The organism is Achromobacter sp. RTa, assembly GCF_000757485.1.
GTDB lineage: Bacteria > Pseudomonadota > Gammaproteobacteria > Burkholderiales > Burkholderiaceae_B > Achromobacter.
In genome coordinates, this window is sequence record NZ_JPYO01000045.1 from 41,999 (window position 1) to 97,445 (window position 55,447).

The 55,447-nt window shown below is 65.8% G+C and carries 54 protein-coding genes and 1 tRNA gene (1 of these 55 only partly in view); 36 read left to right on the forward strand and 19 right to left on the reverse strand.

From position 1 onward, the window contains the following. Nucleotides 1–353 precede the first annotated feature (353 nt). Nucleotides 354–1,643, forward strand: a complete 1,290-nt coding sequence (locus JL37_RS24495) for an RsmB/NOP family class I SAM-dependent RNA methyltransferase (RefSeq protein ID WP_043547585.1) — start codon at nt 354–356, stop codon at nt 1,641–1,643. A gap of 22 nt (nt 1,644–1,665) precedes the next feature. On the opposite strand, the gene JL37_RS24500 is transcribed toward JL37_RS24495, so the two are convergent. After that, complete coding sequence (locus JL37_RS24500; RefSeq protein ID WP_043547586.1) at nt 1,666–2,061, reverse strand: hypothetical protein; 396 nt, start codon at nt 2,059–2,061, stop codon at nt 1,666–1,668. Between the two features lie 354 nt (nt 2,062–2,415). Between JL37_RS24500 and JL37_RS24505 the strand changes: the two genes are divergently transcribed. Genes JL37_RS24505 through JL37_RS24515 form a run of 3 tightly spaced genes read left to right on the forward strand, consistent with a single transcriptional unit; the run spans nt 2,416 to nt 6,226 of the window. After that, a complete protein-coding gene (locus JL37_RS24505) occupies nt 2,416–3,624 on the forward strand; it encodes a fatty acid desaturase (RefSeq protein WP_043547587.1) in 1,209 nt (402 codons plus the stop codon). Then, nucleotides 3,621–5,915: a UvrD-helicase domain-containing protein gene (locus tag JL37_RS24510; RefSeq protein WP_043547588.1), complete on the forward strand. Its 2,295-nt coding sequence runs from the start codon at nt 3,621–3,623 to the stop codon at nt 5,913–5,915. The genes JL37_RS24505 and JL37_RS24510 overlap by 4 nt, the downstream gene beginning before the upstream one ends. Nucleotides 5,916–5,920: 5 nt before the next feature. Next, nucleotides 5,921–6,226 carry a chorismate mutase gene (locus JL37_RS24515; RefSeq protein WP_043547590.1) on the forward strand — a complete coding sequence of 102 codons (306 nt, stop codon included), beginning with the start codon at nt 5,921–5,923 and terminating at the stop codon, nt 6,224–6,226. A gap of 55 nt (nt 6,227–6,281) precedes the next feature. On the opposite strand, the gene JL37_RS24520 is transcribed toward JL37_RS24515, so the two are convergent. The 5 genes from JL37_RS24520 to dapC all read right to left on the reverse strand — a co-directional run bounded on the left by JL37_RS24520 (nt 6,282) and on the right by dapC (nt 12,395). Continuing rightward, nucleotides 6,282–8,216, reverse strand: coding sequence for an ABC-F family ATP-binding cassette domain-containing protein (locus tag JL37_RS24520; protein ID WP_156124390.1), 1,935 nt, complete (start codon nt 8,214–8,216; stop codon nt 6,282–6,284). Then, nucleotides 8,213–9,109, reverse strand: a complete 897-nt coding sequence (gene prmB / locus JL37_RS24525; protein WP_043547592.1) for a 50S ribosomal protein L3 N(5)-glutamine methyltransferase — start codon at nt 9,107–9,109, stop codon at nt 8,213–8,215. The genes JL37_RS24520 and prmB overlap by 4 nt, the downstream gene beginning before the upstream one ends. Nucleotides 9,110–9,192: 83 nt before the next feature. Beyond that, a complete protein-coding gene (gene dapE / locus JL37_RS24530; RefSeq protein ID WP_043547593.1) occupies nt 9,193–10,353 on the reverse strand; it encodes a succinyl-diaminopimelate desuccinylase in 1,161 nt (386 codons plus the stop codon). Continuing rightward, complete coding sequence (gene dapD / locus JL37_RS24535; RefSeq protein ID WP_043547594.1) at nt 10,353–11,174, reverse strand: 2,3,4,5-tetrahydropyridine-2,6-dicarboxylate N-succinyltransferase; 822 nt, start codon at nt 11,172–11,174, stop codon at nt 10,353–10,355. Before dapD ends, dapE begins: the two co-directional genes overlap by 1 nt. Nucleotides 11,175–11,198: 24 nt before the next feature. Beyond that, nucleotides 11,199–12,395 carry a succinyldiaminopimelate transaminase gene (dapC, locus tag JL37_RS24540; protein ID WP_043547595.1) on the reverse strand — a complete coding sequence of 399 codons (1,197 nt, stop codon included), beginning with the start codon at nt 12,393–12,395 and terminating at the stop codon, nt 11,199–11,201. 45 nt (nt 12,396–12,440) lie between these two features. Here dapC and JL37_RS24545 point away from each other — a divergent pair. The 3 genes from JL37_RS24545 (at nt 12,441) to JL37_RS24555 (ending at nt 16,305) form a co-directional block, all read left to right on the forward strand. Further along, nucleotides 12,441–12,527: transfer RNA gene (locus JL37_RS24545), tRNA-Leu, on the forward strand. A gap of 424 nt (nt 12,528–12,951) precedes the next feature. Continuing rightward, nucleotides 12,952–15,663 (forward strand): autotransporter outer membrane beta-barrel domain-containing protein, encoded by a 2,712-nt coding sequence (locus tag JL37_RS24550; protein ID WP_043547597.1) that lies wholly within the window; start codon nt 12,952–12,954, stop codon nt 15,661–15,663. Between the two features lie 273 nt (nt 15,664–15,936). Further along, on the forward strand, nt 15,937–16,305 hold the full coding sequence (locus tag JL37_RS24555; protein WP_043547598.1) for a hypothetical protein: 369 nt from the start codon (nt 15,937–15,939) through the stop codon (nt 16,303–16,305). Here the strand turns inward: JL37_RS24555 and JL37_RS24560 are convergent. Next, the gene (locus tag JL37_RS24560) at nt 16,302–16,598 is read right to left on the reverse strand and encodes a toluene tolerance protein (RefSeq protein ID WP_231570427.1); all 297 of its coding nucleotides are present in this window, start codon (nt 16,596–16,598) and stop codon (nt 16,302–16,304) included. The two genes, JL37_RS24555 and JL37_RS24560, sit on opposite strands and share 4 nt — an antisense overlap. Before the next feature lie 571 nt (nt 16,599–17,169). On the opposite strand from JL37_RS24560, the gene JL37_RS24565 reads away from it, so the two are divergent. The 10 genes from JL37_RS24565 (at nt 17,170) to JL37_RS24610 (ending at nt 27,681) form a co-directional block, all read left to right on the forward strand. Further along, entirely contained in the window at nt 17,170–18,627 is a 1,458-nt protein-coding gene (locus JL37_RS24565; protein ID WP_043547601.1) for an MFS transporter, read from the forward strand. Then, entirely contained in the window at nt 18,624–20,165 is a 1,542-nt protein-coding gene (locus tag JL37_RS24570; protein WP_043547602.1) for an FGGY-family carbohydrate kinase, read from the forward strand. The genes JL37_RS24565 and JL37_RS24570 overlap by 4 nt, the downstream gene beginning before the upstream one ends. Next, nucleotides 20,162–21,838: a glycerol-3-phosphate dehydrogenase/oxidase gene (locus JL37_RS24575; RefSeq protein WP_043547603.1), complete on the forward strand. Its 1,677-nt coding sequence runs from the start codon at nt 20,162–20,164 to the stop codon at nt 21,836–21,838. Before JL37_RS24570 ends, JL37_RS24575 begins: the two co-directional genes overlap by 4 nt. Then, the gene (locus tag JL37_RS24580) at nt 21,839–23,395 is read left to right on the forward strand and encodes an FAD-binding oxidoreductase (RefSeq protein ID WP_043547604.1); all 1,557 of its coding nucleotides are present in this window, start codon (nt 21,839–21,841) and stop codon (nt 23,393–23,395) included. A gap of 2 nt (nt 23,396–23,397) precedes the next feature. Next, the gene (locus tag JL37_RS24585; RefSeq protein WP_043547605.1) at nt 23,398–23,982 is read left to right on the forward strand and encodes a glycerol-3-phosphate responsive antiterminator; all 585 of its coding nucleotides are present in this window, start codon (nt 23,398–23,400) and stop codon (nt 23,980–23,982) included. Between the two features lie 187 nt (nt 23,983–24,169). Then, nucleotides 24,170–24,877 (forward strand): aquaporin Z, encoded by a 708-nt coding sequence (gene aqpZ / locus JL37_RS24590; protein ID WP_043547607.1) that lies wholly within the window; start codon nt 24,170–24,172, stop codon nt 24,875–24,877. A gap of 107 nt (nt 24,878–24,984) precedes the next feature. After that, the gene (locus JL37_RS24595; protein WP_043547609.1) at nt 24,985–25,674 is read left to right on the forward strand and encodes an MgtC/SapB family protein; all 690 of its coding nucleotides are present in this window, start codon (nt 24,985–24,987) and stop codon (nt 25,672–25,674) included. Between the two features lie 80 nt (nt 25,675–25,754). Next, a complete protein-coding gene (locus JL37_RS24600) occupies nt 25,755–26,318 on the forward strand; it encodes a cytochrome b (protein WP_043547610.1) in 564 nt (187 codons plus the stop codon). Between the two features lie 94 nt (nt 26,319–26,412). After that, the gene (kdsA, locus tag JL37_RS24605) at nt 26,413–27,270 is read left to right on the forward strand and encodes a 3-deoxy-8-phosphooctulonate synthase (RefSeq protein ID WP_043547611.1); all 858 of its coding nucleotides are present in this window, start codon (nt 26,413–26,415) and stop codon (nt 27,268–27,270) included. A gap of 102 nt (nt 27,271–27,372) precedes the next feature. Further along, a complete protein-coding gene (locus tag JL37_RS24610; protein ID WP_043547612.1) occupies nt 27,373–27,681 on the forward strand; it encodes a carbohydrate isomerase in 309 nt (102 codons plus the stop codon). 18 nt (nt 27,682–27,699) lie between these two features. Here JL37_RS24610 and JL37_RS24615 read toward each other — a convergent pair whose 3' ends face one another. Continuing rightward, complete coding sequence (locus JL37_RS24615; RefSeq protein ID WP_043548172.1) at nt 27,700–28,185, reverse strand: GNAT family N-acetyltransferase; 486 nt, start codon at nt 28,183–28,185, stop codon at nt 27,700–27,702. Nucleotides 28,186–28,357: 172 nt separating this feature from the next. Between JL37_RS24615 and JL37_RS24620 the strand changes: the two genes are divergently transcribed. After that, complete coding sequence (locus JL37_RS24620) at nt 28,358–30,004, forward strand: intermembrane transport protein PqiB (protein WP_043547614.1); 1,647 nt, start codon at nt 28,358–28,360, stop codon at nt 30,002–30,004. On the opposite strand, the gene JL37_RS24625 is transcribed toward JL37_RS24620, so the two are convergent. Next, complete coding sequence (locus JL37_RS24625; RefSeq protein ID WP_231570428.1) at nt 30,001–30,564, reverse strand: shikimate kinase; 564 nt, start codon at nt 30,562–30,564, stop codon at nt 30,001–30,003. The genes JL37_RS24620 and JL37_RS24625 overlap by 4 nt on opposite strands. Nucleotides 30,565–30,596: 32 nt before the next feature. Here JL37_RS24625 and JL37_RS24630 point away from each other — a divergent pair, with 32 nt between their 5' ends. Next, complete coding sequence (locus tag JL37_RS24630; protein WP_043547615.1) at nt 30,597–30,854, forward strand: hypothetical protein; 258 nt, start codon at nt 30,597–30,599, stop codon at nt 30,852–30,854. A 21-nt stretch (nt 30,855–30,875) separates the two neighbouring features. Here the strand turns inward: JL37_RS24630 and JL37_RS24635 are convergent, their stop codons facing one another. Next, on the reverse strand, nt 30,876–31,184 hold the full coding sequence (locus JL37_RS24635; RefSeq protein ID WP_043547616.1) for a hypothetical protein: 309 nt from the start codon (nt 31,182–31,184) through the stop codon (nt 30,876–30,878). 100 nt (nt 31,185–31,284) lie between these two features. Next, nucleotides 31,285–31,869 carry a TetR/AcrR family transcriptional regulator gene (locus JL37_RS24640; protein ID WP_043548175.1) on the reverse strand — a complete coding sequence of 195 codons (585 nt, stop codon included), beginning with the start codon at nt 31,867–31,869 and terminating at the stop codon, nt 31,285–31,287. A 93-nt stretch (nt 31,870–31,962) separates the two neighbouring features. Between JL37_RS24640 and JL37_RS24645 the strand changes: the two genes are divergently transcribed. Next, nucleotides 31,963–33,153: an MFS transporter gene (locus JL37_RS24645; RefSeq protein WP_043547618.1), complete on the forward strand. Its 1,191-nt coding sequence runs from the start codon at nt 31,963–31,965 to the stop codon at nt 33,151–33,153. A gap of 49 nt (nt 33,154–33,202) precedes the next feature. Then, nucleotides 33,203–33,604 carry a RidA family protein gene (locus JL37_RS24650; RefSeq protein ID WP_043547619.1) on the forward strand — a complete coding sequence of 134 codons (402 nt, stop codon included), beginning with the start codon at nt 33,203–33,205 and terminating at the stop codon, nt 33,602–33,604. 41 nt (nt 33,605–33,645) lie between these two features. On the opposite strand, the gene JL37_RS24655 is transcribed toward JL37_RS24650, so the two are convergent. Next, the gene (locus JL37_RS24655; protein ID WP_043547620.1) at nt 33,646–34,557 is read right to left on the reverse strand and encodes a LysR family transcriptional regulator; all 912 of its coding nucleotides are present in this window, start codon (nt 34,555–34,557) and stop codon (nt 33,646–33,648) included. Between the two features lie 126 nt (nt 34,558–34,683). On the opposite strand from JL37_RS24655, the gene JL37_RS24660 reads away from it, so the two are divergent. From JL37_RS24660 to JL37_RS24670, 3 genes are all read left to right on the forward strand, one after another. After that, the gene (locus JL37_RS24660; RefSeq protein WP_043547621.1) at nt 34,684–35,841 is read left to right on the forward strand and encodes a DSD1 family PLP-dependent enzyme; all 1,158 of its coding nucleotides are present in this window, start codon (nt 34,684–34,686) and stop codon (nt 35,839–35,841) included. Between the two features lie 23 nt (nt 35,842–35,864). Next, complete coding sequence (locus tag JL37_RS24665; RefSeq protein ID WP_043547622.1) at nt 35,865–36,251, forward strand: RidA family protein; 387 nt, start codon at nt 35,865–35,867, stop codon at nt 36,249–36,251. A 94-nt stretch (nt 36,252–36,345) separates the two neighbouring features. Beyond that, nucleotides 36,346–36,618 (forward strand): hypothetical protein, encoded by a 273-nt coding sequence (locus JL37_RS24670; RefSeq protein WP_043547623.1) that lies wholly within the window; start codon nt 36,346–36,348, stop codon nt 36,616–36,618. A gap of 14 nt (nt 36,619–36,632) precedes the next feature. Here the strand turns inward: JL37_RS24670 and JL37_RS24675 are convergent, their stop codons facing one another. Further along, nucleotides 36,633–36,929 (reverse strand): DUF2513 domain-containing protein, encoded by a 297-nt coding sequence (locus JL37_RS24675; RefSeq protein WP_043548177.1) that lies wholly within the window; start codon nt 36,927–36,929, stop codon nt 36,633–36,635. A 118-nt stretch (nt 36,930–37,047) separates the two neighbouring features. On the opposite strand from JL37_RS24675, the gene JL37_RS24680 reads away from it, so the two are divergent. From JL37_RS24680 to JL37_RS24700, 5 genes are all read left to right on the forward strand, one after another. After that, the gene (locus tag JL37_RS24680) at nt 37,048–37,446 is read left to right on the forward strand and encodes a hypothetical protein (RefSeq protein ID WP_043547624.1); all 399 of its coding nucleotides are present in this window, start codon (nt 37,048–37,050) and stop codon (nt 37,444–37,446) included. 93 nt (nt 37,447–37,539) lie between these two features. Further along, the gene (locus JL37_RS24685; protein WP_043547625.1) at nt 37,540–37,860 is read left to right on the forward strand and encodes a hypothetical protein; all 321 of its coding nucleotides are present in this window, start codon (nt 37,540–37,542) and stop codon (nt 37,858–37,860) included. Nucleotides 37,861–38,231: 371 nt separating this feature from the next. Continuing rightward, nucleotides 38,232–38,435 (forward strand): cold-shock protein, encoded by a 204-nt coding sequence (locus JL37_RS24690; protein WP_006220190.1) that lies wholly within the window; start codon nt 38,232–38,234, stop codon nt 38,433–38,435. Between the two features lie 180 nt (nt 38,436–38,615). Continuing rightward, entirely contained in the window at nt 38,616–39,179 is a 564-nt protein-coding gene (locus JL37_RS24695) for a DUF924 family protein (RefSeq protein WP_081955194.1), read from the forward strand. A 289-nt stretch (nt 39,180–39,468) separates the two neighbouring features. After that, complete coding sequence (locus tag JL37_RS24700; RefSeq protein WP_042794090.1) at nt 39,469–39,675, forward strand: cold-shock protein; 207 nt, start codon at nt 39,469–39,471, stop codon at nt 39,673–39,675. 201 nt (nt 39,676–39,876) lie between these two features. On the opposite strand, the gene JL37_RS24705 is transcribed toward JL37_RS24700, so the two are convergent. Further along, entirely contained in the window at nt 39,877–40,425 is a 549-nt protein-coding gene (locus JL37_RS24705) for a TIGR00645 family protein (RefSeq protein ID WP_043547626.1), read from the reverse strand. Nucleotides 40,426–40,682: 257 nt separating this feature from the next. Between JL37_RS24705 and JL37_RS24710 the strand changes: the two genes are divergently transcribed. From JL37_RS24710 to lon, 5 genes are all read left to right on the forward strand, one after another. Next, nucleotides 40,683–41,438: a M48 family metalloprotease gene (locus JL37_RS24710; protein WP_043547627.1), complete on the forward strand. Its 756-nt coding sequence runs from the start codon at nt 40,683–40,685 to the stop codon at nt 41,436–41,438. A gap of 178 nt (nt 41,439–41,616) precedes the next feature. Continuing rightward, on the forward strand, nt 41,617–42,927 hold the full coding sequence (tig, locus tag JL37_RS24715) for a trigger factor (protein ID WP_043547628.1): 1,311 nt from the start codon (nt 41,617–41,619) through the stop codon (nt 42,925–42,927). A 4-nt stretch (nt 42,928–42,931) separates the two neighbouring features. Continuing rightward, complete coding sequence (clpP, locus tag JL37_RS24720; RefSeq protein ID WP_043547629.1) at nt 42,932–43,585, forward strand: ATP-dependent Clp endopeptidase proteolytic subunit ClpP; 654 nt, start codon at nt 42,932–42,934, stop codon at nt 43,583–43,585. Nucleotides 43,586–43,687: 102 nt separating this feature from the next. Next, nucleotides 43,688–44,986, forward strand: a complete 1,299-nt coding sequence (clpX, locus tag JL37_RS24725) for an ATP-dependent Clp protease ATP-binding subunit ClpX (RefSeq protein WP_043547630.1) — start codon at nt 43,688–43,690, stop codon at nt 44,984–44,986. A 257-nt stretch (nt 44,987–45,243) separates the two neighbouring features. Next, nucleotides 45,244–47,694: an endopeptidase La gene (lon, locus tag JL37_RS24730; protein ID WP_043547631.1), complete on the forward strand. Its 2,451-nt coding sequence runs from the start codon at nt 45,244–45,246 to the stop codon at nt 47,692–47,694. A gap of 108 nt (nt 47,695–47,802) precedes the next feature. On the opposite strand, the gene lexA is transcribed toward lon, so the two are convergent. From lexA to JL37_RS24750, 4 genes are all read right to left on the reverse strand, one after another. Beyond that, nucleotides 47,803–48,453, reverse strand: coding sequence for a transcriptional repressor LexA (gene lexA / locus JL37_RS24735; protein ID WP_043547632.1), 651 nt, complete (start codon nt 48,451–48,453; stop codon nt 47,803–47,805). A gap of 174 nt (nt 48,454–48,627) precedes the next feature. After that, nucleotides 48,628–49,593, reverse strand: a complete 966-nt coding sequence (locus JL37_RS24740) for a tripartite tricarboxylate transporter substrate binding protein (RefSeq protein WP_043547633.1) — start codon at nt 49,591–49,593, stop codon at nt 48,628–48,630. Further along, complete coding sequence (locus JL37_RS24745; RefSeq protein WP_043547634.1) at nt 49,590–51,119, reverse strand: class I adenylate-forming enzyme family protein; 1,530 nt, start codon at nt 51,117–51,119, stop codon at nt 49,590–49,592. The genes JL37_RS24740 and JL37_RS24745 overlap by 4 nt, the downstream gene beginning before the upstream one ends. A 1-nt stretch (nt 51,120) precedes the next feature. Further along, nucleotides 51,121–52,368, reverse strand: a complete 1,248-nt coding sequence (locus JL37_RS24750; protein ID WP_043547635.1) for a thiolase family protein — start codon at nt 52,366–52,368, stop codon at nt 51,121–51,123. Between the two features lie 122 nt (nt 52,369–52,490). Between JL37_RS24750 and JL37_RS24755 the strand changes: the two genes are divergently transcribed. After that, nucleotides 52,491–53,252: an IclR family transcriptional regulator gene (locus JL37_RS24755; RefSeq protein ID WP_081955196.1), complete on the forward strand. Its 762-nt coding sequence runs from the start codon at nt 52,491–52,493 to the stop codon at nt 53,250–53,252. Nucleotides 53,253–53,409: 157 nt separating this feature from the next. Here JL37_RS24755 and JL37_RS24760 read toward each other — a convergent pair whose 3' ends face one another. Further along, complete coding sequence (locus tag JL37_RS24760; RefSeq protein ID WP_043547638.1) at nt 53,410–54,609, reverse strand: amino acid aminotransferase; 1,200 nt, start codon at nt 54,607–54,609, stop codon at nt 53,410–53,412. A 75-nt stretch (nt 54,610–54,684) separates the two neighbouring features. Here JL37_RS24760 and uvrB point away from each other — a divergent pair, with 75 nt between their 5' ends. Beyond that, on the forward strand, nt 54,685–55,447 hold the 5' portion of the coding sequence (gene uvrB, locus JL37_RS24765) for an excinuclease ABC subunit UvrB (RefSeq protein WP_369798627.1). The gene runs 1,388 nt beyond the window's last position; only the first 763 of its 2,151 coding nucleotides appear in the window; its start codon is at nt 54,685–54,687; its stop codon lies beyond the right edge, outside the window.

Below are 55,447 nucleotides of genomic sequence, written 5' to 3' on the forward strand. Positions count from 1 at the left end.
AGCGCCCGTCCTACGACGCCCCGCGTGGCGGCGACCGGGGTGGCGAGCGCGCTTCCTACGGCTCCGAGCGCCGCGAAGGCCGTCCGGGCCAGCGCCCGTCCTACGACGCCCCGCGCGGCGGTGACCGGGGCGGCGAGCGCGCTTCCTACGGCTCCGAGCGCCGCGAGGGCCGTCCGGGCCAGCGCCCGTCCTACGACGCCCCGCGCGGCGGCGACCGGGGCGGCGAACGCGCTTCCTACGGCTCCGAGCGCCGCGAGGGCCGGGCCGATCCTGGCCGGGCGCCGCAGAAGCCGCAGGCCAGCCGCCCGCGCCAGCCGTATGCGGCTATCCGTATCGAGCAGGTCCAGCGCGCCTTGGGCGAGATCCTGCAGTGGACCTATCCGGCCGACGCGGCGCTGTCGCACTGGCTGCGCAACCATCCCAACCTGGGCGCGCGCGACCGTTCCGAAGTCGCCGAAGCCGTCTATGACGTGCTGCGCCACCTGCGCCGCTATCGCCAGTTCGGCGAAAGCGGCGTCGGCCCGGCATCGCGCCGCCTCGCCATCCTGGGCCTGGCCGCCACCCTGGGCGCCGGCGAGCTCGCCGAAGGCCTGGACGCCGCCGAGGCCGAATGGCTGCGGCGCGTATCGCAGATAGACCTGGCGACGCTGCCGCGCGCGGTGCGGGGCAGCATCCCCGACTGGCTGGACGAGCGCCTGGGCGCCATGGACAGCCCCGAAACGCTGATCGAGGCGCTGAACCGCCAGGCCAGCCTGGACTTGCGCGTCAACCCGCTGAAGGCCGAACGCGACGCGATGCTGGCCGAGTTGCAGCAGGGCGCCGGGCGCTACGCGCCGGTCGCCATGCCGTACTCGCCTTGGGGCATCCGCATGGAAGGCCGTCCGGCCATCAACCGTTGGCCTCAGTTCGAGAACGGCAGCATCGAGGTGCAGGACGAAGGCAGCCAGCTGCTGGCGCTCCTGGTCGGCCCCCGCCGCGGTGAAATGATCATCGACTTCTGCGCGGGCGCCGGCGGCAAGACGCTGCTGCTGGGCGCGCTGATGCGCTCCACGGGCCGCCTGTACGCGTTCGACGTGTCGGCGGCGCGCCTGGCCCGCGCCAAGCCGCGCTTCGCGCGCAGCGGCCTGTCCAACGTGGTGCCCGTCGTCATCGACAACGAAAACGACGCCCGCGTGAAGCGCCTGGCCGGCAAGGCCCAGCGCGTGCTGGTGGACGCGCCATGCAGCGGTATCGGCACCCTGCGCCGCAATCCGGACCTGAAATGGCGCCAGCACCCCGAGGCGCTGGCCGAGCTGGGCCAGCTCCAGGAGCGCATTCTGAATAGCGCGGCGCGTTGCGTGGCGCCGGGCGGCCGCCTGGTCTACGCGACGTGCAGCCTGCTGGCGGAGGAAAACGAGGCGCAGGCCGAGCGCTTCCTGGCCAGCCACCCCGACTTCGAACGCCTGGACGCGGCCGGCATTCTGGCGGCCCGCTGTGAAAACCTGAAGCTGGAGGGCCCTTACGTTCAACTGCGTCCTGACGTGCACGGCACCGACGGTTTCTTCGCCGCCGTGTTCGAGCGCAAGAAGAAGGGCGCCGCGGCAGAGGGCAGCGAGGCGGCGGAAGCCCCGGACGTCTCCGAAGGGCAGGGCGAGCCGGCCTGATGGACGGCGGCCCCGCGCCGGGTCAGGGCGCCGGCGTGACGCCCACCGTCGCGCTGTAGCGGCGGGTGCCGAGCGCCTTGTCCTGGTACTTCACTTCCCAGGCCAGGACGTCGTCGCCCGGCCGGTCGGCCTGGTAGACCACCTGCGAAATGGGCACCGCCTTGTAGGCGCAGCGCCCGGACCCGGTGGTCTGGCCGCGCGTCTGCATGATGTTCGCCTTGCCCAGGCGGGGGGGCTGGGTGATGGTCACCCGGGGCGCGCGCAGGGGCAGGCAGTCCGACCCCCGGATCTCGTAGTACGAGGCCAGCACGGCGACCTCGCCCGACTTCAGCGTCTGGGCCGAGGCGGGCGCCGGCAGCGCCGCGCCCAGCAGGGCCAGGGCGAAAAACAAACGGGGACAGATTTTGTTGGGCAACATCAGTGGGGCAAAAGAGACAATTCGAGCAAACGGAGCCAGAGTGTGCGCCCGTGGCGCGGCCCGGGCAAGGCCAGGCCCAAGCTGACAGGAACTTTAATGGTGAAATACTGCCAAAACCACTTGCCTATGCACACGCCCCACGCCTGTCCCCGGGGCGGCCGGCCCAGGTGCCGGATACCCGCAAGGCCTGGCCTCGCGCCTGCCCGTCAAGGTCGCGAGCAGAGATGTCTATGCTTCAAAACCAGGGCTTAGTCCTTGATTTCTCTCAAAAACTATTTTGAAACTCCCTTGTCATAAGACGGCAAAGGTAAGCTAAACTTCAGGCACTTCTCAAGCGAGGCTCATAACAGCTTTATGGATTACATCCTCTCCTTCATTGCCGGCGGTCTGACGCAAGCCACTTGGTGGCAGATCGTCGTTTTCACGCTGGTGATGACGCACATCACGATCGTGTCGGTCACCGTCTTTCTCCATCGCAGCCAAGCGCACCGCGGTCTGGACTTGCATCCAGCCGTCATGCATTTCTTCCGCTTCTGGCTCTGGATGACGACCGGCATGGTCACCAAGGAATGGGTCGCCATTCACCGCAAGCACCACGCCAAGTGCGAAAAGGAAGGCGATCCCCATTCGCCCATCCTGTTCGGCATCTGGAAAGTGCTGTTCCGCGGCGCCGAGCTGTATCGCGAAGAATCGAACAACAAGGAAACCATGGCCAAGTTCGGCCACGGCACGCCGGACGACTGGCTCGAACGCAACGTTTACAGCAAGCACAGCCTGTGGGGCGTGCTGACCATGCTCGCCATCGACATCGCCCTGTTCGGCGCCATCGGCGTCACGGTGTGGGCCGTCCAGATGGCCTGGATCCCCTTCTGGGCCGCCGGCGTCGTGAACGGCATCGGCCACTACTGGGGCTACCGCAACTACAACAGCCCGGACACCAGCACCAACGTGTTCCCCTGGGGCATCGTGATCGGCGGCGAAGAGCTGCACAACAACCACCACGCCCACGGCACGTCGGCCAAGTTCTCGGCCAAGTGGTACGAATTCGACATCGGCTGGTGCTACATCAACATCCTGAAGTTCTTCGGCCTGGCCAAGATCAAGAAGGTTGCGCCCAAGCTGAAGCTGGATGATTCCAAGACCGGCATCGACCTGCGCACCCTGCAAGGCGTGATCACGCACCGCTACGAAGTCATGGCCCGCTATGCGGACGTGATCAAGAGCGCGGCCCGCGAAGAACTGGCCAAGCTGAAGGATTCGCGCAAGAAGGGCAGCGCCGAATGCGACTGGACCAAGCTGCACCAGGTGCGCCGCGCGATCCATCGCAACGAGGACATCCTGCAGCCGGAGCAACTGGCTGCCGTGGACAAGGCCATCGCCCAGAACAAGTCGCTGTCCACGCTGGTGCAGATGCGCCGCGAACTCGGCCGTATCTGGGAAAGCTCCAGCGCCAGCAGCGAACAGCTCCTCAATGACCTGCAGGCCTGGTGCCAGCGCGCCCAGCAAAGCGGCATCGCCGGGCTCGAGCAATTCGCTCAACGTCTGCGCCGCTACGCGGCATGATGCTAGAGAAGCTCAATCCTGAACAACGCGCCGCAGTAACGTTAGAACCGCAGCACGCCCTGGTCCTGGCCGGGGCGGGCAGCGGGAAGACCCGGGTACTCACCACCCGCATGGCCTGGCTGATTCAAACCGGCCAGGCTTCGCCTTTTGGGCTGCTGGCGGTCACGTTTACCAACAAGGCCGCCCGCGAGATGCTGGCGCGCATGTCGGCCATCCTGCCCATCGATACGCGCGGCCTCTGGATCGGCACCTTCCACGGCCTGTGCAACCGCATGCTGCGGGCGCATCACCGCGATGCCGGCCTGCCGCAGAGCTTCCAGATTCTCGACGTCACCGACCAGTTGGCCGCCATCAAGCGCCTCATGAAGGCCAACGGCGTAGACGACGAAAAGTACCCCCCCCGCGATGTGCAGCGCTTCATCAACGGCGCCAAGGAAGAGGGCCTGCGTCCGGCGGACGTCGAGGCCTATGACGCCCATCGCCGCCGCCTGATCGAGATCTACCAGCTCTATGAGGCCCAGTGCCAGCGCGAGGGCGTGGTGGATTTCGCCGAGCTGCTGTTGCGCGCCTACGAACTGCTGTCGCGCAACGCGCCCGTGCGCGAGCACTACCAGCGCCGGTTCCGCCACATCCTGGTCGACGAGTTCCAGGACACCAACACCTTGCAGTACAAGTGGCTGCGGCTGCTGGCCGGCGGCGGCGCGGCCATCTTCGCGGTGGGCGACGACGACCAGTCCATCTACGCGTTCCGCGGCGCCAACGTAGGCAACATGGCCGATTTCGAGCGCGACTACGCGCACGGCACGGTGATCCGCCTGGAGCAGAACTACCGCTCATACGGCCACATCCTGGATTCGGCCAACGCGCTGATCGGGCACAACACCGGCCGGCTCGGCAAGAATCTCTGGACGGAGCAGGGCGAAGGCGAGCCCGTGCGCGTCATCGAGCAGCCTTCCGACGGCATGGAAGCGCAATGGATCGTGGACGAGATCCGTTCGCTGATCCACGAAGGCAGCCTGCGCCGCGAAATCGCCGTGCTCTACCGCAGCAACGCGCAGTCGCGCGTGCTGGAGCACGCCATATTCTCGGCCGGCATTCCCTACAAGGTGTATGGCGGCCTGCGCTTCTTCGAACGCCAGGAAATCAAGCACGCGCTGGCCTACCTGCGCCTGATGGCCAACCCGCACGACGACACCTCCTGGATGCGGGTCGTCAACTTCCCCACGCGCGGCATCGGCGCGCGCACGCTGGAACAGCTGGCGGACGCAGCCCGCGCGCACGACACCAGCCTGTACGCCGCCGTGGCCCTGGTGGGCGGCAAGGGCGGGTCCAACCTGGCCCAGTTCGCGCAGCTGATCCACCGCCTCATCGAGGAAACGCGCGACCTGCCGCTGCCGGAAATGGTCGAGCACATGATCGAGGCCAGCGGCCTGAACGCGCACTACAAGGCCGAGCGCGAAGGCGCCGAGCGCCTCGAAAACCTGAACGAACTGATCACGGCCGCCGCCGTGTTCGCGTCCGAGGAAAACTACGACGGGCTGCCCGCGGGCGTCGTGCCCGAGCAGCCCACCTCGTCCACGCTCATGCCGGGGGTGGTGGACGCGCCGGCCATCGTCACGGACGGCCTCACGCCGCTGGCGGCATTCCTGTCGCACGCGGCGCTGGAGGCGGGCGACAACCAGGCCCAGCAAGGCCAGGACGCCGTCCAGCTCATGACCGTGCACGCGGCCAAGGGCCTGGAGTTCGACGCGGTCTTCATCACCGGCCTGGAAGAGGGGCTGTTCCCCCACGAGAACAGCATTCTCGAACCGTCCGGGCTGGAAGAAGAGCGCCGCCTCATGTACGTGGCGATCACCCGCGCGCGCCAGCGCCTGTACATCAGCCTGGCGCAAAGCCGGATGCTGCACGGCCAGACGCGCTACGCGATGCGTTCCCGCTTCCTGGAAGAAATTCCGGAGCAGCACCTGAAATGGCTTACGCCCAAGGCGGGCCTGGCCCAGGTCGGCGCCACGGGCGCGGGCTGGGGCGGCGGCAACCGCGGCGACGCCTTCGGACGCAAGCCCACCAACACCATTGCGCCGCGTCAACCGCGCAGCGTCGCTTCGGGTGTCACGGTCGGCGACAAGCAGTATCGTGTGGGTCAGGGCGTGCGCCACGCGCGGTTCGGCGAGGGCACGATCATCGGCTTGAGCGGCGCAGGACAGGACGCCCAGGCCCAAATCCAGTTCCGCGACGTGGGCGCCAAGACCTTGGCGCTGGGCATCGCGAAGCTCGATATTGTTCAGGGTTGAAAGACATGGCCGACAACGATTCTCCGAAAGCCGAGTTGGCGTCTCTGCGCGCCGAGGTCGATGAAATCGACCAGCAGATCATCCTGCTGCTCGGGGTGCGGTTCCGTTGCACGGACATGATCGGCGAACTCAAGCAGGCGCATGGCATGGACCTGGTCGATGCCAAGCGCGAATCCCAGCAGGTCGCGCGCATCCGCCGGCTGGCCGAAGAGGCGGGCGTGCCGCCCGCGCTGGCAGAAACCATCCTGCGTGAAGTGATCGACGTGGTGGTGGATCACCACACCCGCTTACGCGAACGCCCCTATTCGTAAGTGGGCCTGAGCGCGCCTGGCACCCCGCAAACTCGGGGCGCCAGGCGCTTTTTCCTCAAGCTTCAGACTGCTCGATCTCTTCGAGCGAGCCCTGGATCTCCAGCCACTGCTCTTCCAGCTCGTCCATGCGCTTGCCGTGCTCGCCGTGCTCGGCCATGACCTTCTGGCGTTCCGCGCGGCGCGCGTCCGAATAGAGGTCCGGGTCGGCGATGACGGCGTCCAGCGCCTGCAGCTTGGTCCGCAGTTTTTCCATCTCGGCGTCGATCTTGGCAAGCTTGGCTTCCAGGGGCTTGCGCAGGGCGGACAGGCGCTGGCGCTGTTCGGCTTCGGCCCGGCGCTGCGCCTTGCGGTCGATCACCGGCTCGCCGTTCGCCGCGCTTTCGCGCGCCGCCTCGGCGCGCTCGCCCGCGTTGCGCGCGGCCAGCCAGTCCCGGTAGTCTTCCAGGTCGCCGTCGAATTCGCGGACCGCGCCGTCGGCCACGATCCAGAAGCTGTCCACCGTGGTGCGCAGCAGGTGGCGGTCGTGAGACACGAGCAGCATGCTGCCCCCGAAGTCCGCCAGCGCGGTGGCCAGGGCCTCGCGCGTTTCCACGTCCAGGTGGTTGCTGGGTTCGTCCAGCAGCAGCAGGTTGGGTTTTTGCCAGACGATCAGGGACAGCGCCAGGCGGGCCTTTTCGCCGCCGGACATGGGGCCGACCTTGCTTGTGACGGTATCGCCCGAAAAGCCGAAGCCGCCCAGGTAGTTGCGCAGCTCCTGCTCGCGGGCCTCGGGCGCCAGGCGCGCCAGGTGGGCGATCGGCGTGCTGTCCACGTCCAGCATGTCGAGCTGGTGCTGGTGGAAATAGCCGATGGCCAGCCCGCGCGAGGCGCGGCGCGCGCCGGCCTGCACCGGCAGCTCTTCGGCCAGCGTCTTGATCAGCGTGCTCTTGCCGGCGCCGTTGGCGCCCAGCACGCCCACGCGGCTGCCGGCCCGGACCATCAGGGTCACGTCGCGCAGGATGGGCACGGCGTTGCCGGCGGCGTCCGTATAGCCGGCCGACAGGTGTTCCAGCGTCAGGAGCGGATCCGGCACCTGTTCCGGCGAGGGGATGCGGATGTCGATTCCCGCTTCGGCCTGCAAGGGCGCCAGCACCTGCATGCGCGCCAGCGCCTTGACGCGGCTCTGCGCCTGCTTGGCCTTGGAAGCCTTGGCCTTGAAGCGGTCGATGAAGCCTTGCAGCCTCGCGGCCTCGCGCGTCTGGCGCTCGTAGGCGATGTTGCTTTGCCGCAGGCGTTCGGCGCGCTGCGTCAGGAAGTCGCCGTAGCCGCCCCGATAGCGCACCAGTTTGGCGTGGTCGAAATGCAGGATGGACTTGGCCACCGCGTCCAGGAATTCGGTGTCGTGGGAGATCAGCATGACGGTGCCCGGATAGGCCCCCAGCCATTTCTCCAGCCACAGCATGGCGTCCAGGTCCAGGTGGTTGGTGGGCTCGTCCAGCAGCAGCAGTTCGGATGGCGCCATCAGCGCGCGGGCCAGCGCCAGGCGCATGCGCCAGCCGCCCGAGAAGCTTTCGACGGGCTGCATCCATTCGGCGGGCTTGAATCCCAGGCCGGCCAGCAGCTGTTCGGCGCGCGAAGCCGCGCTCCAGGCGCCGGCTTCCACCAGCGCCGCTTCGACTTCGGCGATCTGCGTGCCTTGCTCGTCCGTCAGCGCGGCGCGGCGCGCCTGCAATTCGCGCAGGTGCACGTCGCCGTCGATGACGAATTCGCGCGCCGGGCGGTCGTCCGCGTCGATTTCCTGCTTCACGCTGGCGATGCGCCAGCCCGCGGGCATCGCCAGCGTGCCGGCGTCCACATCCAGATCGCCCGTCAGCAGCGCGAACAGCGTGGACTTGCCCGCGCCGTTCTTGCCGACGATGCCCACGCGCTCGCCCGGATGCACGACGAATTCGGCGCCGTCCAACAGCACTTTCGTGCCGCGGCGCAAGGTCAATCCAGTAGCACGTATCACAGGCTCAGTTGCTCGCGGGTAAGTAGCAGAAGCTGGTCGGAGGCCTCTTCGGTGTCCAGCCACACGGGGGACAGCTGCGGGAATGCGGCCTCGAAGAAATCGCGTTCATGGCCGATCTCCAGCACCAGCACGCCCTCTGGCGCCAGGAAGCGCGGAGCGGCTTCCAGGATGCGGCGGACCAGGTCCATGCCGTCATCGCCGCCAGCCAGCGCCAGTTGCGGTTCGTGGCGGTATTCCTGGGGCAGGGCGCTCATGGAGCCGCTGTTCACATAGGGAGGATTGCAGACGATGACGTCGTACTGGCGCGCCGGCAGGCCGTCGAACAGATTGCTTTCGTGCAGGTCCAGGCGGTCGGCCAGGGCGTAGTCATCCACATTGCGGCACGCCACGGCCAAGGCATCCGGGGACAGGTCCACCGCGTCCACGTGGGCGTGGGGGAACGCCAGCGCCGACAGGATGGCCAGGCAGCCCGAGCCGGTGCACATGTCCAGCACGTTCTCGACGGCGAACGGGTCCTGCACCCAGGGCGCAAGGCCTTCGTCCAGCAGTTCGGCGATGGGCGAGCGCGGCACGATGACGCGCTCGTCCACGTAGAAGCGATGCCCGCGCAGCCAGGCCTCGTTGGTGAGGTAGGCGGCCGGCACGCGCTCGGTCACGCGGCGGTCGATCAGGTCCAGCACGCGGTCGCGCTCTTCGCCGAGCACGCGCGCGTCGATGTACGGGTCCAGCGTGTCCAGCGGCAGGTGCAGGGCATGCAGCGTCAGATAGACCGCCTCGTCCCAGGCATTGTCGCTGCCATGGCCCAGCGCCACTTGCGCGGCGTTCAGGCGCGAAACGCCGTAGCGGATCAGGTCGCGCAGGGTCTGCAGTTCTTGGCGGGAGGATGGATGCATGGCTGGCTTTCTTTATGAGGCCGCCCCTCGGGAAATGGGCTCTCCCGAGGGGCGGAGGGCCCGCGCGGCAAGCGCGGGACAGGTTACGACTTGGCGGGCAGGAGGTTTTCCAGCGTGCGCCGATAGATGTTCTTGAGCGGTTCGAGGGAGGCGATCTCGATGCGCTCGTTGACCTTGTGGATCGTGGCGTTGCACGGCCCGAACTCGATCACCTGCGGGCAGATCTTGGCGATGAAGCGGCCGTCGGAAGTGCCGCCGGTTGTCGAGAGCTCGGTCGTCACGCCGGTTTCGTCCTTGATGGCCGACGACAGCGCTACGCTGAGCGAGCCTCGCGGGGTCAGGAAGGGCTCGCCGCCCAGTTCCCAGTCCAGCGTGTACTCCAGGCCATGGCGGTCCAGTACCTCGTGCACGCGCGCCTTCAGGCTTTCGGGCGTGCTCGCCGTCGAGAAGCGGAAGTTGAACAGCGCAACCGCCTCGCCCGGCACCACGTTGGTGGCGCCGGTGCCCGAGTTCAGGTTCGATACCTGGAACGTGGTGGGCGGGAAGTACTCGTTGCCCTGGTCCCATTCGATGCCGACGATGTCGGCCAGGGCCGGCGCCAGCTGGTGCACGGGGTTGCGCGCCAGGTGAGGATAGGCGACGTGGCCCTGGATGCCCTTGACTGTGAGCTTGCCCGACAGGGAGCCGCGGCGGCCGTTCTTGCAGATGTCGCCCAGCACGTCGCCCGAGGTGGGCTCGCCGACGATGCAATAGTCCAGCTGCTCGCCGCGCGCCTTGAGCGCGTCGCAGACGATGGCGGTGCCGTCGATCGACGGACCTTCCTCGTCGGACGTGATCAGGAGCGCGATCGAGCCGCCGTGCTGCGGATTGGCCGCCACGAATTCCTCGGCCGCCACCAAGAAGGCGGCGATCGAGCTTTTCATGTCGGCCGCGCCGCGGCCGTACAGGTAGCCGTCGCGTTCGGTGGGCACGAACGGGTCGCTCTCCCACTTTTCGCGCGGGCCCGGGGGCACCACGTCCGTGTGGCCGGCGAACACGGCCAGCGGCGCAGCGCTTCCGCGCCGCGCCCACAGGTTGGTCACGCCGCCCTGGGCGATGGTTTCGCACTTGAAGCCGATGCGTTCCAGGCGCGCGGCAAGCGTGGCCTGGCAGTCTTCATCGGCGGGCGTCACCGACGGGCGGGCGATCAGGTCCTTGACCAGATCCAGCACGGCGGAAGCCGGCGCGGACGCGGATGTGCTCATCAGGCCCTCAGCAGATCGTTGATGCTGGTCTTGGCGCGCGTTTGCGCGTCGACGCGCTTGACGATGACGGCGCAGGCCAGGCTGTGCGTGCCGTCGGCCGAGGGCAGCGAGCCGGGAACCACAACCGAGCCCGAGGGCACGCGGCCATAGGTGATCTTGCCGGTGGCGCGGTCATAGATCTTGGTGCTTTGCGACAGGAACACGCCCATGGCCAGCACGGAGTTTTCTTCCACGACCACGCCTTCCACGACTTCCGAGCGGGCGCCGATGAAGCAGTTGTCTTCGATGATGGTGGGGTTGGCCTGCAGCGGCTCCAGCACGCCGCCGATGCCCACGCCGCCCGACAGGTGCACGTTCTTGCCGATCTGGGCGCAGGAGCCTACCGTGGCCCAGGTGTCGACCATCGTGCCTTCGTCGACGTAGGCGCCGATGTTCACGTAGGAGGGCATCAGCACCACGTTGCGGGCGATGTACGCGCCGCGGCGGGCGACGGCGGGCGGCACCACGCGGTAGCCGCCTTGCTTGAAGGCGTTGTCGCCGTATTCCGAGAACTTGAGCGGCACCTTGTCGTAGAACTGCAGCGGAGCCTGGCCCATGATGGCGTTGTCGCTCAGGCGGAACGACAGCAGCACGGCCTTCTTGATCCACTGGTGCACGACCCAGTCGTCGTTGATTTTCTCGGCGACGCGCAAGCGGCCCAGATCCAGGCCGTCGATGGTGTGCTCGACCGCCTCGCGCACTTCGGCGCTTGCGTCGGTAGGCGACAGGTTGGCCCGGTTTTCCCAGGCTTGTTCGATGGTGGTCTGCAGGTCGAGAGTCATAGCGGCTCAGCTTTTAAGGGTTGATCAAACAGAAGTATGCACAAAATGGGCGATGCGCTCGGCAGCCTGCACGCAGTCAGCCAAAGGCGCCACCAAGGCAATGCGGATGCGGCCCTGGCCGGGATTCACGCCGTGCGCTTCCCGCGCCAGGAAACTGCCCGGCAGCACGGTAACACCAGTCCGGCCGTAAAGGTCGCGCGCGAACGCCGTATCCGAGCCGGGCGTGGCCGCCCACAGGTAGAACGAGGCTTGCGGGCGGGACACGTCAAGCACGTTCTGCAGGATGGGCACCACGGCGTCGAACTTCTCGCGGTACAGGCGGCGGTTGTCTTTCACGTGCGCTTCGTCCGTCCAGGCGGCGATGCTCGCCGCGGACACGAGCGGGCTCATCGCACTGCCATGATACGTACGGTACAGCAGGAAGCGGCCGATCAGCGCGGCGTCTCCCGCGACGAAGCCGGAACGCAGGCCCGGCACGTTGGAACGCTTGGACAGGCTGGAGAAGGCCACCAGGTTGCGGTAGTCGTCCCGGCCCAGGCGGCGCGCCGCCTGCAGCCCGCCCAGCGGAGGATTGCCCTCGTCGAGGTAGATCTCGGAATAGCATTCGTCGGAGACGATCACGAAGCCGTGGCGGTCGGACAGCTCGAAGAGCGTCTTCCATTCCTCCAGCGACATCACGTTGCCGGCCGGATTGCCCGGCGAGCACACGAACACCATGCGCGCCTTCTTCCAGACGTCCGCCGGGACCTGGCCCCAGTCGCTGCCGAAATTGCGCACCGGATCGGCATTCACGAAGTAGGGCGTGGCGCCGGCCAGCAGGGCGGCGCCTTCGTATATCTGATAAAAAGGATTTGGGCAGATCACGACCGAGCCCGCGGACGGGTCGATGACCGTCTGCGTGAAGGCGAACAGCGCCTCGCGCGAGCCCAGCGCCGGCAGCACCTGCGTTTCGGGGTCGGGCGCGGGAATGCTGTAGCGGCGCGCCAGCCACTCCGAGATCGTCCGGCGCAGGGCCGGATCGCCCTTGGTGGACGGATAGACGGACAGCCCCGCGAGATTGTCGCGGATCGCCTGCCCGACGCGCTCCGGCGCGGCGTGCTTGGGCTCGCCGATCGACAAATTGATGGGCGTCAGGCCGTCCGGCTGCTGGGCGGCCGAAGCCAGCAAAGCCCGCAGTTTTTCGAACGGATAGGGGTGTAGGGCATCGAGGCGCGGATTCATGACGCAAGATTTTAACAAGCAAGCTACAATAGCGGGCTTGGCTTTGCGAAGGTGGCGAAATTGGTAGACGCACCAGGTTTAGGTCCTGACGCCGTAACAGGTGTAGGGGTTCGAGTCCCCTCCTTCGCACCACTTATTGAAAACCGTTGATAGGCGTATATCAAAGCCTTTCAAATCAACGGCTTGGCGGGTGTCTGGGTGCTGGTTGACTGCAAAAAAGCAAGAATTCGCGGTCTCCAGCCCCGGATCAGTCCAGCTCTAGCCCCCATGCCCCAGCCCCACATAGCAAGCACCAACCCCGGTGCAACATCGGGGCAGATCCGGCCAATCCAGGCCGCCATCAGAAGACGTAAAGCCTAATCGAGCGCGGCTTAAGCTCGCGGCGTTGGTGATGCCTGCGCGTTTCCCACCCATGCCGGCGTATACCGCAAGCGGGTTTCCCCGGCCGCGGCGCCTATCCGCCTATCCCTCTCTTGCGCGTAAATACCTATTAAAAATTCCTGCGCGATGCCGTACTGACCCTATATATTTTGCTCTACTCAGCGAGGGTTCATTTATGGCCGGCAGGTATTGTCATCGCGCAGGGTGGTTACCCCCCGCGATTTTCTTCATATATGCAGCAAACTGCACCTATCCCGCCTATGCGCAATCGGTCTCTGGTTCCGGCGAGGTTTTGCCTGAACCGATCCAGTCGCCGCACTGGACGGTGGGGGGGGACCTGACCGTCGGAGATTCGCTCGCCGGGACGTTGACCATCGAAGCCGGCGGCACGGTGGTCAACGATTGGGCCTTTATCGGCAATTTCGATGGCGGCGCAGGCACGTTAACGGTGTCGGGCCGTGACGCCGGCGGCGCGGCGTCGACCTGGACAAGCCTGGGACCGGTGATGATCGGGGCGGATTCAGGCAGCAATGGCACGCTCAGGGTGCTTGACGGGGCGGCGGCGCAAAGCGATTCGGGCACCATCGGCGCCTATGCGGGGAGCGTCGGAAGCGCAACCGTTTCCGGGGTCGGGTCAGTCTGGGACCTTTCCACGGTCTACTCGTTCCAGATCGGCTCGGGCGGCAGCGGGACGCTGCGGATCGACAATGGCGGCGCAGTGCATAGCGGCCAGGGCATTATCGGTTGGCTCGCCGGCAGCGATGGGCACGTCACGGTATCGGGCCCGCAAACCGTCTGGGACCCATTGAACAACATCTACGTTGGTTTCGAGGGCACTGGGGAACTGGACGTCCAGGACGGCGCGACCGTTCATACGCAAGGACCGACCGGGCCGAATTCTGCGGCATCGATCTACATCGGGCTGAATGCGGGCGGTGTCGGCGCGGTGAACGTGTCGAGCGGGACGGCCGACACTTCGACGCTCACGGCGTCCGACCGCATCGAAATCGGTTCGGGCGGCGACGGAACGCTGACGATCGCCAAAGGCGGGATGGTGGGCGTCGCCAGGGACGCCTGGATCGCCATCAGCGGCGCGTCCTCCGGAACGCTGAACCTGACCGGCGACGCCAGCGGCCGCGGCGTGCTCGAGACAGGCTCCGTCATCAAGGGCGCCGGCAACGTGAATCTCAACCTGGACGGCGGCATCCTGCGCGCCAATCGCGATGAGGCCGATTTCCTGAAGGGCTTTACCACGCAGGCTGTGGGAAGCGGCGGCGCCTGGTTTGACACAAATACTCATGAAGTGGGCGTGGGGACGGCCTTCTCGGGCACGTCCAGCCTGAACAAGCTTGGGGCGGGCACCTTGACGCTTTCGGGCGATAGTTCTGCGTTCACGGGCAATACCGAGATCCAGGCCGGCACGCTGCAGGTCGATGGCGTCCTTGGCGGGCCCGTGAATGTGCTCGCGGGGGCGCGGTTGACCGGCACGGGACGCGTCGGCGCGACGGCCAACAAGGGAACCATCGCGCCGGGCCCCCGCAGCGGCTTCGGCACCCTGACGATCGCCGGCGACTATGCGGCCCAGGGCGGCGGCCTGGAAATCCGCACGCAGCTTGGCGCCGATGATTCGCCGACCGACAAGCTGGTGATCACGGGCGCCAGCTCCGGCACGACGCCGGTCACGGTGACGAACATGGGAGGCTCAGGCGCATTGACCCAACGAGGCATACAGGTCGTACAGGTCAACGGCGTCTCGGCGGGCCAATTCAACCTGGCTAACGGCGATTACGTCATCAATGGGCGGCCGGCCCTGGTGGCCGGCGCCTACGGCTATGTATTGCAACAGGATCCTGCCGACGGGGATTGGTATCTGAGATCGTCCCTGACCGATCCTGGCACGCCGCAAACCGGTGGCGGTTCGCCGGCCGTCGAGGAGCCCTTGCTCTATCAGCCTGGCGTGCCGGTATACGAAGCCTATGCCAACACGCTGCTTCAACTGAGCCAGCTTCCCACCTTGCGCCAGCGGGTCGGCAACCGCCTTTACGATCCGGCGGACGCCGGCCGCAGCGGCATATGGAGCCGCGTGGAGGGCGCCACAAGCCGGCTCGATCCTTCTGCGTCCACCACGGGCGAACGCCAGCACATCGACAGCTGGAAGGCGCAATTCGGCGTCGACCGCATCCTGGTCGGCGAGCAAGGAGGTTCCCGTCTCGTCGGCGGGTTGGCCCTGCACTATGGCAAGGCCGACACGCGCGTGTCCTCGGCATATGGCGACGGCACCATCGATACCACCGCCTATGGCCTGACCCCCACACTGACCTGGTACGGCAGGGATGGTGTCTATATCGATACCCAGGCTCAGGCGACCTGGTTCGACAGCGGCCTGAATTCACGGTCGGCGGGCAAGCTGGAGGACGGGCGGAAGGCGCACAGCTATGGACTCGGTATCGAAGCGGGCAAGGCTTTCGATCTGCGGGAGGGGCTGGTCCTGATTCCGCAGGCGCAGCTGACGTATGCATCGACCCACCTTGGCCGTTTCAGCGACAAATTCGGCGCGCGCATCGAGGGCGACAAGGGCGACAGCTTGCAGGGCCGCATCGGCATTGCGCTGGACTACAAGACGGATTGGGGCGCGGCTGGCGTCGACCGGCAATCGAGCGTCTATGGCGTCGTCAACGTGAAACATGAATTCCTGGACGGAACGCGGATAGAGGTTTCGGATGTGGCGGTAGCGAGCCGCATGTCGCGCACCTGGGGCAGCCTGGGAGTGGGAGCCAATTACGGCTGGGGGTCCCGCTATGCCCTCTACGGCGAGATCGGCGCCGACGCTGATTTCTCCGGTAGCTATGTCGTCACCGCCACCGCGGGTTTCAGGATGATGTTCTAGGCAGGGGAAGGGTTCCCCTTCCTTCGCGCCCGCGCGCCGCAACAAGCCGTTTAGGGGTATACGCCAGTGCGAAACGGGCGCATTTTGCTATATCGTCGCGCTCTTCGGCCTCCCATGGCGGGAACGGGCAGGCCACCGGCGCCAGCCTGATCAGGGCGGCGCCCGCGCATTTGCTGCAACTGGCGGTCCTCGCAGACGGGGACCTGCCCGGATTCGCCGTGCTGCACACACCCGGAAACTGACTGTCCATTCGCGTTCCTTGCGAGGTGAGCCGTGCATGAACTGCTGGCCGACTGGTGCGAAATGCTGAATGCCTTGCTGCGGGACGTGGCCGACACCCAGGCCACGGCGGAAGCGCGCGACAATGCGCTGCGCCACGCCCATCGGCATTCCTGCCAAGCCCCCATCTGTTTCCGGATGTCGGGCGCGACGATCGGCCATCTGGCCGAAACGCTGAACTGCGCCGTGCGCGCTTCGTGCGCCAGGCATGACAACGCCGCCTGGATACGGGCGCTGGACCAGGCCTACGCGCAGTTCCTGCAATACCTGATCCGCGACGCGGAGCGTTGGTCGAGCGGAGGCCCGGACGGGAACATGATCCGCGGCCAGCCGCCTCGATCCCGTCCGGGCCGGCCAGCCTAGCTCGTTGCGCGGCTCGCGCCCCGCACACGCCGTTTTTCCGTCCTGGCTTCCGTGTCGCGGCCTTGCTCGATATCCAGCTGGATGGCGGCATGCACCTTGGCGCGGCTCGCTTCTATCCGGTGCGCGCAAGACCAGCCGCGCTGGCTGGCGACGACAAGCTTGCGATCCAGTTCCTGATGCCGGCGGCGCTTGCTTTCGGTGGACATGGTGCTGAGTTCCTGGTCGGTGATTAACCGCATGTGACGCTCCTTGAGTCGGTCGATGGGTGTGTCGGCCTCTTGACGGGTCTGCACGAAGAAAGTCCTCGCGGCGCATTCGGCCGCGAAAGACGGGAAACGGAAAAAGAAGGGGAAGGAGAGCCGGATGGCCGGTTCCGCTGGGGAAGGGCCGCGGCTAGTCGCTACCGCATGGCGGCGGACGCAATCGCGCTTGGGATGTTGTGCGGGGCGGAGGCGGGCGGCAAGGCGGCAGCGGGCCGTGCTGCGTCATGGATAGACGGCACCCGCCTGTTTTGATGAAGAGGATTCATGTCCTGGACATCAGACACCGCGCGCACTCCTACCGCGGACGCGGCCGCGGACTGTGCGCGGCCGGCCGGATGTGGCCCTGCGTGGCAGGGCCGTACTGTTCGAATGGGCCGTAGTGTGCCCGTTTAAATATATATTGCAAGCCGAAGCCCGGGGCTGGGCATGGAGAGGGCCTTCGGCGGCGGCGGGGGCTTGGTGTTTTTCCTCCTTGACACTCTCTTCGATAGTCCATAAAGTCACCGCACAGATCTAGATAAAAGACCATCTGTAAGATGGTCTTTTATCGCGTGCACGTTGCGTCGACCTCTTACAGAAATAATTCCAAGAGGAGACAACAGTGCAATCATCGACCGTCAAAATACGTGGCATCGACGATGTCATCGCCTTCATCGATTCGCGCCCGGGCATTGCGGGCAGGGCCGGCCTCATCTGGTGGCTGGCGCTGGGCGGATTGTTTCTCGACGCATTCGCGAACTCGGCGCTGAGCGCGGGCCTGGGCCCGATGACGCGCGACCTGGCGCTCACGGCGAAGCAGGTCGCGCTGATGACGTCGTTCGCGTCCTGGGTGGCGATCGCCTTCAACCCGATCGGCGGGTGGATGGCGGATCGCTGGGGCCGCATACGGCCCTTGATCATCGCCAAGCTGCTCGCCGTCATCGGCGCCGTGCTCGTGGTGTTTGCGCCGTCGTTCGAAGTCATCCTGGCGGGCCGCTTCTTCGTGGGCGCCGCCTATGGCATCGACTTTGCCATCGCGATGGCGGTGCTGGCCGAGTTCACGCCGGTCAAGCTCAAGAGCCGCCTGAACACCTGGCAGGGCATGTGGTACACGGCCGTCTGCACGAACCTGTTGCTGGCGCTGCTGTTTTTCTCATGGGACGTGGGCGATTCGATCTGGCGCTATTCGGTTGCGGCCACCGCCATCTTCGCGATCGCCATCCTCGTGCTGCAACTGACCTACATGGTGGAAAGCCCCATCTGGCTCGCCCGCAAGGAGCGCGTGGTGGAAGCGGCCGCGGCGATGACACGCATCTACGGCCAGAGCTTCGCCGCCGCGCCCGTCGAGGAGCGCGTGCCGGTCATGAACCAGGCGCGGCGCGGCCTGGCCAATGTGCTGCTCATCTTCCGCGGCGTATACCTGCCCCGCACCATACTGGCCGCCACCGTGCAGATCGGCCAGTCGATCCAGTACTTCGCCGTAGGCTGGTACCTGCCCCTGATCAGCGCCGCGCTGTTCGGCAAGGATTTCGTCTACGCGACGATCGGCGCGCTGGTGTTCAACATCTTCGGCATCTTCGGCGGGTTCATGTCTCCCTACGTCGGACGCAAGCTCGGCCTGCGGCGCGCCTCGGCCTTCGGGTTCGCCGCCGTGTTCCTGATGCTGCTGATCCTGGGCACCTTCCACGGCAAGATGCCCCTGTGGCTGGCGGTCGTCGTGCCGTCGCTGTTCATCCTGTTCCACTCGGGCGGCCCGGGCGCCAACGGCAAGAGCCTGTCGTCGCTGTCGTTCCGCGGGGAGCTGCGCGCCGGCGCGAACGGCATCATCGGCGCGCTGGGCTCCATCGGCGCGGCGGTCGGGCTGCTGGTGTTCCCGATCTTCCGCGAGAGCTACGGCCTGGAAAAGACGTTCCTGATCCTGTCGATCGTCCCCTTGACGGCGAGCATCATCTGCTTCGTGATCCGGTGGGATCCGACGCGCACCACGATCAATCCGGACACCGAGGCCGGCGCCCCGCAATTCAAGGATGACGCGGCGCCGTCTCCCCTGAACCCCGCTATCGGAAAAGCCGCGCGATGACGACCAGCAAAGTGATTCTGGCCATAGATGAGGGCACGTCCGGCACCCGCGCGGCGACGGTGTCGGCCGACGGCCACGTATCCTGCCTCGAATATGTGCCATTGCAGGTGAGGACGCCCCGGCCTGGCGTGGTCGAGCAGGACGCCGACGTGATTCTCGAGAAGACGGTCGAGGTATGCCGCGGCGCGATCGCGCGGGCGCGGCAAGAGGGGCAGGAGATCGTCGCGCTGGCCATCGCCACGCAGCGGGCGACCGCCGTGTTGTGGGATACGCGCAGCGGCCGGGCGCTGGTGCCGGCCATGGTGTGGCAGGACACGCGCTACGTGGACGAGCTGGACCAGCTGGCGCCGCAATGGGACCGGCCCTTGCTGGCGCACGTAGGCCGCCCGGTCGGGGTGCGTTCGCTCTATCTCTGGGCGGCGCACCATATCCGGGAGACGCAGCAGGTGGCCGATGCCTGGCGCGAGCGGCGCCTGGCCTTCGGCACCGTCGACAGCTGGCTGCTGTGGCATTTCTCGCAGCGGCGCGAATGCGTCACGACCCCCACCAACGCCACGTCCGCCGGCGCCTATGTGCTGGCCGGGCACCGCTACTACCTGGACTGGCTGGCAACGCTGGGCTTTCCCGCCGAACTGCTGCCGGCCCTGCGCCAGGACGCCGACGACTTCGGGCGCACGCGCATGGAGGTGCTGGGCATAGCCGTGCCGATCCTGGCCTCCGTGGGCGACCAGCATGCGGGCGCGGTCGGGCTGGGCTGCCTGGACCGCGGACAGGCCATGTGCGTGCATGGCACGGGCAGCTTCGTCGACCTCATCATCGGCCCGGAACCACCGGTGAATTCCGGCCAGTTCGAGGGCTCGCTGACGATGACGGCGCGCCGCCAGGACGGCGTTTCGCATTTCGCCGTCGAGACCTTCGTCGCGACCACCGGCTCCGCGCTGAACTGGGTCTGCGAAAAACTGAAGTGGTTCAAGGATGCGCGCGAGATCAGCGCCCTGGCGGCCACCGTCGACTCGTCGCGCGGGGTGACTTTCGTGCCGGCCCTGACGGGTTTGCGCGTCCCCAGGATGGAAGCGGCCGCGCGCGCCTCGCTGACGGGGGTGTCGATGGCCACCACCCAGGCCGAAGTGGCCTACGCCATCCTGGAAGGCATTGCGCATTCGGTCGCCAGCTGCATCGAGGCCGACGAGGAGGTGTCCGGAGTGCGCGTATGCGAGCTGGTCGTGGGCGGAGGGCTCTCCGGCAGCGACGCGCTCCTGCAGATCCAGGCGGACCTGATCGGCATTCCCATACGCCGCATGCAGGAGGCCGACCGCGCGAGCCTGCGCGGCGCGGCCTTCCTGGCGGGCTCTTCCGGCCTGTTGTGGGACTCGCTGCAGGAGGCGCGCAAGACAACGGTGACCGACGCGGTGTTCGAGCCGCTGCTGGACGAAGGCGAAAGGCAGCGGCGGCGCGGCCTGTGGCACTCACGGGTTGCGTCCGAGCTGGAACACGCGGGGCAATTCAAGCAGGACAAAGAGGAGGTCTTGGAAAAATGATCGGGTGGCTATCGAGAAAGCCCAGGAAGGACCGGGCTGAAATGACCCGCACCGAACCATTGCGCCTGAATCGGCAGGAACAGCTGGACCGGTTGGAATCCGAGTATTTCGACATCATCATCGTCGGGGGCGGCATCACCGGCGTCTACGCGGCGTTGGACGCAAGCCTGCGCGGCTACCGCGCGGCCGTCATCGAGAAGGACGATTTCGCCTCGGGCACGTCTTCCAAATCCTCGAAGATGGTGCACGGCGGATTGCGTTATATCGAGCAGGGCAATCTTGGCCTCGTGCGGCATTCGTTGCATGAACGCCAGCGCCTGCGCCGCAATGCCCGCCACCTGGTGCAGCGGCTGCCGTTTCTTTTTCCGATCCTGGAAAAGGACGGCGTGTTCGACAAGCGCCTTTCCAAGGCCTTTGAAAGCCTGCTCTGGACCTATGACGTGGCCGGCGGATGGCGCGAGGGCATCCTGCACCAGAAGCTGACGCCGGCCGAGGTGCTGTCGCATTGCCCGACCTTCAAGGAAGAGGGGCTGTTGGGCGGCTTTCTTTACTTCGACGCGCGCGTGGACGATGCGCGCCTGACGCTGGCCGTCGCGCGCACCGCCGCCTTTCATGGAGCGGCCGTCGTCAACCACGCCAAGGCCGTGGCAATCACGCGCAACGGGCATGGCAAGGTCGATGGCGTCGTCGTCCAGGCCGGCCCGCGCGAAATACGCGCGCGCGCCGGCGTGGTCGTCATGGCGACGGGCGTGTGGCTGCGCGACTGGAACGGCGCGAAGAAGGACGATGCGTCCGCGCTGCACGTCCGGCCGGCCAAGGGCGTGCACGTGGCCGTGCCCTGGCTGAAGGTGCGCAACGATTGCACCGTGACCATTCCCGTTCCCGGCCGCAGCCGCCGCGCCACCATCACCCGCTGGGGCAACCTGTCGTACCTGGGCACGACGGACGAAGACTACGAAGGCGACCTGGACGACGTGCACTGCACCCGGCGCGAGCTGGATTTCCTGCTGGAGGGCGCCCGGTCCGCGTTGAAGGTGGATCTGCGCGCCGAAGACGCCGTGGGCAGCATCGCGGGGTGCCGGCCGCTGGTCGCGCCGCCAGGGGGTAAGACGCTGGAGATCAAGCGCAACCATGTCATCCGCGTGGCGGAGGACGGCTTGGTCACGGTCGTCGGCGGCAAGCTCACGACGTCGCGCCACATGGCCGAGCAGACGATCGACGCCGCGCAGCGGGTCATCGGCAAGACCGGCAAATGCCAGACCCACCGCGCCTATCTGCTGGGCGCGGCGGGCTACGACCCGCAGGCCATCGTGGCCTCGGGCGGCCTGTCCGCCCACCTGGGCGAACGCTACGGGACCGAGGCGCGCTTCGTCAGCGACATCATGGAGCAGGCGCCCGCGCTGCAGAGGCCCGTCGTCGAGGGCTTGCCCTACACCGAGGCGGAAGTCGTCTATGCGGCGCGGCACGAACTGGCCGGCAGCGTCGAAGACGTGTTGTCACGCCGCATGCGGGCGCGCCTCATGGCGCGCGACGCCTCGGCCCGCGCCGCCGCGCGGGTCGGCCAGATACTGCAGGCCGAGCTCGGATTGCCGGAAGACCTTATCGCGCGGCAGGTCAGCGACTACCTTGCCGCCATCAAGCACGAAAAGTCCATACTCATGGGAGACCAGTAAATGATCAGTAAAGAAGCCATCAAGCGCGGCTACAACCGCGGCAAATACGTGGTTGGCGCGCACACGCCTCCGGCCTATGCCGCGACGCTGGCCCAGGCGGGAACCGAACCCGGCCTGCAGCGCGATCCGGTGAGCGTGTCCGCCGAACAGGTGCAGGCCCTGCGCGCCGTGTCGGACGAGGTGCTGACCGCCACGGCCGACGTGGTCGCCTGGACCCGCGACTGGTGGGCGGGCTCGATGATGACCGAGACCGCCGGCAGGCCAGCGACGCCGCAGGCGGTCATCGTCAGGGTATCCACCGTCGAGCAGGTCCAGGCGGTGATGCGCATCGCGAACGCGGCCGCGATACCGGTGACCGTGTCGGCGGGCCGCAGCAACGTGACGGGCGCGGCATTGCCGGTGCGCGGCGGCATCGTGCTGGACGTATGCCAGCTGAACAGGCTGATCGGCGTGGACCGCGAAAGCCAGATCGTGGAAGTCGAGGCCGGCATGTTCGGCGATGTGTTCGAGCAGACCATCCAGGGCGAGTACGGCCTGACGATGGGGCACTGGCCGTCGTCGTTCGGCATCAGCACGGTGGGCGGCTGGGTCGCTTGCCGCGGCGCCGGCCAATTGTCCACCCGCTACGGCAAGATCGAGGATATGGTGTTCGGCATGGACGTGGTGCTGGCCGACGGCAGCCTCGTCACGTTGGGAGGATATTCGCGCGCCGCGCTGGGATCGGACCTGCAGCAGGTATTCATCGGTTCGGAAGGCACGCTGGGCGTCATCGTGCGCATGCGCCTGAAGCTGCATCGCCTGCCAGACTACGGCCGCGCCATCGCCTATGGCTTCAAGACCTTCGCCATCGGGCTGGATGCCTGCCGTGAAATCATGCAGCGCGGCGCAAACCCGGCGGCGCTGCGGCTGTACGATGAATTGGAAAGCGGCGTGCAGTTCAACCGGCCGGATCTCAATGTGCTGCTGGTTGCCGACGAAGGCGCGCGCCAGATCGTGGACGCGGTCATGGAGATCAGCGAAGGCGTATGCGAGGAGCTGGGCGAGAAACTGGACGGCGCGGCGATCTTCGAGCGTTGGCTGGACACTCGCTACCTCACGGGCAAGAGCGCCGAGGGCTTCAAGCGCAGCCCGGGTTTCGTCGCGGACACGCTGGAAATGGCGGGGCGCTGGAGCGATCTGCCGGCCATCTACGACGAAGTGGTGAGCGCCATCAATGCGGTTCCGGGCACGCTGGCCGGTTCGGCGCACCAATCGCATGCCTACGTCGACGGGGCCTGCCTGTATTTCTCGCTGCGCGGCGAAGTGGAAGTTGAGAACCGCGCGAAGTGGTACCGCCGGGCATGGGATGCCGCCAACGCCGTGCTGATTAAATACAATGCGGCCCTCAGCCACCACCACGGCGTGGGCCTGTTGCGCGCGCCGTACATGGAAGAATCGCTGGGCAGCGGGTTCCAGGTGCTGCGCACGCTCAAGCGCACGCTGGACCCGCAGAACATCCTCAATCCCGGAAAGCTCGGCCTGAGCGACGAGCTCTTCCACGACCAGGGCAAGCGATAACCATGGACAGATCATTCGGGGCATGCCTGGCGCGCCACCCGGTCATAGCGACGCTGTACGGGGTTGAGCAGATCAACACCTTTGTCGGCAGCGTCGCAGAGATCGGCATCGTCGCCAACGTGGAGCTGCGCAAGCTTGCTCCGGTGATCTCCGCGCTGAACCGGGCGGGGAAGTTCGCCATCGTCAACATCGACAGTTGCGAAGGCCTGTCGCAGGACAAGGGCGGCGTCGAGTACCTGGCCGATATCGGCGTGGCCAGCCTGGTGTCCACCCGGGTGGCGACCATCCAGCGGGCCAACAGGGCGGGCATGGTGACCATGCAGAAGGTCTTCGTCACGGACCGCTCGACCTGGCCCCGCAGCGTAAAGGCGCTGGAGCAGAGCGATCCCAACCTGGTGCAGCTGATGCCCGCGGCGATGCTCGCGCACATGGCCCCGCAGGACCTGAAGGCCCTGCCGCCCATCGTCGCGTCCGGTTTCGTCTGCAACGAGGCTGACGTGGGCGCGGCGATGCGGCACGGCGCGGTGGGGGTTTCCACCAGCGATCACGCACTCTGGAGCCTGGATCCGAAGCAGCTCAGGCGCTGAGCGCGGGAATGCCCGCGCGTGCCTAATCCATCCGGAGGATCCCCCGGAACGGGCCGGCGACGTTACCTTGTTTGAGGCAGGGACGCCGGCGCCTGGCCGCGAACAAGAAATGTCAAGATTTGCATTGCTTTAACGTTGCCGTTCCCGCGTCGCGATACCGTTGGGTTTTCGTTTTTTGGGGGTGGAAATGTACTCGCTATCCAAGCGTTGCGGCGCGGAGTTCTTTGGCACATTCTGGCTGGTACTGGGCGGCTGCGGAGCCGCGGTGCTGGCGGCGGGCTTCCCGGAGCTGGGGATCGGGTTCGCGGGCGTGGCGCTGGCCTTCGGCCTGACGGTGCTGACCATGGCGTTCGCGGTGGGCCACATCTCGGGCGGCCATTTCAATCCGGCCGTTACTGTCGGCCTGGTGGCGGGCGGGCGCTTTCCCGCCAAGGAAATCGCGCCCTACGTGATTGCGCAGGTGCTGGGCGCGATTGCGGCGGCCGCGGTGTTGGCGTGCATCGCCAGCGGCAAGCTTGGCTTCGATCTCAAGGCCAGCCACTTCGCGGCCAACGGCTACGGCGAGTATTCGCCTGGCAAGTATTCGATGGCGTCCGCGCTGGTGTCGGAAATCGTCATGACCGCCGGCTTCCTGTTCGTGATCCTGGGCGCCACCAGCAAGCGCGCGCCCGCCGGTTTCGCGGCGATCCCGATCGGCCTTGCGCTCACCCTCATCCATTTGGTCAGCATCCCGGTCACGAACACGTCGGTCAATCCGGCCCGTTCCACCGGCCCCGCGCTGTTCGTGGGCGGCTGGGCGCTGGAGCAACTGTGGCTGTTCTGGGTCGCGCCCATCGTCGGCGCGATCATCGGCGCCATCGCCTACCGGCTGGTGAGCGATTCCTCCAAGGAATAGGGCGGGGAGGCGGGGGCCCGGGGAGCGGGCGATAATAGGGCCGAGCCGATATCTCCGGCGTCGGCCCGTCGGTCCCTCCCGGGAAGAACAAGAAGCACGCAGCCCCCATGAATGAGTTTTCCATCGCCATCCACCTTACGCTCGCCATGCTGCTGGGCGCGGCCGTCGGCCTCGAGCGCCAGTGGCGGCAGAATTACGCGGGCGTCGTTACGCATGCGCTGGTCGCCCTGGGCGCGGCCGCCTACACCGCCTTGCCCGCGCTGCTGGACGCCAGCAACGATATGCGCCTGGGCAGCCAGGTCGTGACGGGCATCGGGTTCCTGGGCGCAGGCCTGATCATGCGCGACGGCCTGACCATCCGCGGCCTCAGCGCCGCCGCCACCATCTGGGCCACCGGCGCGGTCGGCGTGCTGGCGGGCTATGGTTTCCTGGCCGAGGCGGGCGCGGTAACCGCCCTGATCCTGGTTACGAACGTGCTGTTGCGGGGCGGCGCCAGGCTGGTGGACCGCTACGTGCCCGAGGCGGAAACGGAAGAGCGCTACTACAACATCGCCCTGACCTGCGCCTCGGCGGACGAAGCGCTGATGCGCGCGGAACTGCTGAACTCCCTCGCCAGGCACAGCCTGCGCCTGCGCGGCGTGGAAAGCCAGCAGCGCGACGGCGGCCGCTCCGAAGTGACGGCGGTGGTCTATTCGATGCGCCAGGAAGACGAGCGCGTGGAAAAACTGGTGGGAAGCCTGAGCCTGCTTCCCCAGACGTTTTCCGCGAGCTGGACTTCCGATACCGGTAACGCCTGACCTTGCTGGGCGCAATCAGGACGCCGTAAGTCTGATCTCAATACGCTTGCAGGCCGTATCCCAGACCACGAGCGCAGCCTGTGACCCAATCTCCCTCCGCCGCGGCGCCGGCCGATCTTGCCCACTACGACCGTACCACCATCGCCTTCCACTGGCTGACCGCTTTGCTGGTAGTCGGGCTGTTCGCGCTGGCCGAAGCCTGGAGTTTCCTGCCGCGGGGCACCTCGACGCGGCGCCTGCTGCAGTCGCTGCACATTTCGCTCGGCCTGGTTTTCGCCGCCGTGTTCGTGCTGCGCGCCGTCTGGCGCCTGAGCGCGGGCAGGCGTTTGCCGCCGGCCGCGGGCGGCTGGCTGCGCGTCGCCAGCACGGGCATGCACGGGCTGCTGTATGCGCTGATGGCGGCGCAGATCGTGCTGGGGTTCCTGTTTCGCTGGGCGCAGGGTGAGCCGTTCGCCTTTTTCGGGCTGTTCGATGTGCCCACCCTGATTCCCATCGATCGCGAGCAGCGCCGCTTCATCGGCGGGCTGCACGATACCGTGGCGTGGACGATCGTCGTTCTGGCGCTTCTGCACGCGCTGGCTGGGCTTTTCCATCATTACTGCATGCGCGACGGCGTATTGCGCCGCATGCTTTCAAGCCGTTGAACGGGGCTGGCGGCCCCGGGGGCGTGATGGACGGGCGGGGCAGGTTGTACATTACGGACTATCACCTGCTTCATTTCTACAGGATTCACCCGTCATGACCGCCCCAGAAGTCGTTATCACCCCCTCGATCAGCTGCGCGAACGATCGGCCCTTCGTGCTGTTCGGCGGCATCAATGTGCTGGAGTCCCGGGACCTTGCCCTGCGCGCCTGCGAGGAATATCAGCGTGTGACGAGCAAGCTGGGAATCCCCTACGTGTTCAAGGCGTCCTTCGACAAGGCCAACCGCTCCTCCATCCATTCCTACCGCGGTCCCGGGCTGGAAGAGGGCATGAGGATCTTCGAAGAGGTCAAGAAGACCTTCGGCGTGCCGGTCATCACCGACGTGCACGAACCCTGGCAGGCCGCCCCGGTCGCCGAGGTCGTCGACATCCTGCAGCTTCCCGCCTTCCTGGCCCGGCAGACCGACCTGGTGGTAGCGCTGGCCAAGACGCAGCGCGTGATCAATATCAAGAAGCCCCAGTTCCTCAGCCCGACCCAGGTCTTGAACATCGTCGAGAAGTTCACCGAAGCCGGCAACGACAAGCTGATCCTGTGCGACCGGGGCACCTGCTTCGGCTACGACAACCTGGTCGTGGACATGCTCGGATTCGGCGTCATGAAGAAGGTATCCGGCAACCGTCCGCTGATTTTCGACGTGACGCACGCCCTGCAGCAGCGTTCGGCGCTGGATGCCGCGTCGGGCGGCCGCCGCGAACAGGTTGCCGAACTGGCCCGCGCCGGCATGGCGGTGGGGCTGGCGGGCCTCTTCCTGGAGGCTCACCCCGATCCCAAGAACGCGAAGTGCGACGGCCCCAGCGCCTTGCCGCTGGACAAGCTGGAGCCTTTCCTGACCCAGTTGAAAAGACTGGACGACCTGGTGAAGTCCTTTGCCCCGATCGACATCGAACCCTGATCCCGGCGGTCACAATGGCCGCATCAAGTTGTTATACGATCCAGGCCTGGGGTTTGCTGAGCGCAAAAGGAGCCTCGCGCGGGTCCGTAACCGGGGGACTGGATGTCTTTGTATGTGATCGTCGCCGTTCGAAAAGAGCCCGTCAGCGGGCACGTCGCCTATGTGCGCTGGGGACAGGCCGAGCGCGGCGTGCCGGGCTGGGTCACCGAGCCGGTGACGGCGGCGGCGTCCGAGGTCATCGAACTGATCAAGGACGGCGCCGAGGTCGAAACGGCCATCAGCCTGGACGGCATGAGCGTGGCCTCGCGTCCGGTGCGCGTCCTGGTCGACGATGACGGGCGCGAGCACCTCGCATCGGTGCCCGTCCCCAGTTCAACCTTGCACACGCTGTTCGACCTGCCGGAGTTCTGATCCGCCGGCCATCGGCCCTCAGCGCCGGCCTTGCGCGAAGCTCTGCAAGGCGTCTCCGGCGAGCCGGTAGCGCACCCATTCATCCTGCGGCAGCGCCCCGATCGACTTGTAGAAGTCGATCGCGGGCGTGTTCCAGTCCAGCACGCTCCATTCCAGCCGCCCGCAGCCATTGGCCACCGCTTCCTGCGCCAGATGGCGCAGCAGATCGCGTCCGGCGCCGATGCCGCGATGCTCGGGCGTGACGTACAGGTCTTCCAGGTAGATGCCGTTCTTGCCCAGCCAGGTCGAATAGCTGTAGAAATAGACCGCATAGCCGATGGCCTTGCCGTCCAGCAGGCACATCAGCGCCCGCGCGGGCGCGCCTTCGGCGAACAGCGTGCGCCGGACGTCGTCGGCGCTGGCGATCACCTCGTGGGCGGCGCGCTCGTACACGGCGAGCTCGGTGATGAATGCATAGATCTGGGCCGCATCCGAAGGCGCGGCGGGGCGGATTTCGATAGTCACGGATATTTCCTGCTTTTTGGGACGCATATCCTACCCGTGAACGCCTGGTCTTGCAGGCCGTGCCGCCCGGCAACATCGGGATTCCCCTTACTTGCGCGCCGTGCGGGGGGGCGCGATTCTTTGCCAGGATCTTGCCCTCGCGTCTGCATGGATACCACTGAGGACGTCCGCTATGCCTGAGTCTGGCCCTGCCTCCGCTCATGCGTCCGCCGCGCGGCGCACGGGGCGCCGCCTGTCATGGATTTGGCTGGTGCCGATCATTGCGGCGCTGGGCGGGCTATTCCTGGTGGTGCGTGTCTGGATGGAGGCCGGCCCCACGGCCACCATCAGTTTCCAGACCGCCGAAGGGCTGGAGGCCGGCAAGACGCAGGTGCGCTACAAAGAGGTCAACGTCGGCCTCGTCGAGCGCGTGGCCCTCAACCCCGACCGCTCCGGCGTCATCGTGACGATACGGATCGACAAGGACGCCGGCAATCTGCTGAGGGAAGGCACCCGCTTCTGGGTGGTGCGGCCCCGCCTCACGCTGAGCGGGGTGTCCGGCCTGGGCACGTTGCTGTCCGGCGCCTACATCGGCATGGATCCCGCCGACCGGCACGGTGAGGAAGGCGGGCGCTTCGCGACCAAGTCTTCCTTTACGGGCCTGGAAATTCCACCCGAAGTGACTCAGGACCGGGCAGGCAAGCGCTTTACGCTGAAAGCCCGGGACCTGGGATCGCTCGACGTGGGATCTCCGGTGTACTACCGGCGGATTCCGGTGGGGCAGGTAGTGGGCTATCACCTGGACGCCAACGGCGAGGGGGTCGACGTGCAGGTTTTCGTCGATGCCCCCAATGACGCCTACGTCAACGCCGCGACCCGGTTCTGGAACGCCAGCGGCGTCGATTTCAGCGTCGACGCACGGGGGCTGCAGATGCGGTCGCAGTCGCTGCTTTCGGTGATCGTGGGCGGCGTCGCCTTCGATACGATCGAACAGCGGGAGCGCGTGGCCGCCAAGGCCGACGCGGAATTCCCCATTTTTCCGTCCGAGAGCGCCGCCCGCGCGCAACCGGACGGCGTGCCGCTGCATATCCGCATGCGCTTCGATCAATCGGTCCGGGGCCTGACGGTGGGGGCGCCCATCGACAGCAACGGGGTTTCAATCGGCCAGGTGGACTCCATCGGGCTGGAGCTGGACCGGACGACCAACCAGTTCTACGCCGAGGTGGGGGCCACGCTCTACCTCGAGCGCCTGGGCGCCAAGACGATGGGCGAAATCAAGGAATACTCCGGGTCTTCGCTGGAGCATCCCAGCGGAAAACTATTGACCGCGATGATCGAGCACGGCCTGCGGGCGCAGTTGCGCATCGGCAATCTGCTGACCGGCCAGTTGTATGTCGCCATGGCGGTCTTCCCGGATGCCAAGCCGGTGTCGTTCAAGATGGAGCAGACGCCGACCATCCCGACGGTGCCGAATAACCTCGACCAGTTGCAGCAGCAGGTCAACAGTATCCTGGTCAAACTGGACCGGGTGCCTTTCGAGGCGCTGGGCAACGAGCTGAACAACCTGCTGCGCGGAACGGCCAGCCTGATGAAGCGACTGGACACGCGCCTGGCGCCCGAGGCCCAGGCCATGCTGAAGCAGGCCAGCAAGTCGCTCGCCGCGGTCGGAGGCGTGCTGAATCCCGATGCCGAATTGCCGGCAAGCGCGGGCACGGCCTTGCAGGAGCTGTCGCGCGCCGCCAGATCGCTGCGCGAACTGGCCGATTACTTGCAGGCCTATCCTGACGCGCTGCTGCGCGGCCGCGCGCAGGACGGCCCATCTTCGCGCCCGCCGCGCTAGCTCGCGGCCAGCCGGCGGGCGATCTCACGCGCGCTCGACGCCGGATCGCTGCTCGACGTGTCCAGCACCCAATCGCTGAAAGGACGCGAAGCGTAGCCTTCGCGGTACATCTGTGCAACGCGTTGACGTTCCCATTCCGTCAATATGCGTCCGCCTCTGTCGGATTGGGCGGCCGCGAGCGTGGGAGCAAGCGTAATGACGCGCAAGCGGGCGCTGCGCCGCTCGCAGGCGGCCAGGATTCGTTCGTAGCCCTCTTGGTCCAAGGGATAAGCGACGACCAGGTAGGAATCCCGCGCTGCGCCGATCAGGCGCGTGATGCGAGCAAGCGCCAGCTCCCACTGTTCGGTATACGGCAGGTGGCTGGGCGCATCGTGGTCATCGCCATCGATGAACCGCGCGGCCGGCAGCAGGGCCGCCAGCGCTGCGCCGACGGTGGATTTTCCGCTGTTGATCGGACCGTTGAGGTGGATGACATTCAATGCAGGGGGGGAAATGGGAAACTCCTTGGCTGGGGCCGGGAACGGCGCTTGCTGCTGGGCGCCGTGAACGTCGTCGCTCATGGCAAGGGCGAGGCGCCCGAGAGGGACAGAGCATGGATCATAGTGAAATGATGGCGCGCATGATCACACAGCCCGTCGCGCCGGGCAGATTCGACCACTGGGATGGAATTCTTTCCGCCTATGCGGACTGCCTGTTGCAGGTGCAGGCCAAGCTGACGGATGCGGATATCAAGCGCTTCCTGGACGTGGGGGCGCTGGTGTTCCGCACCTGCTGCCAGGAAGAGGCGCGGCGGCGATGGACCGCCGAGGAAATGGCGCTGTACCAGCACAAGCGCCGGTTCGAGGCATAGGGCGCCGCGCAGCCGCGCGCTTCAGAACAGGCAGTGGCGCAGGGCGAACTTGCGCCCGAAGGCGCGGACCTCGTCGCCCTCCACCGAGGCCGTCACGTCCCAGCGGTCGCCGCGGGTGACCAGTATCGACCGGCTTGAAATGACATGGCGCAGCGCAAAGCGCCAGAACTCGGCCTCGGAGCCCACCGGTTCGAGGTCGTGCGGGCCGATGAGGAGCCGCGCAGGGCGGGGCGTTGCGCCGAGCGACCATCGCAGGGCGACCGTAAGGAACGCGAAACGCGCCGAGAACGACGATGGCTGGACGCACAGCACGCGGATTCTGTTGTTCATGGCCGGACCCTCTCCAGGTAGGGCCAGCGTAGCAAATGTGTCCGGACGCTTCCATACCGCCTTTGGCGGATTCGGGCCCGCGTTGCCGGGCAGCAACCGCTCAGCCCCGCCGCAAGCCCCGCAGCATCAAGTCCAGCGCCTGCAGCGCCTGGGGCAGCCGCGCTTCGTCCGCGGGATCCTCCGCGATCCAGAAGGCGCTTTCGGACAGGCTGCCGTTGACCAGCCGGGCAAGCGCTTCCGGCGCTGCGGCTTCGATCGCGTTTTCGTCCATCATCCGCCGCAGCAGGGCGCCCAGCGACGCCAGGCAACGCTGCTGGGCGGCATCCGGGGCGGGGCCCAGTACGGCCCGCGCGTCCTGCAGCACGATGCGCCGGATCTCGGGTTCGGCCGCCATCTGGAGGTAGGCGCGGCAGCGCTCGCGGAAGGCCGTCCAGGCATCGGGCGCCCGCGCCGCGATCGCGTCCAGGCGCTCATCCATTTCGCCGTCCATCTGTTCCACGACCGCGGCCAGCAAGCCCTGCTTGCCGCCGAAGTGGTGGTAGAGCGCGCCGCGGGTCAGGCCGGCAGCCCCGGTGAAATCGTCCATGGACGTCGCCGCGTAGCCCGCTTGCCGGAAGGCCTGCCGCGCCGCGGCCAGCAGTTTTGCGCGGGTGGCTTCGATCATCTCTGCGCGGGAGCGGGCCATCTTGTCCTCCTTGAACATACGGGCCGTATGTAAATTGACATACGCAATGTATGTGAATACGATCTCGCTGTCCATACGATTCAAAGGGTCCTGGTGTCCAATCCGTATCGCGAGCTGTTCAAGGCGCCAGGCGCTACCGGTTTTGTGCTGGCCGGCGCGGTCGCGCGCCTGCCCCTGCCCATGATAGGCATCGGCATCATCACGATGCTGTCGGCGGTGCGCGGCGCCTACGCGCTGGCGGGCGCCGTCGCGGCGACCTTCGCGCTGGCCACGGCCCTGCTTGCGCCGCGGATTTCACGCCTGGTAGACCGGCACGGCCAGGGCAGGGTGCTGCCCATGGCGGCGGGCCTGTGCGTCCTGGGGTTGGCGGGGCTGGCCGCCTGCGTCCGGTGGCAGGCGCCGGACTGGGCCCTGTTCGTCTGCGCCGCGCTGGCGGGCTGCCTGCCCAGCATGCCGGCGATGATACGGGCGCGGTGGACAGAGATCTTTCGCGACAAGCCGCAGCTGCGCACCGCCTATGCGCTGGAGTCGGTTGCGGACGAACTCAGCTTTATCGTCGGGCCGCCGCTGTCCGTGGGCCTGAGCGTGCTGTTTTTCCCCGAGGCCGGTCCGCTGACGGCCGCGTTGCTGCTCGCGGCCGGGGTTGCCGCCTTCGTGCTGCAACGGGCCACGGCGCCCGCAGTGCGGGCGCGCGCGCAGGGCCGCGAGGCGTCGGTGTTGCGCATGCCCCTCATGCCGTCCCTGCTGGCGATGATGGCCGCCATGGGCGTGATCGTGGGCACTATCGACGTGCTGAGCGTGGCATTCGCCCGGCAGCAGGATATGCCCGCCGGAGCGAGCCTGGTGCTGTCCGCCTACGCGCTGGGCTCCTGCGTGGCGGGCCTGGTGTTCGGCGTGCTGAAGTTCCGGATGCCGTTGACGCGCCTGTTGGTGGCGGCCGCCGCCGTGACGGCCTTCACGACGGTTCCTTTGCTGCTGGTGAGCGACCTGTTGGGCTTGTCGCTGGGCGTGCTGCTGGCCGGCCTGTCGTTTGCGCCGACGATGATCATCGCGATGGCGCTCGTGGAAAGCAATGTGCCCGGCCATCGCCTGACAGAGGGGCTGACCTGGCTGGTCACGGGCCTGGGCGCGGGCGTGGCGGCGGGGGCGGCGCTGGCCGGCTGGGTAGTCGACCACCATGGCGTGCGCGCGGGCTTCTGGACGGCCGTGGGCGCGGGGGCCGTGGTGCTGCTGGCCGCGCTTCCGGCGGCGCGCGGCCCCCGCGGCGCGCGCGTGGGCGCCTGACGCCGCGCGCGGATAGAATGGCCGGTCGGCCCATTCTCAGGAGCAGGCAATGTCCAGAACCGTAGTCAATCCCGATAGCGTATTCGACTCCGTGCAATACGGTTTCAGCCAGGCCGTGATCGTGACGGGGCAGCGCCGCATGCTCTTGTCGGGCCAGGTAGGCGTCGATGCCGACGCGCGCACGGTCGGCCCCGGGCTGCAGGAGCAGACCGAGGCCGCGCTGGACAATATCGAGCGCGTGCTCGCCGTTGCAGGCGGCACGCTGGGGCAGGTCATCATGCTGCGCATCTATATCTGCGAGTCGGCGCGGGAAGACCAGGAGGTGATCGCCCAGGCGCTGCGCGACCGTTTCAAGAAGGATCCGCCGCCTTCGTCCTGGATCATCGTCAGCGGGCTGTCTTTGCCCGAGTGGCTGATAGAAATCGAAGCAGAGGCCATGCTGGACTGCTGAACGGGAGCTGGCCGCGCAGCCATCCGGGTCATCGGCAGGCGCTAGGGCTTGTCGCGCCAGGGCGGGGTGGAGAACGCGGCGCGCAGGTGGGCCAGGAACCCCGCGGTCCGGGCGGGAAGGTCCTGCCGCGACTTGACCAGGGCCACCACGTTCGCCTGCGGCAGGCTCCAGCCGGCCAGCAACGGCACCAGCCGGCGCGCATGCACATGCGCCGCCACGTCCCATTCCGAACGCACGATGATGCCGTGCCCCGCCAGCGCCCATTCCACGGCGGTTTCCCCCGCGTTGCTCGACAGCACCGGCGAAACGCGCACGCCGACGGCAGGCCCGCGGCCCTGCTTGAACCGCCACAAGGTCACGTCCTCGTCGTTTTCGCGCAAGGCGATGCAGTCATGCCCCCGCAGGTCTTCCGGCTTGGCAGGAGCACCGCGCCGCGCCAGGTAGGCGGGGGAGGCGCACAGGATCCGGCGATTGGGCGCCAGCGGGTAGGCGACCAGCGTGGAATCGCGTAGCTCGCCGATATGCACCATGACGTCCCAGTCGTCGGCGGCCAGCCGTGGCGGTCCGTCGGACAGGGTGAGGCTGGCCGTGACGTTTTCGCCGTGCTGGCGGAATTCCGCGACCAGCCCCGCCACGTAGCGCTGGCCGAAGCCCAGCGGCGCAACCACGCGCAGGTGGCCCGCCACCACGCCCCGCCTGCCCGCCAGTTCGTCCGCCAGGTTGCCCAGCTCGCCGCAGATCTGTTCCGCCCGCAGCGCCAGCAGCCGGCCCTCGTCGGTCAACGCCGTGCCGCGTCCCGACCGGTTGACCAGCCTTACGCCCAGGCGTTTTTCCAGCGCGTGCAGCCGTTGCGTGACGGCCGGCGGCGTCACGTCCAGCGCGCGCGCAGCCTCCGCCAGGGAGCGGGTAACCGCCAGGCTCAGGAAGAAACGCAGGTCATCCGTGGTAATCATTCAGGCACGCATTAATTGATGATTAAGGCGTTATTAAACACGCCATGCCGCCGCCGCGCCATACTGCGTTCATGCGGACGCCGGGCTGCCCCCCGCGTCCTTTCGATTCGCCATACCGAGGCCCTCATGAACCAAGCTACCGACCCGTCCACCGTGGACACCCTGGATACGCCATGCCTGTTGCTCGACGAGACCCGCATGACGCGCAACATCGAGCGGCTGAATGCGCTGATGGCGAGGCACGGGGTGCAATTGCGTCCCCACCTGAAAACGCCCAAGTCCATCGAGGTGGCGCGCCGTCTCATGGCCTCGCCGCAGGGGCCCGCCGCCGTTTCGACGTTGCAGGAGGCAGAACAATTCGCCGCGGCCGGCGTCACGGACCTGCTGTACGCCGTCGGGGTCTCGCCCGCGAAGCTGGATCGCGTGCTGGCATTGCGCCGGCGCGGCGTCGATCTTACCGTGGTGGTCGACAGCATCGACGCGGCGCTTGCGGTGGCCCGCCGGGCCCGTGAAGCCGGCGACGCCATTCCGGCCTTGATCGAAATCGATTGCGACGGCCATCGCGCGGGCGTGCAGCCGGGCAACACCGGGCAATTGCTGGCCATCGCCCGCGCGCTGCATGAAGAGGGCGCCTGCCTGCGGGGCGTCATGACGCACGCAGGCGAATCCTATGGCTGCGACAGCGTCGAGGCGATCGCGGACATGGCCGAGCAGGAGCGCATGGCGGCCGTCAGCTGCGCGCAGGCCATCCGCGAGGCCGGCCTGCCGTGCCCGGTGGTCAGCGTGGGCTCCACGCCCACGGCCCATTTCGCGCGCAGCCTGGAGGGCGTGACGGAAGTCCGCGCCGGCGTGTACGTCTTTTTCGACCTCGTCATGGCGGGCCTGGGCGTGTGCGCGGTGGATGACATCGCCGCCACGGTATTGACGACAGTGATCGGGCACCAGCCGGACAAGGGGTGGATACTGGTCGACGCCGGATGGATGGCCATGTCGCGCGACCGCGGAACCGCAAGGCAGCGGGTGGACCAGTTGTATGGGCTGGTCTGCGATGCGGATGGCAAGGTCTATCCCGACCTGCTGCTGGCGGAGACCAACCAGGAGCAGGGCATCATCAAGGTGCGCCCCGGCAGCGGCGCCGCCTTGCCCGAGCTGCCGCTGGGCGCGAAGCTGCGGATCGTGCCCAACCACGCCTGCGCCACCTGCGCGCAGCACGAGGCCTATGAGGTCGTGCGCTCCGGTTCGCCGCAGATTGTGGCGCATTGGGAACGCTTCCGCGGCTGGTAGGCGCAATCTTGGGGAATGCACTCATGGAAATGATCCATACGCACAAGGCGACGCCTCCCGCCGGCCACTATTCGCAGGCGGTGCGCGCCAATGGCTTCGTATTCGTCTCGGGGCAATTGGGATTCCTGCCGGCCGCGGGGCCCGGCGAGCGGCCCGTGCTGGCCAGCGGCGCGGCTGCCCAGGCCCGCGAGGCGCTGCGCAGCGTGCAGGCGGTCCTGGAGGCCGCGGGTTCGTCCCTGCCGGCGGTGGCCAACGTGACGGTATACATACCGGACGTGGGCCTCTGGGATGAAGTCAACCGGGTCTACGAGCAATGTTTCGGCGAACACCGCCCGGCGCGCGAGATCGTGCCTACCCGCGAATTGCACTACGGGGCGCTGGTGGAAATCAGCGTCGTCGCGGTGGGGTGAGGGAGGACGCGGGCCGGCGGGGGCTGCCCGCGGCCCGCGCCCATACCGCGCCTATAATGCGAGCGCCTGAATGCCTTCGGGGGAGATCGTTCGCATGCAGTACGAATACCTGTTCTGGTCCATGGCCGCAGTGGTTGCGGCGGCCCTGGCCGGCGGCGCGCTCTGCGGCCGCCTGAGTTCCGTCAAGCATGTGCTCGCGGGCGTCGCCGCGCTTGCGGCGGCGGTTTTCGCCGCGGTGTTCGTGCTGTCGCGCCGCGGCGGCTTCAGCGATCTATCGGTGATGCTGTCGATCGCCGCCTTCATGTTCAGCCTGGTGATCGGCACTGCGGCGTCGCTGCTCACGCGGCGCATCCTGCGGCGCCGCTGAGCCTGTCCGGCGCGTCATTCTTCCGCGTCGAAATCCTCGTCGTCGTCTTCCTCGTCCTGTTCCAGCGCGTCGTAGCCTTTCCAGGTGATGCGCCAGCGCGTCGCGCCGGCATTCGCGGCGGTTTCGCTTACCTGTTTGACCAGGCCGGCGTCCTCCAGAAGGTCCAGGTGATGCGCGATCAGCTGCAGGCCCTGTTCCTCCGGATGCGGCGCCAGGGCCGCGTTCTTGATGTCGTGCGTGCTCAGGTTGGGGCCCGGCGCGTCGCGCAGGGCGCCCAGGATCGTGACGACCAGATCGAAATCGCGTTGCATGATGTCCACCATGTAGGGAGAGAATAGGCCGACGATAGCAGAGTTCCATGGCGGCGGCGCGACAGCCGGCGGCCGGGTTACAGTCCTGGATTCTCGATAAACGACATATGCAGAAACCATGAAGAAACCCGCAGAACGCGATTGCCTTGCGGTGGTCCCCGGCTACTCCGGCCAGGCCGCCAAGCTTTTTCTTTCGCGCGACGACGACGGCCTTATCGATGGCGTGACCGTGTTCGACTTGCTGGGGCACGTCAAGCTGCAGGGCAAGGCCGAGGCGGCCGCGGCCTGGGTCGGCGAGTGGCTAGCCCAGGAAGCCGGCAACCGCAAGGCCCGGCGCACCCAGCTGCTGGCGCAGATGTTCATCTGCAAGCTCGCGGGGGAGGAAAAGGATGCCTTCCTGGCCGCGCAGAAGCCGTTGCTGGCCGTCCTGGCCGCGGCCGGCGTGCGCTGCCGCAGCGTCGCGGCGACTTCCGGGGCGGCCCGCCAGTCGCTGGGCCCGAATGTCAAGAAGCATTAGCCCAAGGCTGTTATAGTCGCGCCTGGGCGTGCGTGTGCACCTGCGAGGTGCGTGCCCAGGCGGGCCTTGCCCGCGAATTTAGGAAGATGGATCATGGAAATAGTGAGTCGGCAGGTTGCCGACGTGGCGGGCGGCATTGAACTGCACACCACGCTGGATGGCGAAAGCATAAGCGTCTACGTGGTGGCGGGCGTGACCGATCTGAACGCGATCGCAGACATCGTGCCGCGCGCCAAGGTCGACGCGGGAGCGGATATACACGCTACGAATGTCGACGATGTTGATAATGCGCAAGAACAAATCGACCAAGTCCTGGAAAATATGAATCCCGGCGACGTGGCGGTTTTCCTTTGCTCGGGTCCCGATGCTTTCGGCGCGGCGCTCGACCTGTTGGGTTTACCTATCGACGAGTAAGCCTGGCGGCAAACCAAAGTGCTAGCCCAAACGGCGTATGTAGGATCGTGCGCGGGCAGGCGGCATTTATATAAGCCTTGATTGTTTTTTTATGATGCGTGGGTGTTAACACCTATGCAGGGCTCCTTATTGCCTATGAAATCGTGTTGGTTTTGTGCGTCGTTTCTCTTTGTTGCATTATTGGCACGCATTTTTTAGGATTATGTTGACTTATGAGGGGAACCTAACGATAGTGTCGGCACACGATCACAAGCGTTGCGATTTTCGTTCAGTGCCGTGCCTTTTCCGGCTCAGCGTTATTGTTCTACTGTCCCCTCCTTGATTGATTCGTGACCTCCGGGCATTTGCCCATTATCTCTAGGAAATACAGTATGGAAACCGGCGTCGTTAAGTGGTTCAACTCGGAAAAGGGCTATGGCTTCATCACTCCGGAAGCGGGTGGCAAGGATCTGTTTGCTCACTTCTCCGAAATTCAGGGTTCGGGCTTCAAGTCCCTGGAAGAGAACCAGCGCGTCAGCTTTGTGACGGCCAATGGCCCCAAGGGCCCGCAAGCCACGAAGATCCAGGTCCTGTAAGGTCCTGAGTTTTCGAGAAAAAGCCCCCTCGTGGGGCTTTTTTTGTTTTTTGCATGACGGTTTTCGGTCTGCCGGTTATTCATGCGCAATATGGGGTAATCCCTAAACACAGTATTCTCTGGGTATTCCAGCAAGCGGCATTTCGATTGCCGCTGTCATCTTCCGCAGGATCGTGCCGCCATGATTTCTTCCTCTTCCATGCCCGACGCCACGCAACCCCAGGACGTAGTTTCGTTTTGGCTTGATGCGGGCCCGCAACAGTGGTTCAACAAGAGCGCGGAGTTCGACGCCCTGTTCCGCCAGCGCTTCGAGAGCGCGCACTTCGCTGCCGCGGCTCGGCAACTGGATGGCTGGCTGGAAGACGCGGCCGGCGCGTTGGCGCTGATGATCCTGCTGGACCAGTTTCCCCGCAATGCGTACCGGGGCACGGCGCACATGTTCGCCACCGATCCCCTGGCCCAGTACTTCGCCGACCGCGCCATCGCGGCGGGGCATGACCTGGCCGTGGACGCCAGGCTGCGGCAGTTCTTCTATCTGCCGTTCGAGCACGCAGAAAACCTGCCGGCGCAGAACCGCGCGGTCGCCCTGATGGAGCCGCTCGACGCGGACTCGCTGCGCTGGGCCGTCCTGCACCGGGACATCATCAAGCGTTTCGGACGTTTCCCGCATCGCAACGCCGCGCTGGGCAGGCAGACCACCCAGGCCGAGCAGGAGTTCCTCGAATCGGGCGGCTTCGCCGGCTAGGGCGGGCGCCGGGCATTGGGTATCTTTGTGTATCTACCCATGGCGACTTGAAAATACAAGGCGCCTGGAGCCGCCTGCCGCCGTGTCCGCCAGTAGTCCGCATGCAAGGGAGCGTGCGCATATTTGACGATTTTCGAGGTTCGCCAATACACTGGGTTCAGCGAGATTTTCAAGCGACGCGGTCTGCGTTTCTTCTGTCGCCGTCAGTGGTACTGCGGTTGCTTCCTCTCCCATCCTTGATGATCTGGCGCCCCGCGAGCAATCGCTTTTCATAGGTCAAGGACATTCCATGGCAACCGGCATCGTTAAGTGGTTCAACGCCGAGAAGGGGTATGGCTTCATCATGCCCGACGACGGCAGCAAGGATCTTTTCGCTCACTATTCCGAGATCCGCAGCGAAGGCTACAAGTCGCTGCAGGAAAACCAGCGCGTCACGTTCGACGTGGGCACTGGGCCCAAGGGCCCCAGCGCAAAGAACATCAAGGTCGCGGCCTGATCCACGCCGGGCAGCGCTCCGGGCCAGCCCGGCGCTCCGCCCATAAAAAAGCCCCCATGCGCAATGCATGGGGGCTTTTTTTGCCAGCAAGCCGAAGGCGCAGCGTGGGAGGGGAGGGCTCCCTTTTTGCCGCCGGGCCGCCCCAAGGCAAAAAGCGCCCCCTCGGGGGGCAGCAAGCCGAAGGCGCAGCGTGGGGGCTCTTCAGTGTTTCGCGTGGCCTGCGGGAGTCGATAGCTTGTCGACTAGCGCGATGCCCAGCGCCGACAGAATGAACAGGCCGTGGATGATGGTCTGCCACATCACGCCGGCCTCGGAGAAGCGGGCGCTGGGCGTGCCCAGCGTGCCCGCCTCGATGAAGGTGCGCAGCAGGTGGATCGACGAGATGCCGATGATCGCCATCGCCAGCTTGACCTTGAGCACGCTGGCGTTCACGTGGCTGAGCCACTCCGGCTGGTCCGGATGATCCTGCAGGCGCAGGCGCGATACGAAAGTCTCGTAGCCGCCCACGATCACCATGACCAGCAGATTGGAAATCATGACCACATCGATCAGGCCCAGCACCAGCAGCATGATTTCCATTTCCCCGAAGCTGGTGGCGTGCGTCAGCAGGTGCCACAGTTCTTTCAGGAACAGCATGACATAGACGCCTTGCGCAACGATCAGGCCCAGGTACAGGGGCAGTTGCAGCCAGCGGGAACTGAAAATCAGCCCGGGCAGCAGGCCCAGGCGGGGAGGGGTGTTGGAGATCATGGTGGGTGCGAGCCGTGTTGTGTGTGCGAAAAAAGCGGGCGCAATTCTATCAACGCCGCGTGACCGCGGACATCGGTTTTTTGGGGGCGCCGTCGTCCTCGGAACCGCGGCTAACACGATTGCGCGCGCCTTGCCGGGGTTTTGTGTAAGGAAAACTGGCATTTGCGAAACTGTGTGCCGAAACGTTCGGAGAGCATCGGCCATATATAGAATTGCCGCCTCGTTGGCATAGAGCCAGTCAAGAGGAGTTTGTTCCCATGAAGATCCGCTACGCTGTCGCCGCGCTGGCCGTCGCGCTTGCCCCTTATTCCGCCTCGCATGCGTTGGACATCGGGGGTTTGGTGGGCGCCGGCAGCAAGGTCGTCCAGGCCGCCACGTTGAGCGACGCCGAAATCAAGACGTTGTCCGACAAGGCATGCGCCCAGAGCGACTCGCAAGAGAAGATCGCCGCGCCCGGCAGCAAGTACGACGCCCGCCTGCAGAAGATCGCCAAATCGCTGGGCGGCACGGTGAACGGCCAGAAGGCCAGCTACAAGGTCTACATCACGAAGGACGTCAACGCCTGGGCCATGGCCAACGGCTGCATCCGCGTCTACAGCGGCCTGATGGACATGATGACCGACGATGAAGTGATGGGCGTGGTCGGCCACGAAATCGGCCACGTGGCGCTGGGCCACAGCAAGAAGGCGATGCAGACCGCGTACACGGTTTCCGCCGCGCGCGACGCAGCCGGGGCCGCTGGTGGCGCGACCGTCGCCGCCCTGAGCTCCTCGCAGCTGGGCGACCTGACCGAGAAGTTCATCAACGCGCAGTTCTCGCAGTCGCAGGAGAGCGCCGCCGATGATTATTCCTTCGATCTGCTGCAGTCCAAGAAGCTGAACACCCGCGGCCTGGTGACCGCGTTCCAGAAGCTGGCCGAACTGGATGGCGGCAAGAGCGATATGATGAGCTCGCACCCGTCCTCGGCCAAGCGCGCTCAGCACATCGAAGAGCGTATCGCCAAGGCAAAATAAGGCGGTAACAAGGCGCCGGAAGGCGCTTTTTCTCCCCATCCGGGGCGGAAAACGGGGCGCGAGCATCCGGACTTATCCGGGTGCTCGCGCCTCTTTGCGTCAGGGGTCCGGAAGTTTCCGGTAAAATGGCGCGTTTATCCGCCCGTTTTCACTTATCTCTCGGAATATAGGTCTTTTAATGCAGCCTGTGGTTGAAACCCTCTCCGGCCTGGAGCGCCGTGTTGATCTGGCCGTCTCGGTGGCCGACGTCGAAAAGGAAGTCCAGGCGCAATTGAAGCGCGTGGCCCGGACCGCCAAGGTCCCCGGCTTCCGTCCTGGCAAGGCGCCGCTCGCCATGCTCGAGCGCAGCCATGGCCCCGGCATCCGCTACGACGTGATCAATAGCCAAGTCGGCCGTGCTTTCGAGCAAGCCGTCGACGGCGCCAAACTGCGCGTCGCCGGCGCCCCGAACCTCGAACCCAAGACCGAAGGCGTTGCCGACGACACGCTGGCGTTCACCGCCACGTTCGAGGTCTACCCCGAAGTCGCCGTGCCCGATCTGTCGGCCCTGGCCGTCACCCGCTACGAGACGGCCGTCACTGACGCCGAAGTCGAAAAGACGCTGGACGTCCTGCGCAAGCAGCGCGCCACGTTCGAAGCCCGTGAAGGCCGCGCCTCGGTCGACGGCGATCGCGTCACGCTGGACTTCGCCGGCACCATCGACGGCGTGCCGTTCGAAGGCGGCAAGGCCGAAGATTTCCCGTTCGTGCTGGGCCAAGGCCGCATGCTGCCGGAATTCGAAGAAGCCGCCCGCGGCCTGAAGGCTGGCGAAACCAAGGTCTTCCCGCTCAAGTTCCCCGATGACTACCAGGGCAAGGAAGTCGCCGGCAAGACCGCGGAATTCACGATCACCGTGAAGGAAGTGGCCGAAGGCGTGCTGCCCGAACTGAACAGCGAATTCGCCAAGTCGCTCGGCCAGCCCGAGGGCGACGTCGAAAAGCTGAAGGCCGACATCCGCAGCAACATCGAACGCGAGGTCAAGGTGCGCTCGCAAGGCCGCACCAAGTCCAGCGTGATGGACGCTCTGGTCGAAGCCGGCAAGTTCGACGTGCCGAAGGCGCTGGTCGACAACGACGTGCAAGGCCGTGTCGCCGCCGCCCGCGAAGAGCTCAAGCAGCGCGGCATCCCGAACGCCGAGTCCGTGCCGATCCCGGCCGAAGCCTTCTCGACCGAATCCGAACGCCGCGTCCGCCTGGGCCTGCTGGTGTCGGAACTGGTCAAGCAAGCCCAGCTGCAGGCCAAGCCCGAGCAGGTGCGCGCGCGCATCGAAGAGTTCGCCGAGAACTACGAACAACCCGCCCAGGTTGTCAGCTATTACCTGGCCGACCGCCAGCGTCGTGCTGAAATCGAGGCGATCGTGCTGGAAGACAATGTCGTCGCGCACGTTCTGGAAAAGGCCAAGGTCACCGACGAAAAGGTGCCTTTCGATCAGTTGATGGGGATGGCGTAACACTATGCAGAGATTCACCGATTTCTATGCGGCAATGAATGGCGGGTCGTCGGTGACCCCCACCGGCCTGGGCTACATTCCCATGGTGATCGAGCAGTCGGGGCGCGGCGAACGCGCCTACGACATCTATTCGCGTTTGCTCCGCGAGCGGCTCATTTTCCTGGTGGGGCCGGTCAACGACGCCACGGCCAACCTGGTCGTCGCCCAGTTGCTGTTCCTGGAATCGGAGAATCCTGACAAGGACATTTCCCTGTATATCAACTCGCCCGGCGGGTCGGTCTACGCGGGAATGGCCATCTTTGACACCATGCAGTTCGTCAAGCCGGACGTATCCACCCTGTGCACCGGCCTGGCGGCCAGCATGGGGGCGTTCCTGCTGGCGGCGGGCAAGAAGGGCAAGCGTTTCACGCTGCCCAACTCGCGCATCATGATCCACCAGCCCTCGGGCGGCGCCCAGGGGCAGGCCTCCGACATCCAGATCCAGGCCCGCGAAATCCTGGACCTGCGCGAGCGCCTGAACCGCATCCTGGCCGACAATACCGGCCAGACGATGGAGCGCATCGGAGTAGACACGGAACGTGACAACTTCATGTCGGCCGAAGATGCGGTATCGTATGGACTGGTGGACAAGGTGATGACCTCCCGCACGGAAGCCTAACTTCGCGGTTGATCCGAACCCGCTGCCACCACGTTTGAGTAAGCGCATGCGCTAGGCCTCTTTCCCGGCCTGGCGCATCTTTACCTGAGATACGAAACAAATATGCCTGAAAAAAAGGGATCGGCAGACGCAAAAGTGCTGCATTGCTCGTTTTGCAATAAAAGCCAGCATGAAGTCCGCAAGCTGATCGCGGGTCCGTCGGTATTCATCTGCGATGAATGCATAGATCTGTGCAACGACATCATCCGCGAGGAGGCGCAAGCCACCGCGCGCGCGGCGATTCGTTCCGAGCTGCCCACTCCGGCCGAAATCAAGACCTTCCTCGACCAGTACGTCATTGGGCAGAATTCGCCCAAGCGCATGCTGGCCGTGGCTGTTTACAACCATTACAAGCGGATCCGCCACGGCGAGATCAAGGGCGACGAAGTCGAGCTTTCCAAGAGCAACATCATGCTGATCGGCCCCACCGGGTCGGGCAAGACGCTCCTGGCGCAAACGCTCGCGCGCATGCTGAACGTGCCCTTCGTCATGGCCGACGCCACCACGCTGACCGAAGCCGGCTACGTGGGCGAAGACGTCGAAAACATCATCCAGAAGTTGCTGCAGAACTGCAACTACGAGGTAGAAAAGGCGCAGCGCGCCATTATCTACATCGATGAAATCGACAAGATCTCCCGCAAGTCCGACAACCCGTCCATCACCCGCGACGTATCGGGCGAGGGCGTGCAGCAAGCCCTGCTGAAGCTGATCGAAGGCACGGTGGCCTCGGTGCCGCCGCAGGGCGGTCGCAAGCACCCGAACCAGGACTTCGTCCAGGTGGATACGACCAACATCCTGTTCATCGTGGGCGGCGCCTTCGACGGGCTGGAAAAGGTCATCCGCGACCGCACCGAGAAATCGGGCATCGGCTTCTCGGCTTCGGTGCGCGCCAAGTCCGAACGCGGCGTGGGCGAGCTGTTCTCGGAAGTCGAGCCCGAAGACCTGATCAAGTTCGGCCTGATCCCCGAGCTGGTCGGCCGCCTGCCGGTGGTCGCCACGCTGGATGAGCTGGACGAGGCGGCTTTGGTGCAGATCCTGACCGAGCCCAAGAATGCCCTGCTCAAGCAGTTCCAGAAGCTGTTCGCCATGGAAGGCGCCGAACTGGACGTGCGGCCCGCCGCGCTGAAGGCGATCGCCCGCAAGGCGCTGCGGCGCAAGACGGGCGCCCGCGGCCTGCGTTCCATCATCGAGCAGGCCTTGCTCGACACCATGTATGACCTGCCTTCCCAGGGCAACGTCAAGCGCGTGGTGCTGGACGAAAACGCCATCGAAGGCGAGGGCAAGCCATTGCTCATCTACGCCGACGAAGCCGCCGCTTCCGACAAGCCGGAGCGGGGGGAAGTCCGGGACGCCGCAGCCTGATATTTCAAAAAAGCCCGTTCCCGTAACGGGTTTTTTTGCCTCAGGGCCCGTCCTGGGTGGAAACACGCTTTTCTCACGGCCTCGGCCCTTGCATACTGAAGGTGCTGCTCCGGGTTTTTTTTAGGCCTAGGGCTATCGAGGCGCCGAGATCTTGAATTTTCGGCTATTGTTCCCATAACAGACGTAACTGACGTGCTGGCTCGGGTATACCCGGGTCACCTGTCCCCGATACGCCGAGTCATACCGAGGAACCTCCTATGTCTGCCAGCCAGACCCTGCCTTCCGACCCGATCGACCTGCCCCTGCTCCCACTGCGCGACGTTGTGGTGTTTCCGCACATGGTCATCCCGCTGTTCGTCGGCCGTCCGCGCTCGATCCGCGCGCTCGAGGTTGCGATGGAAGCGGGCAAAAGCATCATGCTGGTGGCCCAAAAATCCGCCGGCAAGGATGATCCCACCCCTGAAGACGTCTACGAGATCGGCTGCGTCGCCGGCATTCTGCAGATGCTCAAGCTGCCCGACGGCACCGTCAAGGTGCTGGTCGAAGGCACCCAGCGCGCCCGCATCAACAGCATCGAAGACGCCGATTCGCACTTCACCTGCCAGGTGACGCCGATCGAACCGGACGCCATGCAAGGCTCCGAAACCGAGGCCCTGCGCCGCGCGATCGTCGCCCAGTTCGAACAGTACGTAAAGCTGAACAAGAAGATCCCCCCGGAGATCCTGACCTCGCTCGCCGGCATCGACGATGCCGGGCGCCTGGCCGACACGATCGCCGCGCATCTTCCCCTTAAGCTCGAGCAGAAGCAGAAGATGCTCGAGATCGTCGGCACCTCCGAACGCCTCGAAGGCCTGCTCACGCAACTCGAAACCGAGATCGACATCCTCCAGGTCGAGAAGCGGATTCGCGGCCGCGTGAAGAAGCAGATGGAAAAGAGCCAGCGCGACTACTACCTGAATGAGCAGGTCAAGGCCATTCAGAAGGAACTCGGCGAGGGCGAAGAGGGCGCGGATATCGAAGAGCTCGAAAAGAAGATCATCGCCGCCCACATGCCCAAAGAGGCGCGCAAGAAGGCCGACGCCGAGCTCAAGAAGCTCAAGCTCATGTCGCCCATGTCGGCCGAAGCCACCGTGGTGCGCAACTACATCGATACGCTCATCAATCTTCCATGGAAGAGAAAGAGCAAGATCAACAATTCCATCAGCAACGCTGAAACGGTGCTGGACAACGACCACTATGGCCTCGAAAAGGTCAAGGAACGGATCCTGGAATACCTTGCCGTGCAACAGCGCGTGGACAAGGTGAAGGCGCCCATTCTTTGCCTGGTCGGCCCTCCTGGCGTGGGCAAGACCTCGCTGGGGCAGTCGATCGCCAAGGCGACGAACCGCAAGTTCGTGCGCATGGCGCTGGGCGGCGTGCGCGACGAAGCCGAGATCCGCGGCCACCGCCGTACGTACATCGGTTCCATGCCGGGCAAGATCGTCCAGAACATGTCGAAGGTCGGCGTGCGCAATCCCTTGTTCCTGCTCGACGAAATCGACAAGCTGGGCATGGATTTCCGCGGCGATCCCTCGTCGGCCCTGCTCGAGGTGCTGGATCCGGAACAGAACCACACGTTCCAGGACCACTACATCGAAGTCGACTTCGACCTGTCCGACGTCATGTTCGTGGCCACCAGCAACACGCTGAACATTCCCCCGGCCCTGCTGGACCGGATGGAAGTGATCCGTCTTTCCGGCTATACCGAGGAAGAAAAGATCCATATCGCCCGCGACCATCTGCTGCCCAAGCTGATGAAGAACAACGGCGTGAAAGATAGCGAGTTGACGGTCGACGACAGCGCCCTGCGCGACATCGTGCGCTACTACACCCGCGAAGCCGGCGTGCGCGCGCTCGAACGCGAAGTGGGCAAGATCTGCCGCAAGGTCATCAAGCAACTGCTCACCCAGAGCGACCGCGCCAAGGCGGAGGGCAAGGCGCCCGAAGCCCAGCCGGTCAACGTGACGGGCGACAACCTGAGCGACTACCTGGGCGTGCGCCGTTATGCTTTCGGCATGGCCGAGAAGGAAAACCAGATCGGCCAGGTGACCGGGCTGGCGTGGACGGAAGTCGGTGGCGACCTGCTGACGATCGAAGTCGCGGACATGCCGGGCAAGGGCGTCATCCAACGCACCGGTTCGCTGGGCGACGTGATGAAGGAATCGGTCGAGGCGGCCCGCACGGTGGTGCGTTCACGCGCGCGCCGCCTGGGCTTTGCCGACAGCGTATTCGAGAAGCACGACATGCACGTGCACGTGCCGGAAGGCGCGACGCCCAAGGACGGTCCGTCCGCCGGTATCGCGATCACCACGGCCATGGTGTCGGCCTTGTCGCGCATCCCGGTGCGCGCCGACGTCGCCATGACCGGCGAGATCACGCTGCGCGGCGAAGTGTTGCCCATCGGCGGCCTGAAGGAAAAGCTGCTGGCGGCCCATCGCGGCGGCATCAAGATGGTCTTGATCCCGGAAGAAAACGTCAAGGACTTGGCGGAGATTCCGGACAACGTCAAGAACCATCTCGAAATCGTGCCGGTGCGCTGGATCGACAAGGTGCTGGAGCTGGCCCTGGAACGCCTGCCGGAGCCTCTGGCCGAGGAAGAGGCCGTCAAGGAGCCCCTGGTCGCCAAGCCGGCCGAACCCGGCTCGACCGATCCGGTGCTCAAGCACTGACCGGATCTGCCGGGCGCCTCCGACAGGAGCGCCCGGTAGCGACGGCATGAAAAAACCCCTCGATCCGTCGAGGGGTTTTTTTGTTTGGGCCGAGGCCTTCTTTCGGCTTCAGTGCAGCGCGTGCGTGCGGATCAGGCCCACGGCGATGCCTTCCAGCGCGAAATCCTGGTCGGCACCGACCACGATGGTCTGGAAATCCGGGTTTTCGGGCAGGAGTTCGATGTGGCCGTTCTGGCGCTGCAGGCGCTTGACGGTGACGTCGTCGCCCAGGCGGGCAACCACGATCTGCCCGTTGCGGGCCTCGGAGGCCTTTTTCACGGCGAGCAGGTCGCCTTCCAGGATGCCGGCGTCGCGCATGCTCATGCCGCGGACTTTCAGCAGGTAGTCGGGCGCCTGGGCGAACAGGTTGGGATCCACCCCGACCTCGCGCTCGACATGTTCAGCGGCCAGGATGGGGCTGCCCGCCGCCACGCGGCCCACCAGCGGCAGCAGCAGCTGCGCCAGGGAGGGCAGAGGCAGCGACGCCTGGGATGGCGCGGCCGCCGAGTCCTTCAGGCGTATGCCCCGCGATGCGCCTGCCGTGAGTTCGATGGCGCCTTTGCGGGCCAGGGCCTTGAGGTGATCTTCCGCCGCGTTGGGAGACCGGAAGCCCAGGGCCTGCGCGATCTCCGCGCGCGTGGGCGGAAAGCCGGTGCGCGCGACGGTCTGCCTGATGAGATCCAGGATTTGTTGTTGGCGATCGGTGAGTTTGCTGGCCATGGCGATGATCCGGTGCTAGCGGACTGTACATATATACAGCGCCATTCTGGGGGACGCAGCGCAAAAAAGCAAGCCAGGGCCGGCCGCCTCAGGTTGGCGTAAAGGCCGGCCGGTCGGTATATCCCGAATTGGGCGCTCCAGGCCCGATGGCGCGGGCCTGGCCGATGCGCCGTCTTATTCCGGCTTGATGCCGGCCGCCTCGATGACGCCGCGCCACTTCCGGGTCTCGGATTCAATGTAGTCCTGCAATTCTTCCGGACGAGTGGCTTTGATCGTGATGGCTTTGTCTTCCAGCTTGCGGATGATGTCGGGCTTGGCCAGCGCTTTCTGCAAGGCGGAGCTCAGCACCGATAGCCGGTCGGCCGGTATGCCGGCCGGGCCCATTACGCTGACCCAGGCGTCCACGCTCATGTTCTTCACGCCCAGCTCCTCGGCGGTGGGCACGTCGGGCAGTTCCTTGATGCGCGTCGTGCTGGTGATGGCCAGCGCCCGCACTTTGCCCGACTGCACCAGGCTCAGGGCGGCGGGCAGGTTGTCGAAACCGAGGTCGACGTGGCCGCCCATCAGTGCGGTCAACGCCGGGCCGCTGCCCGAGAAGGGAATGTGCTGCATATTCGAGCCGGTCAGGATCTTGAAGTATTCGCCGGTCATGTGCGGCGATGTGCCAGCCCCGGGGCTGGAATAGGACAGTTGCCGCTTCTTCGCATCGGCGATCAGCGCGCCCAGGTCCTGGTACTTCGAGCCGGCATTGACCAGCACCAGATTGGTGTAGAAGCCAACCTCGCCGATCATGGTGAAATCCTTGATGGGGTCGAAATTCAGCTCTTTGCGCAGCAGCGGGTTGATCACGTTGGTGGCTACGGTGCCCAGGAAGATGGTGTAGCCGTCCGGCTTGGAGTGGGCGACCGACGAGGCGCCGATGGTGCCGCCAGCGCCCGCCTTGTTCTCGACGACCACGGTCTGTCCCAGTTCGCGCGACAGGCCCTCGGCCAACACCCGCGCGACGATATCGGTCGAGCCGCCTGGCGGAAACCCGACCACGAAGCGGATGGGCTGTTCCGGAAAGGCCGCGGCGGCGGAGCCGCCCAGCGTGATGGCCAGCACGCTGGCCGTGGCGGCAATCCAGGTCTTGAATTTCATGATCGATGTTCCTCCTGCTGGCTCGCGTCGCGCAAGTCGTCGATGATTCGCCGCTTGTCGAGTTTGCCTAGTGTGTTTTTTGGAAAAGACTGCACGATATGGATGATTTTGGGTGTCCGCACGGACCCCAATTGCTGCTTGCCGTAATCGATCAGCGCCTGGACGCTGACCGAGTCTGGCAGTACCGGCACGACCGCCATTTCGACGCGTTCGCCCCAGTAGTCGTCGGCGACGCCGAACACCACGCATTCGGCGACGCCTGGATGTTGCGCATAGGCGTTCTCGACGTCGGAGGGATAGACATTGAAGCCGCCGCTGATGATGACGTCTTTGGAACGGCCCTTGATGAACAGAAAGCCGCGTTCATCGATGAGGCCGATGTCGCCGGTGTGGAACCAGCCATCTTTCAATACGGCCGCTGTCTGCTCAGGCATGTTCAGGTAGCCCGACATCAGCAAGTCGCCGCTGGCGATGATTTCACCCAGGGTATTCGGGCTGGCGGTGGGCTGGCCGTCCTCGCCGACGACCGCGACCCGCGTCAGGGGGCCGACGCGGCCCGCGCTGCCGTGATTTTCCGGCCGGGAGCCCGTGGCGCCGTCCATGCCCGCGATGATGACCGGTGCTTCCGTCAGGCCATAGGTAACGCCCAGCACTGGGCCAAACGCCGCAATTGCCTGTGATAGCAGGGGAGCGGGGCACGGCGCGCCGCCATACAGCAGGTTGCGCAGCGCCGGCAGATGGCGCGCAGCGGCGCGTTGTGCCTGCACCAGCCGCTGGAGCAGCGTGGGAGGCACCCAGGTGGACGTTATCCCATAGGTGTTCAGCAGGGCGTGCAGTTGCTCGGCAGTCGCCTTGCCGGCGATCACCAGGCAGCCGCCGGCATGCAATACCGGCAGCACGAACGTGCCCGCGCCATGCGTCATCGGCGGCGCCAGCAGGAAGCGTTCCTTGCTGTCGAAGCCATACACCATGGCCAGCGACGCCACCATGGTGTTGATACAGCGCAGCGACTGCAATACGGCTTTGGGCACGCCCGACGACCCGCCCGTGAACTTGATGGCGGCTATCTCGCCCGGATCCGGGTTGGAGCGCGATGGCGACTGGCCCGCGTATTCACGCGCCAGCGCGTCGGTCTGGAACTCGCGGCTCTCGTCGTTGCAGATGCGCAGGCCATGGTAGGAAGCAAGCAGCGCCTCGTATGCCGCGTCGTGCAATACGATATCGGGCGCGGCCGTCGCCAGTTGGCGGGCGATGTCCTGTTCGACTACGGTCGGCGTCAGCGGCACCAGCACGCCGCCGCAGGCGTAGGTGGCCAATATGCCCAGCAGCATTGCGTGCGAATTGCCGGCCAGCGTGGCGATCACCGGGCGAGGCTTGCCGGATAGCCGTTGCAGCGCGGCGGCCAGTGCCAGCGTCTGGCCGCGCAGCGCTTCGTAGGTATGGGCGTAGCCGGTGGCCGCATCGATCGCCGCGATGCGATCCGGGTGCCGCATGGCGGCATGCAGGAAAAAGTCGATGGGCTGCATGCTAGAGCCTGTTGCTGAGCACCGTGACCACGGCCGCCGCATCTTCGTAATGCAGGAAGCCGCCGCCGTTTTCGGCCACCGCGGTGCGGGCGCCCTGGACCTGGCGCGCTCCGGCTTCATGGCGCAGTTGCGTAACGAGCTCATGGATTTGCACCAGGCCGGTCGCGGCGATCGGGTGTCCTTTGGACACCAGCCCGCCCGATACGTTGACGGGGGTGATGCCGCCCAGGCTGGTTGCGCCGCTTTCGGTGTAAGGGCCGCCTTGGCCGCGGGGGCAAAGGCCCAGGTTTTCGATCTGCAGCAGTTCCGCGAAGCTGGAGGCATCATGCACTTCGGCCACGTCGATGTCCTGCGGCGTGATGTCGGCCATGGCATAGGCGCGCTTGGCAGCCAGATGCACGCAGTGCCGGTCCATATCGGCGATGTCGCGGATCACCGTGCTGGCCGCGCCGATGCCCGCGACCCTGACGGCCCGCTGCCTGCGCGCTTCGGACAAGGCGCGGCCGCTGGACAGCACGATGGCCGAAGCGCCGTCGGAAATGGGCGCGCACATTGCGCGCGTCAGTGGCCAGGCGATCTCGGGGGTGGCAAGCACTTCGTCGATGGACATATCGTTCTGGTACTGGGCCAGCGGGTTCATGGTCGAGTGCGCATGGTTCTTCGCTGCCGCGCTGGCGATCTGCCGCTGCGTGGTGCCGTATGCGCGCATATGCTGGCGCGCCATGGCCGCGTAGATGTCCATGAAAAAGCTCTGCGTATTCCAGGCGCCGGGAGAGTTCAGGCGCTGGCGGATATCGGGGTCGGTCTCCTGCTGGCAGAAGAAATCCCATGTCTGGCGCAGCAGATGTATGTCGGTGCCGCCGAAGAACGCGTTCATCATTTCGGTCTTCTTGTCCGGGTAGAACATCTTTTCCGCGCCGACCACCAGAACCGTGTCGAACATGCCCGATGCGATCGCCATGCAGGCGTTGAACAACCCGGAGCTGCTGCTGGCGCAGGCATTTTCGATATTGAAGACGGGGATGCCGCTTACCCCCATCGCGTTCAGCGCGCATTGGCCGCGGATCGAATTCTGTTTTTCCATTTGGCCCTGGCGCACGTTGGAAAACCATGCCGCCTGCATGTCCGCCAGTTCATGGCCGCTGTCGGCCAGGGCATTGTTGACGGCTTGCTCGGTCAATTGCTTGACTGAGAGGTCCGGATGGCGGCCAAGCGGGGTGTGGGCGATGCCGGTGATATAGACGTTCATGATGGGTGTGGGCAGCTGGTCGATGAGTGGCTCTATTCTGCGTGGCCGGCCTTTCCGTATTAACCCCTGCTTACCCGTGAAAAAGAGGATAAAGTTTCGGTATATGAAACTTTTTGCCTAGCATGGGTCCGGACGATATGACGCAATCCTCCAGCATCCAGAAGGCGCTGCGAGTGCTCAAGACTGTGCAGCGCCATCACGAAGAAGGTCTGCGGCTTACGGACGTATGCCGGGAGCAGGGCTTGGAAAAGCCGACGGCGCTGCGCCTGTTGCGGGAACTGCTGGCGCAGGGGCTGGTGTCCCGCAACGCGCGCAGCAAGAAGTACTACCTTGGCGACTATTGCCGGAAACTCGGGGAGTCGCTGGCTGCGCAGTCCTCGCTGTCCACGCGCTACGGGCCCTTGCTGCGCCGCATCTCCGACCGGACCGAGGACGCCAGCTTCCTGGTGATCCTGCAAGACCTGGATACCCTGTGCATCGGGCGGGAAGTGGGCGCCTATCCCATTCAAGCGTTGGCCATCCCGGTCGGCAACCGCCAACCCATCGGCGTGGGCGCAGGCGGCCTGGCCATGCTGGCGAGCTTCGACGAAGACGTCACGGAGCGCTACCTCAACGTCAACAAGGCCCGCTTTCTCAAGTACAAGTCGCTCACGCTGGATGAGCTGCGCATGCGAATTGCCCGCGCGCGCAAGCGCGGCTACGCCGTGATAGGCAGCCACGCGGTCAGCAAGGTGACCGGCGTGGGCGTCACGCTGAAGAATAAGGAAGGCGATGTGCTGGGCGGCATCAGTGTCGCGGCGCTGGACAATCGCATGACGCAAAAGCGCCAGGAAGCTGTTGCCCAAATCATCCGCGAAGAGATGAACCGGTTCCTGGACAGGTAGCCTCCGCGGACGACGGGCGGCGCAAGAAAGCAGAAGCGCCCACCGGGCGGCTGGGCCCTGCGAGGGGCCCGGCCGCAAATGGGGACCCAAGCAAAACGGGACCCGAAGGTCCCGTTTCTGGAGGCGGGCCCCGTGAGGGGCCGTGCGCGGCGGCCGGTTACAGCACCGCGGCGATGCTCGCGGCGACCTTGTCGATGTTGCCGCTGTTCAGCGCGGCGACGCAGATGCGGCCGCTGGACACGGCGTAGACGCCGTGCTCTTCGCGCAGGCGGTCCACTTGCGCGGAGGTCAGGCCCGAGTACGAGAACATGCCGCGCTGGCGCAGCACGAAGCTGAAGTCCTGTTTGCCGCCGTGTTCCTGGATCTTTTCGACCAGCTGCTTGCGCATCAGGCGGATGCGGTCGCGCATGCCGGCCAGTTCCTCTTCCCACATGGCGAAGAGTTCAGGCGAGTTCAGGACCGTCGACACCACCGTGCCGCCATGGGTGGGCGGGTTGGAGTAGTTGGTGCGGATCACGCGCTTGAGCTGGCTCAGCACGCGGGCGGCTTCGTCCTTGCTGCCAGCCACCACGGTCAGCGCGCCGACGCGCTCGCCATACAGGGAGAACGACTTCGAGAATGAGGAGCTGATGAACATGGTCAGGTCCAGGTCGGCGAACATGCGCACGACCGCGGCGTCTTCCGTCAAGCCATCGCCGAAGCCCTGGTAGGCGATGTCCAGGAACGGCACCAGGTTGTTTTCCTTGACCACGGCGGCGATCTGCTTCCATTGGTCCATGGTGGGATCCACGCCCGTCGGGTTGTGGCAGCAGGCGTGCAGCACGACCACGGTCTTGGCCGGAGCGGCCTTCAGGTCCGCCAGCATGGCGTCGAAGTCCAGGCCGCGGGTGGCGGCGTCATAGTAGGCGTAGGTGCCGACCTCGAACCCGGCGCGCTCGAACAGCGCGCGGTGGTTTTCCCAGCTGGGGTTGCTGATCAGGACCTTGGAGGAGGGGAGCAACTGGCGCAGGAAGTCGGCGCCGATCTTGAGCGCGCCCGTGCCGCCCAGGGCCTGGGTGGTCAGCACGCGGCCGGCGGCGGCCAGCGCGGAATCCTTGCCCAGCAGCAGGGCCTGCGCGCCCGCGTTGTAGCCGGCGATGCCTTCGATCGGCAGGTAGCCGCGGGCGGCGGCGGCCTCGATACGGGCGGTTTCAGCCTTGCGGACTGCGCCCAGCAGGGGGATGCGGCCCTGATCGTCGTAGTACACGCCCACGCCCAGATTGACTTTACCGGGACGCGTATCGGCGTTGTATTGTTCGTTCAGGCCAAGAATGGGGTCGCGCGGTGCGAGTTCGACGGAATCGAAAAGGGTGCTCATGGGAGTCTGATGAGGTGGGTGGACGCAGTACGGAGTGCTGTGGATAATGGGGGGTTTACCCTGGAACAGTCTAGCATGTCTAAACGCGCAATAGACCCGAGCGCAGTAGACCCAAGCGCAATAGACCCGATCGCGGAAGATCCCGCGCTCCGGGGCGAAGGCGCGCCCGCGGTATCGGCGGAAGCCCCGCCCGGAACCTCGGCGGCGGGCGGCTTTGTCGATTTCCCGGGCAGCCCGTTCCATCTCTACCAGCCTTATCCGCCGGCGGGCGACCAGCCTGCCGCCATCGAAGGCCTGGCCCAGGGGATGCAGGACGGCCTGATGTTCCAGACGCTCCTGGGCGTCACGGGGTCGGGCAAGACCTACACCATGGCCAACGTGATCGCGCGCCTGGGGCGTCCGGCGCTGGTGCTGGCCCCCAACAAGACGCTGGCCGCCCAGCTCTACGCCGAGATGCGGGAGTTCTTCCCCAAGAACGCGGTCGAGTACTTTGTTTCATACTACGACTACTACCAGCCCGAGGCCTATGTGCCGACGCGCGACCTGTTCATCGAGAAGGACTCGTCCATCAACGAGCATATCGAGCAGATGCGCCTGTCGGCCACCAAGAGCCTGCTGGAGCGGCGGGATACGATCATCGTGGGCACGGTCTCGTGCATCTACGGTATCGGCAACCCCGGCGACTACCACGCCATGGTGCTCATCCTGCGCGCCGGCGACCAGATCTCGCGCCGCGAGATCCTGGCCCGCCTGGTCGCCATGCAGTACACCCGCAACGACGCCGATTTCACGCGCGGGACGTTCCGGGTGCGGGGCGAGACGATCGACATCTTCCCGG

What these genes read in the sequence shown, in the direction of transcription:
- JL37_RS24500 (WP_043547586.1), bottom strand. Translation starts at nt 2,061, where the DNA reads ATGTTGCCCAACAAAATCTGTCCCCGTTTGTTTTTCGCCCTGGCCCTG.
- JL37_RS24505 (WP_043547587.1), top strand. Translation starts at nt 2,416, where the DNA reads ATGGATTACATCCTCTCCTTCATTGCCGGCGGTCTGACGCAAGCCACT.
- JL37_RS24510 (WP_043547588.1), top strand. Translation starts at nt 3,621, where the DNA reads ATGATGCTAGAGAAGCTCAATCCTGAACAACGCGCCGCAGTAACGTTA.
- JL37_RS24515 (WP_043547590.1), top strand. Translation starts at nt 5,921, where the DNA reads ATGGCCGACAACGATTCTCCGAAAGCCGAGTTGGCGTCTCTGCGCGCC.
- prmB (WP_043547592.1), bottom strand. Translation starts at nt 9,109, where the DNA reads ATGCATCCATCCTCCCGCCAAGAACTGCAGACCCTGCGCGACCTGATC.
- dapE (WP_043547593.1), bottom strand. Translation starts at nt 10,353, where the DNA reads ATGAGCACATCCGCGTCCGCGCCGGCTTCCGCCGTGCTGGATCTGGTC.
- dapD (WP_043547594.1), bottom strand. Translation starts at nt 11,174, where the DNA reads ATGACTCTCGACCTGCAGACCACCATCGAACAAGCCTGGGAAAACCGG.
- dapC (WP_043547595.1), bottom strand. Translation starts at nt 12,395, where the DNA reads ATGAATCCGCGCCTCGATGCCCTACACCCCTATCCGTTCGAAAAACTG.
- JL37_RS24550 (WP_043547597.1), top strand. Translation starts at nt 12,952, where the DNA reads ATGGCCGGCAGGTATTGTCATCGCGCAGGGTGGTTACCCCCCGCGATT.
- JL37_RS24570 (WP_043547602.1), top strand. Translation starts at nt 18,624, where the DNA reads ATGACGACCAGCAAAGTGATTCTGGCCATAGATGAGGGCACGTCCGGC.
- JL37_RS24575 (WP_043547603.1), top strand. Translation starts at nt 20,162, where the DNA reads ATGATCGGGTGGCTATCGAGAAAGCCCAGGAAGGACCGGGCTGAAATG.
- JL37_RS24580 (WP_043547604.1), top strand. Translation starts at nt 21,839, where the DNA reads ATGATCAGTAAAGAAGCCATCAAGCGCGGCTACAACCGCGGCAAATAC.
- JL37_RS24585 (WP_043547605.1), top strand. Translation starts at nt 23,398, where the DNA reads ATGGACAGATCATTCGGGGCATGCCTGGCGCGCCACCCGGTCATAGCG.
- aqpZ (WP_043547607.1), top strand. Translation starts at nt 24,170, where the DNA reads ATGTACTCGCTATCCAAGCGTTGCGGCGCGGAGTTCTTTGGCACATTC.
- JL37_RS24595 (WP_043547609.1), top strand. Translation starts at nt 24,985, where the DNA reads ATGAATGAGTTTTCCATCGCCATCCACCTTACGCTCGCCATGCTGCTG.
- kdsA (WP_043547611.1), top strand. Translation starts at nt 26,413, where the DNA reads ATGACCGCCCCAGAAGTCGTTATCACCCCCTCGATCAGCTGCGCGAAC.
- JL37_RS24610 (WP_043547612.1), top strand. Translation starts at nt 27,373, where the DNA reads ATGTCTTTGTATGTGATCGTCGCCGTTCGAAAAGAGCCCGTCAGCGGG.
- JL37_RS24620 (WP_043547614.1), top strand. Translation starts at nt 28,358, where the DNA reads ATGCCTGAGTCTGGCCCTGCCTCCGCTCATGCGTCCGCCGCGCGGCGC.
- JL37_RS24625 (WP_231570428.1), bottom strand. Translation starts at nt 30,564, where the DNA reads ATGAGCGACGACGTTCACGGCGCCCAGCAGCAAGCGCCGTTCCCGGCC.
- JL37_RS24630 (WP_043547615.1), top strand. Translation starts at nt 30,597, where the DNA reads ATGGATCATAGTGAAATGATGGCGCGCATGATCACACAGCCCGTCGCG.
- JL37_RS24635 (WP_043547616.1), bottom strand. Translation starts at nt 31,184, where the DNA reads ATGAACAACAGAATCCGCGTGCTGTGCGTCCAGCCATCGTCGTTCTCG.
- JL37_RS24640 (WP_043548175.1), bottom strand. Translation starts at nt 31,869, where the DNA reads ATGGCCCGCTCCCGCGCAGAGATGATCGAAGCCACCCGCGCAAAACTG.
- JL37_RS24650 (WP_043547619.1), top strand. Translation starts at nt 33,203, where the DNA reads ATGTCCAGAACCGTAGTCAATCCCGATAGCGTATTCGACTCCGTGCAA.
- JL37_RS24655 (WP_043547620.1), bottom strand. Translation starts at nt 34,557, where the DNA reads ATGATTACCACGGATGACCTGCGTTTCTTCCTGAGCCTGGCGGTTACC.
- JL37_RS24660 (WP_043547621.1), top strand. Translation starts at nt 34,684, where the DNA reads ATGAACCAAGCTACCGACCCGTCCACCGTGGACACCCTGGATACGCCA.
- JL37_RS24665 (WP_043547622.1), top strand. Translation starts at nt 35,865, where the DNA reads ATGGAAATGATCCATACGCACAAGGCGACGCCTCCCGCCGGCCACTAT.
- JL37_RS24670 (WP_043547623.1), top strand. Translation starts at nt 36,346, where the DNA reads ATGCAGTACGAATACCTGTTCTGGTCCATGGCCGCAGTGGTTGCGGCG.
- JL37_RS24675 (WP_043548177.1), bottom strand. Translation starts at nt 36,929, where the DNA reads ATGCAACGCGATTTCGATCTGGTCGTCACGATCCTGGGCGCCCTGCGC.
- JL37_RS24680 (WP_043547624.1), top strand. Translation starts at nt 37,048, where the DNA reads ATGAAGAAACCCGCAGAACGCGATTGCCTTGCGGTGGTCCCCGGCTAC.
- JL37_RS24685 (WP_043547625.1), top strand. Translation starts at nt 37,540, where the DNA reads ATGGAAATAGTGAGTCGGCAGGTTGCCGACGTGGCGGGCGGCATTGAA.
- JL37_RS24690 (WP_006220190.1), top strand. Translation starts at nt 38,232, where the DNA reads ATGGAAACCGGCGTCGTTAAGTGGTTCAACTCGGAAAAGGGCTATGGC.
- JL37_RS24695 (WP_081955194.1), top strand. Translation starts at nt 38,616, where the DNA reads ATGATTTCTTCCTCTTCCATGCCCGACGCCACGCAACCCCAGGACGTA.
- JL37_RS24700 (WP_042794090.1), top strand. Translation starts at nt 39,469, where the DNA reads ATGGCAACCGGCATCGTTAAGTGGTTCAACGCCGAGAAGGGGTATGGC.
- JL37_RS24705 (WP_043547626.1), bottom strand. Translation starts at nt 40,425, where the DNA reads ATGATCTCCAACACCCCTCCCCGCCTGGGCCTGCTGCCCGGGCTGATT.
- JL37_RS24710 (WP_043547627.1), top strand. Translation starts at nt 40,683, where the DNA reads ATGAAGATCCGCTACGCTGTCGCCGCGCTGGCCGTCGCGCTTGCCCCT.
- tig (WP_043547628.1), top strand. Translation starts at nt 41,617, where the DNA reads ATGCAGCCTGTGGTTGAAACCCTCTCCGGCCTGGAGCGCCGTGTTGAT.
- clpP (WP_043547629.1), top strand. Translation starts at nt 42,932, where the DNA reads ATGCAGAGATTCACCGATTTCTATGCGGCAATGAATGGCGGGTCGTCG.
- clpX (WP_043547630.1), top strand. Translation starts at nt 43,688, where the DNA reads ATGCCTGAAAAAAAGGGATCGGCAGACGCAAAAGTGCTGCATTGCTCG.
- lon (WP_043547631.1), top strand. Translation starts at nt 45,244, where the DNA reads ATGTCTGCCAGCCAGACCCTGCCTTCCGACCCGATCGACCTGCCCCTG.
- lexA (WP_043547632.1), bottom strand. Translation starts at nt 48,453, where the DNA reads ATGGCCAGCAAACTCACCGATCGCCAACAACAAATCCTGGATCTCATC.
- JL37_RS24740 (WP_043547633.1), bottom strand. Translation starts at nt 49,593, where the DNA reads ATGAAATTCAAGACCTGGATTGCCGCCACGGCCAGCGTGCTGGCCATC.
- JL37_RS24745 (WP_043547634.1), bottom strand. Translation starts at nt 51,119, where the DNA reads ATGCAGCCCATCGACTTTTTCCTGCATGCCGCCATGCGGCACCCGGAT.
- JL37_RS24750 (WP_043547635.1), bottom strand. Translation starts at nt 52,368, where the DNA reads ATGAACGTCTATATCACCGGCATCGCCCACACCCCGCTTGGCCGCCAT.
- JL37_RS24755 (WP_081955196.1), top strand. Translation starts at nt 52,491, where the DNA reads ATGGGTCCGGACGATATGACGCAATCCTCCAGCATCCAGAAGGCGCTG.
- JL37_RS24760 (WP_043547638.1), bottom strand. Translation starts at nt 54,609, where the DNA reads ATGAGCACCCTTTTCGATTCCGTCGAACTCGCACCGCGCGACCCCATT.